Consider the following 56,075-nt stretch of genomic DNA (forward strand, 5'->3'; position numbering starts at 1 on the left):
CATAACGTCCTGATCAGTTTTCTTAATCATCGGTTTATGTCCCTTTCAGATGTTGTTCAACCCGCCGGCAGAAGCAGAGTTTATTTAGCAAGAAACAGTTGAAAGCGTATTCTTCCAACTGTTTCTAAGTATTGCATCTGATTTAATTTTTTTCAAGCTCTTTATACGTAAAATAGTCGAAATCTGCCGGCAGCTCATAACCCGAATAATCCACATTAGCCATGCCTACAAACGCCCCTGTAAAGAAACCGCCGTAGGACTGAACCACATAATCATCGGACAATATCGCCGCATCCAGCGTGATCTCAATATCGGTCCAATACTCATTGTCAAAAGAATAGGCATACGTGTAGGTCTCTTTTCTTACCTTCACTTTAAAATGAACATATTCGGCTTCGTCAGGCACTTTAATCGCTTTATCCTTCAGGAAGCTGGTAAGAACTCCCCGGTCGTTCTGCGTCACTTCAATAACCCGACCATGGATTTCGTTCCAGGTTACATGAATCATAGACCAGTGACCGGTATTATAATAATTCACAAGTCCTGCCATCTGCTGGAAGGTATAAGGCGAATAAGCAACAGACGTTTGGGCGTCAAAATAAAAGGACTGCCAGCGCCGTGCAACCAGTGCCTGCTCATGTTCATTGGTCAGCGAGCCTTTGCCGTACAACCGCAGATGTCCCGGCTTGGCTGTAAGGGAGCCTATAGACTCGTCAAAAGGCACACGCAAGGTATTGAAATTAATATTCAGCGTATCCGATTCAAAATGATCCTGCTCCGGATAGGTAGGCTCGTATTTCGTTTCAACAGCCCCTTTAGGCGCTTCAACAAAACGTCTTCCCTGCTTGCCGCCTACGATATGAGGCCATTTCTCCTCATCCCACTCCACTTTCTGAATCGCGGTTTCTCTGCCTAATGTACACCAGCCGCGCGGATCGCGGACCGATTCGTTCTCCCGGTGCCATGGGCGGCCCGTCAAATGAGCGAAATACCATTCGCCTTCCGGCGTATCGACTAGAGCTCCGTGCCCGTTCTTCTGCAAATAGTTATCCGGTGAATCAAACGCAGTCAGGAACACCTCGCCGGGTTGGGTTTCAAAAGGGCCAAACAATTCTTTCGACCGGGCTACCACCTCCTGGTGGGAATACACCGTCCCGCCTTCTGCACAGAACAGGTAATATTGGCCAAATAATTTATAGATATGAGGACCTTCTACCAGCTTCACATCCGTGCCTTTGTAAATGATCTTGCCGGTCTCCGGAAGCATTCTCTGCTCCTCAACCGAATATTCCGTAAGTTTAATGCCGTTAAATGGATGATGATATTCGCGATGATCCCATTCCATTTGAACCAGATATTTTTTCCCGTCGTCGTCATGGAACAAAGAAGCATCGAAACCCACGCCATTCAGCTTGATCGGATCGCTCCACGGACCATAAATGCTTTCGGCTGTCGTCAAATAATTGGTCATGTCCTTGAAGGCGCCTTCCGTTACCTTAACATCGGTATATACAAGCCAGAACTTGCCGTCGGCGTAAGACAAATCGGGCGCCCAGATGCCGCCTGAATCCTTGTTGCCCTTCATGTCCAGCAGCGTCCTTGTAGAGAGCGGATGAGCAATCAGCCGCCAATTCACCAGGTCCTTGGATTCATGAATTTGCACGCCAGGGAACCATTCAAAGGTGGAGTTGGCAATGTAGTAGGTATCGCCTACCCTGACGATAGACGGATCCGCATTAAAGCCTTTTAACACTGGATTTTCAATTTGCATGTGAAACCCTCCTATAAATGAAAAAGAATGCCGAAATTCGCAGCGGTTTATTCCGTTTGAATTCGGTTACAAGATCGGAAAACTTAACTTCATCCTGCTTGGAACTATCCATGACAACTCGATTCCATAGAAAGCCCTCATTAGCTGTCATATAAAAAAGAAAGCGGTTTCATAAATGGGATTATATCATGGTTAGTTCGTTAGAGCAACTAATATAAAAGTCGGTTATTCGCCAAAAAGCGAACATCAAGGAAATTTTCCTTATGCTCGCTTTTCTACCGCCATATTAACTTAAAAAAGCATTTTGATATACAGCATAGGTTACGATAAGAACCAAAATAAGTCCGATTATCGAGCCGATAAACTGTCTGGATTCCTTGATGTAGATAAACTCCATAAGGGCCCTAAATCCAAAGGATAAGGTCATATAGATCATCCAAAAATACATGAGTGCATGGTTGGGGTTACAAAAAACCGAGCAGCTGTCAGGAAATTCTCCTAAATCTGCTCGGGTTTGAATTCTTCTTTAATTATGTTTTACCGCTCAGTTCCCCCAATATTGCTCCGCAATCCGTTGACCTTGTTTAATCTTGGCCCACTGTTCCTCTTCCGTTAATTCATTGCCGCCGTCACAGGAGGCAAAACCGCATTGGTGGGAAAGCAATAAGCGGTCCTTATCGATAATTTTCGAGGCCTCGTCAAGCATTCTGATTACACGGGTTTCGTCATCAAGCGTATTGGTTTTGGAGGAGAGCAGTCCAAGCACAATTTCGGTTTCCGGTCTATCCTTGAACACCGCCAGCGCCTCTAGCGAACCAGCACGTTCATCATCCCATTCCAGGAAAAAGCGGTCATATTTCAGCTGCTTCAAAAAAAGGTTGGCAATTTTGGCATAAGAGCCCCCGCCCATATTACGGGAATCATAATTGCCGCGGCAGTTGTGCGTCCACATTTTCAGCCCTAAACCATGACCAAAATCAATGATCGTATTGTTAATGTCGATGAACTCCGCAGCCAATGCCTGTACTTCCTCTTGATTAATATGCTCGCCCGTATAAGGAGAGTTCGGGTTATCATCCGCAAACAGCTCCCATAAGCAATCGTCAAATTGCAGAATCTTCCCGCCGGCCGCAGCAAAATCCTCTACGAATTCCTTATAAGCCTTAACCAGACCCGCTTTAAGCTCCTGTTTGTCCTTATAAACGGCCTCTGTGCCGCCAATGTTATCCGACCAGGACAACTCCCCGAAAATATGAGACGGCGAAGGCACACACAGCTTGGTTTCCCGTTCGCCAGCCAGGGTCTGAAGCTTCTTGAATACATCAATAAAATGATGGTTCTTCCCGCCTAATTCACCTGTAATGCGCAGACCAATGTCTTTCCGTGTCTCGTATTTTGAAGTTCCATCAATATCCCTGAAAAAATATCCGTGGTCAGCGATATAACGGCTAATCCCTTGGAATCCCCAGACAAAATCCAGGTGCCACATTGATTTGGAATATTCCCCATCGGTAAGCACGGACAGACCGTTTTTAATTTCCTGATCAACTACTGCCTGAATCGCTTCGGACTCACACTGCTCGTACCCTTGGAAATCCTGGTAAAAAGGATAACGGATATCATCCCGATGTTCGATCTGATGTTTGTATTCCAATAAATTAGACGGACGCAACAAGCTGCCTACGATTTGAAATCTATTGCACATAAAAAGTCCCCCTCAAGCTGACACACGCTCTTTTGTAATGCTTTGATTGTAGCATTGAGAAGAACCCTATAGGTAACACTTAAAAACAATATCCAGCTATAGTTAAAAGTTATAACAACTGTACCTATTTGAGTCTTGCAAATGTGATGTAATCGACTTGGACAGGCTCTGCCGATTCGATCCGAAGTGCCCGGTTGATCTGTCCCCGATGGTATTGCCCATGCAGGAGAACCTGCAGCAGGATGTCCCGGACGGACGTTTGGAATGGAACTCCGCTCTGGTTCGTATAGTCGATCATCACGTCCAGCTCGGATTCCTCGAGCCCTGCGATATAGGTACGATATTGCTCGGCATTTTGTTCGAACATCGTCCGGATTGATGCAAGTTCTTCCGCTTCCTCCCACAATGAATATTGCGTGCTGCCCTTGCCCTGCAGTCGGGACAGCCAGACTTGTTCCGCAACTGCCACATGCCGAACCAGCTTCAGAAGCTCCTTGTTTTTGATCTCGCCTTCTTCAAGCGCGTGCAAGATACGTTCGTCCGCCCAGTATAGATGGTCCATCATACACTTGATCGTCTTCATTCCGATTTCCCCCTGATCATGGAATTCGCCCTTTCATGCAGCAGCGATCGCAATGAGAATTCATCTTTACTCATTCATGCCTCATGTATTGATCCAGGAACGTATTCCGAAACTTCCCTATTGGATCATATCGGAGCAGCAGCTCCCGGAATTCCGGTAACCGCTCACACTGCGCTTGTATCCTTCCCGGTTCCATCGTGAACAGCTTCGCCCAATGCGGGCGTGCTCCAAACGGCTCCAGTTCACGTTCCATAAGCGGAAGCAACTGGCGCACCCCTTCCCATTCCGGCTTCCATGTAAAATGAAAAGCAACACTGTCTTGCCGGTAGCAAGGGCTCATCCAGAGAGTGTCAGCGGCAATGGTTCGGATCTCGGAGATGAAGAGCAGAGGCGCAATTCGGCCGCTCAGCTTGCCTAACGCGCGCAGCGCCTGGGCCGCATGCTGCCTCGGTACGAAATATTCACTTTGCAGCTCGTTGCCTGCACTGGGGGAAAATTCCATACGGAAATGAGGCAGACGTTCGTGCCAGGGACCCGGAACCCCCAGCTGCTCGCTGCAGTTCACCACGGGTTGGCCATATACCATGTGGAGTTTCTCCGTAGCAGGCAAAGCCCCGAAGAAATCGGCCGGGTCCTCATTCTCCCCGTCGATTTCCAGCTTCCTTTTTACCCACACTTGATTGAATACGGGCTCCGCCCAATTCGTAAACAAGCTGACACTGTAGGCAGCAGAGAAAATATCGTGTAGGCCGCCATGATCCAGTACCGAAAAAGGCAGACGCTCATATACGTTCTGACTAACCTCAAATGAAGGGACTACATCCAGTTTAAGCATTGTGACGACTCCCAGTCCGCCAAGTCCAACAACCGCCCCTTCGAAATCAGGGTCTATCCCGCGCGTAAGTACCACAACTTCTCCATCCGATTTCAGCAGCTCGATAGCGCTTACAGAAGCGGCAAGGTTTGCATTCAAATCACCCGAGCCATGTGTGGCCGTCGCCACAGCGCCAGCTACGCTTATATGCGGCAGAGAGGCTAAATTAGGCAGGGCAAAGCCATGATCGTTTAAGTAACGGCACAGATCGCCATACCGAATACCGCCTTCAACAGTTACGGTTCTCTGTGCTTGATCAAGCTCAATGACCCGATTCATCTTACGAAGCGAGAGCTGGCTGCCCTCGGTATCGGCAATCCCGTTAAAAGAGTGACGCGAGCCCAGCACACGTATGCTTGTACGGCTAACGACCAGGTCTTTGACTTCTTCCAGATTTTCAGGCTCAAGCAGCTCCTTCGAGCTGTAGCGGTAATTTCCGGCCCAGTTCAGCTGATCTCCCATATGAACGCTCCTCTTTAATAGGCTAGTTTTCAAGATGAAATTATACTTAAAACAGTTATTCGGCACAATGTCCCATGATCCTGCCAATCTGTTCTATAACCCTTCGACGGTTCAATCCTTTATTTGAATCATAACCTTATCTGTCCCGATCAGCCGCAGCCCACCAGTTCGTCGCACCATCCCCCCTTTTTCATGACGATCCATAGTATAATTACTTATATGAATATATGAAGTTAGGGGCGTTGACATGGCAAGAACTAAGGCCTTTGATACGAATGAGATTCTGCATAAAGCTATGAGTGTCTTTGGGAATCGCGGCTATGAAGGGACCTCGCTGCCGGACTTAATCACCGGGCTCGGCATTGCCCGCCAAAGTATATATGATACATACGGGACGAAATGGGATTTGTTTTTCTCCGCAGTGCAGCATTATATGGAGCAGAAAAATCAGGAGTTGAAAAGGTATTGCGAAGGGCCGGGGACAATCCTTGAGAAGGTGGAACTAGTATTCACCACTATTATTAAAGTACTTATAGATCCGGAACTGCGTCCGCAGTGTTTCATTATTAGCAGCGCTATCGAACAGGCGCCTCAAAATAAAGAGCTCTCTGCTTACTTACAGGCGAATATCGAACAGTCGGAGCAGATCTTTTACGCGATGCTGGAGCAAGCGGTGGTCCAAGGGGAGATAGCCCCTGAGGCGAACCTCCGGGACCTGGCCCGTTTTCTCGTTCATGAGCGGATCGCGCTAATCACGTCAGCCAAGCTCGGAATGGACGAGCCGAAGCTGCTTGGCATTATGCAAATGATACTGCTGGTCTTCCGGACGTTACAAAACAGCTAAACGGTAAGGCCCGTGTAAAAAGTGAACTCTGAACCTGAAAAAGCTCTCCTAGAGTCATCTTAAACGGTGATGACAGGAGAGCCTTTTTGTCACTGTAAACTTTGGTTATCCGATGAAAACCACGTCTTATTCAGCAAAATGAATTGTTCTAGGGAACTCGGCTCCCGCCCGGTTACACGAAATACCGTGTCCGTTACTTGATCCTCCGTTCCTTCCAAACGGATGCTGACATCCATGCCGGCCAGGTATTCGGCATAGCTGTCCGGCAAGCCGGAGGCCTTATGCCGCTCTTTAAGCTCGTTTGGCGTGATATGGATATGTTTAATGTTCAGGCCGGTAACGCTGCGAATCACTTCAGCCACATCGTCATAAGTGAGGGATTCTGGCCCGGTAATGATAAGTTCCCGGTTATAAGGCACCTTGTCGGTTAGGGCATGGAAGCCTACAGCTGCAATATCCTCTGCGTCTACGAAACCTACCCTTCCCTCTCCGGCTGCAGTATAGATTTGCCCGCTATGACGCAAAGAGTGACCGTGTCCGTGTCCGGCATTCGTGAAGTTTTGCATGAAATAGGAGGGTCGCAGTACGGCCCACTCGGGAGCGTGCTGACGAAGATAATGGTGAACGGCTCCAAAGACGGGTCCATTCTCCGGAATAGAGGCACTGGATAACAGGACGAAACGCTTAACCGAGGCGTCAAGTGCCCTGCGGATAAAAGGGATCATTACCTCTTCAGGATGCATACTTGCAGGTGCAACCAGATATACGGCATGAACGTCCTTTAGCAGCTCATCGTGGTTAGAGTCGTCGAACCAGTCAAAAGGGACATGCTCATCAAGTTGTTTCACCCCGGGCATGGGTCCACTGCGTCCGGCTCTTCTAATCCGGTAACCGTGATCGTTCAGCAGCTGTGCAATTCGAGAGGAGGTTGTGCCTTCTCCCCCTGTTAGTAAAATACGAGGGAATGATTCATTATGCATACATTTATCTCCTTCCGTTTCAGTTAAAGTCCTAAATCAAGTTACGCTAAGGGATTCCAATAGTCCTGATAACGGACAATCTTTCCATCTTGGACTTCGGCTACGGATATATAGCTTTGTTCATAGGGTTTGCCTGTGACCAGGTTCTTGCCGCTCCCTTCGAACTGAGCGAAGAACACTGGGGCGTCCGCCGCTGTATGAATGACCGGTGAAGTAAATGAAGTTATCTCAAGCACCTTCCCTAACTTCTCCAAATACACCTTCAGTTCCGCCTTCCCCTCCAGACGTTTTGGATTAGGTTCTTGTGCATAAGGGAATTCGAAGACGATATCATCGGCGAACAGATTTAAAAATCCAGTAAGATCCTTACGAAGATAAAGGTCTGCGAAAAGATGAATGAGCTGCTCAGCCTGCTCGTAAGACAAGGTGCTCATTATAGTCGCCTCGCTTTCTTATAAAGTAATTAGCTTAGCCAAATGATGGAAGGCTTAGAGCCAATATAACACTTTCCAGACTGAACAGTCAATAAAATTCGGACTGATTGGTCAAAAAAACGCTTTTTTAAAAATTTTGATAGAAAACTAAAACACTTCGGCAGTTCGGGTAGTGTGGGAACCCTCGAAGACATTTATTTTTGAAGCTATGTTATCCTCCGCGTCAGCACAAAAAAGACAGCCGGTCCGTTTGGCCGACTGCCTGGCTCTAATAGGTGAGTAATCCATCAAAGCCCAATTAGTTCTATCTGCTTGGAGGCGGATCCTGTTCATTGTCTATCTAATAAGCTAATAAGCTGATAACCTAACAAGCTAATAAGAGGAAGTTCAAAAATCGAGGATTTTGTTCAAAGCGGCTAGATCACACGTAGATGTTCTCACGCCTTCTGAACAGCGGGCGAGTAAAATACGTCACTGTGCATATGCTTGATTTTGTCCCAATTGCCGGGGTTCATCGTGTCAGGAGAGCGGTGTTCCAAAATAGCCTGATAGAGGACGGTTTTTTGTTCCAAATGGGCAACGTGCCGCTTGGCTTCTTCGAGCTTAGCGATCGCCTCCTCTTTATGCTGCATCATGAGTTCATAACGCTGCGGGAGGGTGGCATCTCCTTCGAGACAGAGATCGACATAGGTTTTGATCACTTCAATGGGCATTCCGGATTGCTTGAGACATTTAATGCCGTGCAGCCAGTTGATCGACTCCTCGTCGAACATCCGAATATTGTTTTGATTGCGCTGTACGCTTGGCACCAGGCCTTTATCGGTATAAAAGCGTATAGCATGCTCGGTGAGTCCGGTAATTAGGGCGGCTTCCTTGACTGTATGCAAATGAATTCCTCCTTGAAAATAATTTTACGAATACGGCTTGACTTCGTGTAACACGAAGGTTCTAAGCTAAGTCTACCGCAAATGAGTCGGAAGTGGAATCCCCACTTCAATGTCCAATTTAGAGGATAAGCGCCGTTTGTGGTTATAAATTGAATGCTGGGAGGAATTAAAATGCAAACTGTAACCTTGAATAATGGTGTAAAAATGCCAATCATCGGCTTCGGCGTTTACCAAATTCCTGATGCTGAGGAATGCGAGAACGTCGTCTATGAAGCGTTGATGGCCGGTTACCGCCTAATCGATACCGCCTCCGGTTATCTGAACGAGGAAGCGGTAGGCCGCGCCATTAAGCGCAGCGGCGTGCCGCGTGAGGAGCTGTTTATCACGACCAAGCTTTGGGTTCAAGATGCAAGCTACGAAAGTGCCAAAGTTTCCTTTGCCAAATCCCTGAAGAAGCTCCAGCTCGACTATCTGGATTTATACCTGATTCACCAACCATTCGGCGATTACTACGGCGCTTGGCGTGCGATGGAAGACCTGTACCGCGAAGGGAAAATAAAGGCGATCGGGGTTAGTAATTTCATGCCTGACCGACTGATGGATCTCATCATTCATAACGAAATTGTGCCCGCCGTCAATCAGATCGAAACACACCCTTTCTACCATCAGATCGAGAGCGCAGCTTTTATGAAAGAACAGGGAGTCCAGCACCAGTCGTGGTCACCATTCGCAGAAGGACTAAACAACTTGTTCGGCAACGAAGTGCTGGCTTCCATTGCAGAAAGACACAACAAGTCCGTCGCCCAGGTCGTGCTTCGCTGGCTTATTCAGCGTGGAATCGTTGTGATCCCAAAATCAGTGCGAAAAGAACGTATCATTGAAAACATCAACATTTTCGATTTTGAGCTCCGTCCAGAGGATATGGAACAGATTTTAACCCTGGATACTCGGGAGAGTCTCTTCCCGTCGTACCTAGATCCGAATACCGCCAAAAGGATGGGCAACTGGAAGTTCGATCTGTAACCCTTTAACAACGGTCTACTCATTACGTATCTATAATCACCTAATCATAACCACCCGTCAAACGGGTGGTTTGCTCTAAGGCTATAAGCCTTTGTTACCTGCTCGCGTCTAAAGGCGCTAGCTTTCACTTCGTTCAAGCTACTACGCATTTGCCGCTTTTGCCTACCCTGAAGGGTGCATGTATTACCAGCTATCCCTTGAAGGGATTCTCATATTCTTTCACACTCAGTTTATCCAGGGCAATATCGTGACTTTCCTGCTCCTGAATATATTTTCGAATCGTTGCTTCATCCAATCCGACGGTGCTCACATAGTATCCTTCTGCCCAGAAATGACGATTTCCGTACTTATATTTCAAATTTGCATGCTTATCGAAGATCATTAAGGCGCTTTTTCCCTTTAGATATCCCATGAAGCTTGATACGCTCATCTTTGGCGGTATACTCACCAGCATATGGATATGGTCTGGCATCAAATGTCCCTCCAAGATCTCTACTCCCTTGTAGTTGCACAGTTGCCTCAGGATGTCTCGAATGCTCTCCTTTATTGATTATAGATCGCTTTTCGTCTATACTTTGGGGTGAATACAATGTGATATTTGCACATCCATTTCGTATGTGACATATCACTTCGATTTGCCATTAAACCACCTTTTCCTTTCGTTATACATAGTAGCTTGAACACTCCTATTATAACGAATGCATCAGGTGGTTTTTTGCTATAAGCATCACTACACCACCCGCTTAGCAGGTGGTTTTCTGTTTCCCACGCTTTGCGTGCTCGACTGGCTTAAGCCTAAAAAAAGAGGACAACCAGAAAATCCGGTTGTCCCTTTTCATAGCTATTTTCAATGTCTTACTTAGTTATTTTGTAGCATATTCATTGAACAAAATGATTACTAATCCTTATAACTAAAATGTTGACTACACAACTAAACACTTCTAGATGCTGAAAATCATTCATCTTGCATTTCGGTTCATGACATCTTTTACCGGTTCACGACTTTTTTATCACTGAACAAACAAGTATGTACCGAAAATAAAGTCGTATCGCCACTTCCAATCAATCCTAACCCAGTCAAACCCTTGTCCCGACTGGTTTTTCTCGCTCTTCCCCTTCAATTTGCCGAGAATTTGAGCAAATTAAAGTCATATCGGGAAATGCAGGGGTAAAGACAGGGATTAGGGGTTGGGGGAACTTGGGAAATGCAAATTAAAGTCGTATTGAAGCGCAGGAAAAGGACAGGGACAAAAGCGAGTTAAATGGCTTAGAAATCTCCTGGGCAAGAGCCTGAGCAAATGCCTGAGAGGAACTCACTCCACCGCCTGAGAAGCCCTGAAACGCCTGATAAAAGCCTCTGAGATATGATTCGATAAGAACCCTGTTTCCCCTTCTAATCCCCCTTAATTCCAACCCCCTGCTGTAAAAGAAAAGCCGAGCAAATGCCAGGAAATAATCCTGGATCTGCTCGACTCTGATACGACTTTTAATTGCTCAATACGAGTTTAATTTGCTGGCATACGACTTTATTTGCTTTGCAAAACAAGTTGTTCAATCTTACGATCTTACTCCACCGTCACACTCTTCGCCAAATTCCGCGGTTTATCCACGTCCAAACCACGTGCCAGCGAAGCGTAATAAGCCAGCATTTGCAGCGGCACTACCGACAGGGCGGCCGACAGGATCGGCAGCGTCTTCGGAATAGCAAGCGCCTGGTCTACGGATTTGAGCAGGCTAGGAATATGCTCGTCGTAAGTGATGGCCATCACGGCACCGCCGCGGGCTTTCACTTCTTTGATGTTGCTGACGGTTTTCTCCATCACATTCTCCTGCGTAATCAGGGCGATTACCGGAATGCCCTCTTCAATAAGCGCCAGCGTACCATGTTTCAATTCTCCGGCCGCATAAGCTTCGGAATGAATGTAGGAGATCTCTTTGAGCTTCAGCGAACCTTCCTGCACAACGGCATAGTCCATGCCGCGTCCGATGAAGAACAGATGTTCATGCTTGGAGATTTCTTCCGCATAAGTCTTGATCGCATCCGTGTTATCCAGCATTTTCTCCACCTGCTCAGGCAAGGCCTGCATAGCCGCGATGATATGCGCCACTTCCGCTTCCGTTTGTGTACCGCGCACTTGGGAGAGGTACAGAGCAAACAAATAGAACGCAATCAGCTGTGATGAATAAGCTTTCGTCGAAGCCACGGCGATCTCTGGACCCGCCAGTGTCGCAATTACGTCATCCGCATCACGGGCAATAGAACTGCCAACTACGTTAGTAATCGCAATTACGTGAGCCCCGTTGTCGTGCGCTTCACGCAGCGCTGCAAGCGTATCTGCTGTTTCACCGGATTGGCTGACCACAATAACCAGCGTTTGCGGTGTAATCAGCGGTGAACGGTAGCGGTATTCAGAAGCCACATCAAAGGCCACCGGAATGCGCACCAGCTGTTCGATGACAGAGCCGCCAACCAGACCGGCATGATAAGCCGTACCGCAGGCGACGATATGAATGTTGGTGATATTTCTAATCTGCTCATCGGTCAGCTTCAGTTCAGGCAAAACGACTTTCTTACCCGAAGCGTCGATCCGGCCAAGCATCGTATCTCGATAAGCTTTTGGCTGTTCATGAATTTCTTTAAGCATGAAGTGGTCGTAGCCGCCTTTTTCCGCCGTCACTTCGTCCCATTCGACATTCGTCATTTCCCGAGAAATAAAATTCCCCTCAATGGTCATCAGTTCGACAGAGTTTTCGGTCAATACGGCCATCTCACCGTCGTTCAAAATGTATACTTTACGCGTATAGTTCAAAATAGCCGGGATGTCGGAGCCGATGAAGTTTTCGCCTTCACCAATTCCAATCACTAGCGGGCTGGCTTGACGTACAGCCACCAGCTTACTAGGTTCGTATTCTGTCAGCACGCCCAATGCAAAAGCACCGCGCATGTAAGTAACGGCCTGCTGAACCGCTTTGACGATATCCCCTTTGTATTCACGTGCGATCAGGTTCACAATAACCTCTGTATCCGTCTCAGATGCAAAAGTATACCCCTGACCGATTAGTTCTTCCTTAAGCTCCAGATAGTTCTCGACAATTCCGTTATGAACAACCGAAAATTTCTGGGTATGGTCGGTATGCGGATGAGAGTTCACGTCCGACGGTTTCCCGTGTGTAGCCCAGCGCGTATGTCCAATTCCTGCCGAGCCTACCAGAGGAGCGTCCTCCAGCTTTGCTTCCAGATTGGCCAAACGGCCGATCGATTTGCTGATTTTCAGACCTTCAGGTGTAAAAACGGCAATACCCGCGGAGTCATACCCCCGGTACTCCAGTTTCTTAAGACCTTCAATCAAAACCGTCTGCGTATCTCTGCTTCCGATATATCCCACAATACCACACATATTTATAAATCCTCCGTTTCGTCATCTCAAGTTTGAGCGCAAGCCGGCCAAACTGCCAGATGAGCCGCGGAAGACATTTGCGGTAAATCTAAGAAGCAATCGTTATATATTCCATATTCAATTATCAAGGAATGGAATTCTTGAATGCATCCCGTACTTCTCCGCAGCTGTAATCCGCGTCTCTTTGCACTCATGAATTTTATATTTAAAATTTAAGAATGTTTAAGATTGCTGCATCTCATCAACAGTTTGTAAGAACGGTCACCCGTACCTTTTGCTGTCTGATTTACGGTTTGATGCTTAACCGAGAGGTCCCCGCCGAATGTTTCGAACACCTCTACCTCGTCAGCTTCCCGCTCCATGGGTCCTGCCACACTCGTCTCCCTTTCCTTTACTTTCCGGGCGATATGTGACCGATTCCCTCCGCGCGAGTTCAGGAAGCTCTGGCGCTTATGTTGCTGTTGTAACCTCACGATCCTCGCTTTCTGTTTGGAATATGGTTAATTATATGCATGTGACGGTCATTTTGCAATGATCCCGAATTCTTTTTGCCCTTTTGTCCTGCAATTTCCAGCTTATTTACCCGAAAAATAACCGCTGAAACGCGCGACTTCCGCCCCCAGCGGCCGGGTAGAAACGGCTGTAAGCGAGCCAGCGGCCCGCTCCAGACCTTCCTAACCAGAATCTACACAAGCTCCTTCTGCACGACAGCGGCTATATCCGCTACAAACTGCTCCAGCTCCGCTTTATCCGGACCTTCCGCCATGACGCGGATCAAAGACTCCGTACCGGATGGACGCACCAGCACGCGGCCGTTGTCGCCGAGCTTGCCTTCAACCTCGGCAATGGCAGCTGCAATCGCCGTATTGCCTTCATAATTGCGTTTATCCTGCACGCGTACATTGACGAGCACTTGCGGATACTGGACCATCAGCGTCTTCAGTTCGCTCAGCTTCTTGCCGGACTTAAGCAGCGTATCCACCAGCTGGATAGCTGTCAGAATGCCGTCTCCCGTTGTGCTGTAATCCAGGAAAATCACGTGGCCGGACTGCTCCCCGCCCAGGTTGTAGCCGCCCCGGCGCATTTCCGCCATCACGTATCGGTCGCCTACAGCCGTCTTCACGCTGTTCAGTCCCAGCTTCTCAGTCGCTTTATAGAACCCGATGTTGCTCATTACCGTCGTTACGATCGTGCTTTGAGCCAGCTTGCCCTCACGGTTCAGCGCATCCCCGCATATCGCCAGGATGTGGTCGCCGTCCACTTCAGCGCCAGTGCCGTCAATCGCGATCAGACGATCCGCGTCTCCGTCAAAAGCAAGCCCCAGATCGGCCCCAAGACGTACCACTTCCTCTTTCAGCTTCTCCGGATGCGTAGAACCACAGTGGTCGTTAATGTTTCGGCCGTTTGGTTCCGCCGCAATCGTAGTCACATCAGCGCCCAGCTCGCGGAACAACCGCGGCGCAAGCTCGTAAGCCGCACCGTTTGCACAGTCCAGCACCACCTTCAAGCCCTCGAAAGACTTGGAGGAAATAGTGGACTTCAGAAGCTCCAAATATTTCAGCTTCGCCTCATAATCGGCCTCAACCGTGCCAAGGTCCCCGCCTACCGGACGAGGAAGCTCATCGGTCTCCTTATCGAGCAGCTCTTCAATTTCCAGCTCCGTTTCATCCGAAAGCTTAAATCCGTCACTGCCGAAAAATTTAATTCCGTTATCCTCAACCGGGTTGTGGGAAGCCGAAATCATAACCCCGGCATCGGCGCCAAGTTCGCGCGTCAAATAAGCCACAGCTGGAGTCGTTAATACCCCCAGACGAATCACGTCTGCTCCAATCGACAGCAGACCAGCTACAAGCGCCGATTCGAGCATAACGCCCGAGATCCGGGTATCCATGCCAATGACTACCTTAGGCTTATGAGCCGTTCCTGAAGCCGCTCCAGTCAGCACATAGCCGCCGCACCGTCCTATACGGTAAGCCAGCTCTGCAGTCAATTCTTTATTGGCAATCCCGCGGACTCCATCAGTACCAAAATATTTCCCCATAATTCAAGCTACACTCCTCTTCTTACTTTCCATCTCACCCTATAATAGTATGAGTCTTCGTTAATTTTCAGTTACGGTGAATTTGTCGAGTTATCGGACTGATCGCCGCCTTCATTCCCTGAATCGGCTGCTCCAGTTCCGCTGGACACCTCCGTTCCCGGGCTGGTGCTCGGACTACCTGCATCATGACCGGTAGATGGAGGAGGTTCGCCTCCGCCCCCTGTAGAAGGAGTCGGGTCAACCGTCGCCGGCTTGTCCTTGACCGTGATCTTCACTTGAACCGTCCCGTCCGTCCCCGAATCCAGCAAATAAATATACTGGGGGAGCTTGGCATCCAGCTTTACTTTAAATGTCCCTTCCCCATAACCGCTAACGTCCGCCGTGAAGGACAGATCCTCGGCCTTAAGCGAAGCGATACGCTCGGAGCTGCCTTCCACCGTGGCATTAACGGTTCCCGACTGGGGGCTTATGATTTTGGCCGTATAATTCCCGCCCACGTTAAGGAGCGTAATCGGAAGATCATTTAGTGTTTTTTTTTTCAAAAGGTGTCGCTTTAATCGTAATTTCCAGCGATCCAGGCTCGATTTTCTCAAAACCCTCCGGAGGAGTCAAGCTTACTGTATATTCGCTGCTGTCGCCGTCCCCGGTGAAATTGCCCAAATCGACCGTAATCGGATAAGAGCTAATCTTGTCCAGCGCATCCTTCGAACCGTACACCACAACCTGCTCGGCGCTGCTGGTCACTCCTGAAAGAGCATACCCCGCCGGCAGGCTTCCTGTCGACTTCAGTTCGATCGGAATGCTTTTATACAGCTTGATGACAGGCACATCCACGTCAATGGAAGATGGCGAGATTTCCGCATCTTCCATTTCATCTCCAGCCTTGTCATAGGCGATCAGCTTGACGCTTTTCCCTGTAATATCACTGTTAATCCCCGTGACGTTAACTACGCCCTGAATTTTGCCCAAATCCTCGATTTCGCTGGAAGGCAGGGTGACCTTGACTTTGCCGTCATTTTTCAGCACCGGCGTCCCGATTTCATAACCCTCTGCAGGCACTCCTGTAGTTATGACCGAAGCCTGTACCTCCTTGGAGGCCTTAGCTTCTATCGTGATATGCGCCGTCGATGGCGTGATCGACACACATTCCACCCCGTTCGGCAGCTCGCATTTGAGCGGCAGGGTCCTGGAGCCTGGCGTCACATGGTTCAAATCCAGCTTGACCTTATAATCATCTTCGGAAAATAACGAGGTCAGCTTCGTCCGTTTCCCCCTGACCTCCAGAGTGACGCGCTCCGGATCGAGCCCGTACACCACATATTTCGACTCGTCCAGATTGTAGATCTGGACTCTGACATTATCGATGGTCCGCGTGCTCACCGAATCGTTAATCCCGGAAATGGATTCCGAGCTGTCCAAATGAACCATCAGCCATAGAATCAAACTGATGCAAAGCGCAATGATTTTAGCGAAATTATTATTATTAATCCACTTATTCATGTTTGTTAGCCCCCATTCTCCTCCAGAAAGGGGTTTTGCGGGTCTCCATCGTCTTGGGACTCAGCTCCGCATACAGCTTGGAGATCAGCGACTCCTCGTTAATATCGCGGACAACCTGTCCATCCAGCGCCAGCGAAATCTGGCCGGTCTCCTCGGACACTACAATCGCGAGTGCATCCCCGACCTCACTGATGCCGATTGCTGCGCGGTGGCGGGTCCCCAGCTCCTTGCTGATGAACGGATTCTCGGAAAGCGGCAAATAACAGGCTGCCGCCGTAATCCGGTTGCCCTGAATGATAATGGCCCCGTCATGCAGCGGAGTATTCGGAATGAAGATGTTAATCAGCAGTTCAGAGGAGATCATCGACTGCATCGGAATGCCGGATTCCACATATTCATTCAGCCCCGTCTCCCGTTCGAACACGATCAAAGCACCGATTTTGCGCCGGGACAAATAGTTAACGGCCTTAATAATATGGGAAACCGTTCGGCTGAACTCCTCTTCATCGGCCGAAATCCGGCTGAACAGCTTGCCGCGCCCCAATTGCTCGAGTCCCCGCCGCAGCTCCGGCTGGAAAATAATAAACACCGCCAGCACACCAAAAGTAAACAGCTGATTCATCAGCCATTTCAAGGTATACAGATCAAACCAGGTACTCAGCGCCCAAATGACAACAAGCACAAAAATACCCTTCAGCAGCTGAATCGCCCGTGTTCCGCGAACCAGCAGAATCAAATAATAAATAATATAAGTAACGGCCAGTACATCCACAAGATCTTTAATGGATTCTGCCCAGGTCAAGTTCTGGAAATAGTTCATTGTCATGCCCCCGGTATCCCTCTTCGAGGTTATGTAAAACCCAATGCTGCGGTCTCTATATTCATTCCCCTTAAACTCTAGGTTATAACGATCAAGTCCGAGTTGCAAGCGCACGTCCAAAATAACCGTTTAAATGCGCTTTCACCACATTATTTTCTGCAATTCCAGCTTCTGTCATTCTCCTTCGCAAAAAAAAAATGGCGCCAAATCCCTTATTCAAGGGGGCGCCATTTTGCTATAGTTCTATGCCGGGCAGCTTAGCGGTAGGCAACTTCCGTAAACGTATTCGTTATCCTGTACCAGATCCAGTCCAGCGCCTGATCGATGGTTTTGGCGTCACCGGCTATTTTGGCCGTAGAAGCCTGGTACAGTGAGCCGTCGATGACGGTCAAATTCCCCTTCACTTCCCCATAGACCTCGGTATTGCCGTTCTCCACCGTCAAATCGCCCGCAATCTCCGTGCCTTCCGGCACAATTACCGTATGGCCTTCAATGCGGACTTTATCCAAATCAGGGCCTTTCACGACCAGCTGGTCATCCGATTTCCAGATCGACAATGTGCTGAACAGCATGACGAGCAGAAACATGGCGGCCGCCGTCAGCGCCGGATGGCGTTTCACCCACCCCAGCCAGGCCTGCTGTCTGCGTTTCTTGGGCAAGCTGCTCATTATACGGTTCAGTACATCATCGGGTGCAGAGGGCAGCGAATGCTTCACAGCCGCAAACATCAGCATATCCGTCTGCTCCAGCTCCTTGAGCCGGGTCCTGCAGGACACACATTTATCCAAATGACTCTTCAAATCAAGCGCCTGTTCCTCAGGCAGTTCGTTATCCAAATAATCATGCATCAAAGAGGCAGCCTGTTTGCATTCCATTTGAGCCATTCCTTTCCTTGCAAATTCCTTTATTTTTAAACGTAATAAACGACTTGTGACCATCCTTAAAGCTACTCGTACTTCTTTGTATACGGCTCAGCTTTACAGGAGTTTCACTTTATTTCTACGCTTAAAATAATTTATGCTCCAGCCGTTTCCGGAGAAACTCCCGGCCGCGGTGTACCCTCGTTTTGACGGTCGTTACAGGCATGTCCAAAATATCCCCGATTTCCTGCAGCGACAGCTCCTGCAAATAACGAAGAATCATAATTGTCTTATATTTCGCCGGCAGACCAGCTATCGCCTGGTGAATGATCTGCTGCGTCTCACTGATCAGAAATTCACTTTCCGGCGTCCGGTTGTCCCCGGGAATAAGCGAATACCCATCCGCCGTCCCGTCCTGGTCATTCAATTCGGCATCCAGCGAGAAATTGGGTTTTCTTTTGCGCAAGCGGTCTATGCAAAGGTTCGTTGCGATCCGGTACATCCAGGTCGAGAACTTCTGATTCTCGTCATACTTGTCCCAATTCTTATAAACGCGCAGGAACGTTTCCTGCACGATATCCTCCGATTCATGCCGGTTGTTCAGCATCCGGTAAGCCAAATGAAACACTTTATCCTTATACAATTCCACAAGCTCGGCAAAAGCATCCTGGTTCCCTTTACGGGCCAGCTTCACCAAACCTGCATCTGTAAGTTCTGCCATCCGTTATCCCCCAGATTTCGGCTGCTTCTCCAACAACGTTACTCTTTAAACAGCAAAGAGTCTCCGGAATTAACCCGCTCCGGGCTTCGCTGCTTGTCCGAACAAATAGTCCATTCAAATCGTAATTCATGCCCCTGCAAAATGCAAGGCATAATCCTAACCCTGCTTTAACAAACTTTCCCTTCACCTGCCACTCTCAAAAAAAAGAACGGGTGTACCGAAGTACACCCGCCCTCATTTCTTCAAAGGATCAGCCTGTATTCCGCATGCCTGCGGCAATGCCGTTAATCGTCAGCAGCACTTCACGAAGCAAATCCGCGTCGTCCGCGTCCTGCTCCCGGATCTGACGCAGCTCCTTCAGCAGTTGAACCTGCAGGTAGCTTAATGGATCTACGTAAGGATTACGCTGTCTGACGGACTCCTGGAGCGTCGGCTGATTGTCCAGCAGCTCCTGCTCGCACGTAATGGCCAGGATGAGATTTTTGGTCAAAATAAATTCTTCTTCAATCTGTGAGAATATCCGGCTTCTGATTTCTTCGTTGGAACAAAGCTTCGAATATTCCCGTGCAATATTTAAGTCCGCTTTCACCACCGCAAATTTCAGCGTATCAATCAAAGAGCGGAAGAACGGGAAGTGTTCATACATATCCTGCATGACCTTCAGATTCTCAGGCTTGCCTTGATAGAACTGCTGCAGGCCAGTGCCCGCCGCATACCAGGCCGGAAGCAAATACCGGCTTTGCGTCCAGGCGAACACCCAAGGAATAGCCCGCAGATCTTCAAAGCGATCACTATTCTTGCGTTTGGATGGACGGGAACCGATATTCAGCTCGCCTACTTCTCCAAGCGGTGTTGATTCCTTAAAGAAGCTCAAGAAATCCGGTTCACGGAAAATCAAATCCTGATATTTCTTCAGCGCCGTTTCCGACATTTCCTTCACGATAGCTTCCCAGCGGGTTTCCTTCAGCTCGCATGGCTTTGGAGCGCGGGCATGGATCGCGGAGATAATCAGGGCTGACGTCGCCTGCTCCAGGCTGCGGTACGCAATTCCCTGCAAGGCGTAACGTTCGGAAATAACCTCGCCCTGCTCTGTAATTTTGATGCCACCGCCTATGGTTTCGGCCGGCTGCACCATAATGCTGCGGTTCAGGGGCATTCCCCCGCGGCCAAGCGCTCCTCCGCGGCCATGGAAGAATTTCAGCTTCACGCCGAATTCTTTTGCCGTAGCCGTGATCTCTTTAAGTGCCACCCGCAGCTCCCAGTTCGCGGTGATTACGCCGCCGTCCTTGTTGCTGTCTGAATAGCCCAGCATAATCTCCTGCAGGTCGTTCATCGCCGCAACGGACTGTCTATAGACTGGAATGCTTAGGAGCTCCCGCATAATGCTTGGTGCGTTATGGAGGTCGTCAATCGTTTCGAAGAGCGGAACAGCCTGGAGTGTACAAATTGCAGTTCCGTCATCCTCTTTCTGGAACAGACCCACTTCCTTCGCGAACACCATGACTTCCAGAACGTCGCTGGTCGCCTCGGCCATACTGATCAGATAACTGGATACACAGCCTTTGCCAAATTCCTTCTGGGCGATATAAACCGTCCGGTACACTTCCAGGCATTCCGTCGTGCTTTCGGTGTACTCTTGATAAGGCGACGTAAGAGGCCGAGGATCGTTGAGCAGCTCCTCAAGCAGCTTTACCTTCTCCGGTTCAGGCAGGCCTGCATAATCGGGCGTAATATTCATGCTCGCCAAAATTTCCGCCATGGCATTCTCATGTTCTTTACTGTGCTGACGGATATCCAGCTTGGCGGTATGGAAGCCAAACAGCTCTACCTGGCGGATAAGTTTCTTAATATATGTGTCCGCAACGTAATCTGCGTAATGATGGCGCAGGCTGCGGTCGATAATTTTCAAATCCTCAATCAGCTCTTCAGGTACGGCATAACGGTCAGGCTGGCCTTTATGCGCCTCATCCAGCACGTTATGAAGCTTCTCCGTCATATAAGTCAGCTTAATGCGATAAGGCTCTTTTTCGTTCGTCCAGCATGGCGTCTTCTTCAGTTCAACCGTTCCGCTGTCCTTCAGGATAGAGGATTTCAATTCATCACTCACATCGACAATGGTTGTGCTGAAGCTCAAATGCTTGAACAGGCTGCTCAGGAGACGCTGATATTCGCGTACAGCCAGCTTGCGCTGCATCTTGAGTGTTTCCCATGTTACATCCGCTGTAACCGAAGGATTGCCGTCGCGGTCGCCGCCGATCCAGGAGCCAAACTTCAGGAAAGTCGGCAAATGCCAATTGTGCTCCGGATAATATTTGCCCAGACAACGTTCGATCTCCTGGTAAACATCAGGCAGGACGTGGAACAAAGTCTCATGGAAATAATACATGCCGTTGCGAACTTCATCGAGTACCGTCGGCTTGCGATCGCGCAGCTCATCGGTCTGCCAAAGCGTAATAACCTCGTTGAGGAGTTTCTCGCGAAGCTGTTCGCGTTCCCGGAAGGTTAACGTCGGATTATCGAGCTGCATTACATCTTCGGCAATTCGTTTGTGAATATCCAGAATCGCCCGGCGCATCGCTTCGGTAGGGTGAGCCGTCATCACCAGCTCAAGCGACATCCCCTCCAGAATCTCCTGCACTTCCTCGCAAGAGAATCCGCGCTCCTTCAACTCCATAACCGAGGCCTCAATCGAACCCGGCTGAATGGTTTCGCCGACCGCCCGCTCGTAATCACGTTTTCTGCGAATGCGATGGTTCTGCTCGGCAATGTTCACCAGCTGGAAATAAATTGCGAACGCCCGTATGACCTGGTGACGAATATCCGGTGCCAGCCCATTAATCATTTCTTTGAATTCCTCATGGGTCTCCGGCACAAATGAAGCCCGCAGCGATTTACTCGCCTCACGTATCTTTTCGACAATATCTAAGAGTTCATTTCCTCCTTGGTGGACAAGGACCTCTCCCAGAATATTGCCCAAAAAGCGAATATCCCGCCGCAGCAGGTTGCTGGAATTGTTTTTTCCTGCAGTTACCGTAAGCTCAGTCATTCTTTCGTACCTCCTGTTTCCCGTATTCCGATAAGAGATTATCAGTAAACATGTCATACATTGTTAACATCATACAATAACAAGATTCAAAAATCTTTATTTTTTTGTAATCCTCTTAATTTCGTACGATAAAACGTCAAAGCGATAAAAACAAAAGATATAAAGAAACTGCGATTTCCGGAAAAAGCGCAGTAGTTTTAACAAAAAGCATCATCGGCTACGATGATGCTTGACTTTATGTATGGAGCGGGTGATGGGAATCGAACCCACGCTACCAGCTTGGAAGGCTGGAGTTCTACCATTGAACTACACCCGCATTATAATGGTCGGGATGACACGATTCGAACATGCGACCCCCTGGTCCCAAACCAGGTGCTCTACCAAGCTGAGCTACATCCCGATAAAAACAATAAGTTCATAAATGGCGCGCCCTAAGAGATTCGAACTCCTGACCTTTTGATTCGTAGTCAAACGCTCTATCCAGCTGAGCTAAGGGCGCACATTATGGAGCGGACGACGGGAATCGAACCCGCGACCCTCGCCTTGGCAAGGCGATGCTCTACCGCTGAGCCACGTCCGCTTATATGGTGCGCGTGGAGGGACTTGAACCCCCACGTCAAAGACGCTAGATCCTAAGTCTAGTGCGTCTGCCAATTCCGCCACACGCGCACATGATGCCTTAATTTATCATTAAAGGCTTATTGACTAACTTCGATTTCGTTGTTTTTTCATTTAACTTATCTCGTTAGCGACAAGAATGATCTTACCATACCAAGTTAATTAGAGTCAAGTATTTCACACAAAAAAATTAAAAAATTCTTACTGGTTGTATTAATCCCTATTTAACAACCTTAAATTTATATTATTTTCCAGTATAAAACAAACCTTGCCCTACTCTACTCGCTAGCTTTATTCCACTCCATCTCTTTCCCATGGATCAAATAGCTCTGAACAAAGCTGGGAACAACTTAAGGCTTCCCATTTACCTCCCTGTTACGCTCAAAGCCGAGAGAGAAATACCATAATCAGCTTGAAACATTGCCCACGCATCCAACCTGCTTCAAACAGGCTCCTGTGAGTCCTGAGCGGCCCTGAGCGCCAGAATGTCGCCTCCGGCCTCTTCTCATACCTTCTTTGAAGAAGAGCAGCTCCTAACAAAGCTCAGTCCCTCCCCAGCAATTTGGCTTCTCATGTACAAATCCATACCACCGTTTATTATCCTCTATTGCCCCCTTACAGAATAAATGGGCACAAAACAAAAAAACACCCTCTTTGCTTTACGCAAGAACATGTTTTGAGGAAATAAAAGTGAGCCATGAAGGACTCGAACCTTCGACACCCTGATTAAAAGTCAGGTGCTCTACCAACTGAGCTAATGGCTCAAAATGGCTGGGGATATAGGATTCGAACCTATGCATGACGGAGTCAAAGTCCGTTGCCTTACCGCTTGGCTAATCCCCAACATTAAAGCTATGTAACTTGTCCACTTTTATTTAAAAATATGGTGGAGGCTGAGGGGATCGAACCCCCGACCCTCTGCTTGTAAGGCAGATGCTCTCCCAGCTGAGCTAAGCCTCCGAGAAAAATATGGTGACCCGTAGGGGATTCGAACCCCTGTTACCTCCGTGAAAGGGAGGTGTCTTAACCCCTTGACCAACGGGCCTTATAAAATGAAATGGAGCTCTCAACCGGGATCGAACCGGTGACCTCATCCTTACCATGGATGCACTCTACCTACTGAGCTATGAGAGCATATGGCTCCCCGAACAGGACTCGAACCTGTGACAACTCGATTAACAGTCGAGTGCTCTACCAACTGAGCTATCAGGGAATATTATGTAAGTTCGCTTGGCGGCGTCCTACTCTCCCAGGACCCTGCGGTCCAAGTACCATCGGCGCTGGAGGGCTTAACGGTCGTGTTCGGGATGGGTACGTGTGGAACCCCTCCGCCATCGCCACCAAACATGATTTTTGCGCTGCTTCTCTTCCGCGTCTTTCGCTTCAGCAAAAGATCAGACCCTAGAAAGGACATGCAGCTTAAAATCGGTTCAGATGTTTGATCACCTGAAAACTGGATACGAAACAATCAATTGCGAATTAGTTGTTCTCGGGGCCCCCGCAAAGGATTTGGAATCAGCTGCGAAGCCAATCTTCACTTTGGTGGGTCCATTTTGGATAAGCCCTCGACCGATTAGTACTGGTCAGCTCCATGCATTGCTGCACTTCCACCCCCAGCCTATCTACCTCGTCGTCTTCAAGGGGTCTTACATACTGGGAAATCTCATCTTGAGGGGGGCTTCACGCTTAGATGCTTTCAGCGCTTATCCCTTCCGCACTTAGCTACCCAGCTGTGCTCCTGGCGGAACAACTGGTGCACCAGCGGTGCGTCCATCCCGGTCCTCTCGTACTAAGGACAGCTCCTCTCAAATTTCCTACGCCCACGACAGATAGGGACCGAACTGTCTCACGACGTTCTGAACCCAGCTCGCGTACCGCTTTAATGGGCGAACAGCCCAACCCTTGGGACCTACTTCAGCCCCAGGATGCGATGAGCCGACATCGAGGTGCCAAACCTCCCCGTCGATGTGGACTCTTGGGGGAGATAAGCCTGTTATCCCCAGGGTAGCTTTTATCCGTTGAGCGATGGCCCTTCCATGCGGTACCACCGGATCACTAAGCCCGACTTTCGTCCCTGCTCGACTTGTCAGTCTCGCAGTCAAGCTCCCTTTTGCCTTTGCACTCTTCGAATGATTTCCAACCATTCTGAGGGAACCTTGGGGCGCCTCCGTTACTCTTTAGGAGGCGACCGCCCCAGTCAAACTGCCCACCTGACACTGTCCCCATACCCGCTTAGGGTACCAGGTTAGAACTCCGATACGATCAGGGTGGTATCCCAACGGCGCCTCCAAGGAAGCTTGCGCTCCCTCTTCCTAGGCTCCCACCTATCCTGTACAAATCGTATCAAAGTCCAATATCAAGCTGCAGTAAAGCTCCATGGGGTCTTTCCGTCTTGTCGCGGGTAACCTGCATCTTCACAGGTATTAAAATTTCACCGGATCTCTCGTTGAGACAGCGCCCAAGTCGTTACGCCATTCGTGCGGGTCAGAATTTACCTGACAAGGAATTTCGCTACCTTAGGACCGTTATAGTTACGGCCGCCGTTTACTGGGGCTTCAGTTCATAGCTTCGGGTTTAACCCCTAACCACTCCCCTTAACCTTCCAGCACCGGGCAGGCGTCAGCCCGTATACTTCGCCTTGCGGCTTCGCACAGACCTGTGTTTTTGCTAAACAGTCGCTTGGGCCTTTTCACTGCGGCCCCCTCGGGCTATTCACCCTACCGAGGCACCCCTTCTCCCGAAGTTACGGGGTCATTTTGCCGAGTTCCTTAACGAGAGTTCTTCCGCGCGCCTTAGAATTCTCTTCTCGCCTACCTGTGTCGGTTTACGGTACGGGCACCTTCACCTGGCTAGAGGCTTTTCTTGGCAGTGTGAGATCATGACCTTCGCTACTGCAATTTTCGCTCCCCATCACAGCCCAAGGTTATGTAGCACGGATTTGCCTATGCTACCCTCTCACTGCTTGGACGGACATCCATCAGTCCGCGTCACTACCCTGCTGCGTCACCCCACTCGCTCATAACGGTTTACGGTGGTACAGGAATTTCCACCTGTTGTCCTTCGACTACGCCTGTCGGCCTCGCCTTAGGTCCCGACTTACCCTGAGCGGACGAACCTTCCTCAGGAACCCTTAGGCTTTCGGCGGATCAGATTCTCACTGATCTTTTCGTTACTCATACCGGCATTCTCACTTGTGTACTCTCCAGCGCTCCTTACGGTACACCTTCAACGCATACACAACGCTCCCCTACCCCTGAATCGACTTCACTCCAGCTTCGAAGTGATGTGTCTAGCCCCTGGAGCATTTGGCCGAAACCTCTGAATTATTTCAGATGCTGCTTTCGGCAAAAATGTCTCGGTGCCTCACCGCCTCAAAGAAGCAGTGAAGTCGATTCAAGCCATAGCTTCGGTGGTGTGTTTAGCCCCGTTACATTTTCGGCGCAGAGTCACTCGACCAGTGAGCTATTACGCACTCTTTAAATGGTGGCTGCTTCTAAGCCAACATCCTGGTTGTCTGGGCAACTCCACATCCTTTCCCACTTAACACACACTTGGGGACCTTAGCTGATGGTCTGGGCTGTTTCCCTTTTGACAATGGATCTTAGCACTCACTGTCTGACTCCCGGTTAATCAGTCTATGGCATTCGGAGTTTGACTGAGCTTGGTAACCCTTGCGGGCCCCGCACCCAATCAGTGCTCTACCTCCACGACTGTACCACCGAGGCTAGCCCTAAAGCTATTTCGGGGAGAACCAGCTATCTCCGAGTTCGATTGGAATTTCTCCGCTACCCCCACCTCATCCCCGAACTTTTCAACGTTCGTGGGTTCGGGCCTCCAGTGCGTGTTACCGCACCTTCACCCTGGACAGGGGTAGATCACACGGTTTCGGGTCTACGCCCACGTACTATACTCGCCCTATTCAGACTCGCTTTCGCTGCGGCTACGGCTTCTCACCTTAACCTTGCACGGGAACGTAACTCGCCGGTTCATTCTACAAAAGGCACGCCATCACCCGTGATTTTTCCGAAGGAAAATATCATAGGGCTCTGACTTCTTGTAAGCACACGGTTTCAGGTTCTCTTTCACTCCCCTTCCGGGGTGCTTTTCACCTTTCCCTCACGGTACTGCTTCGCTATCGGTCACTAGGGAGTATTTAGCCTTACCAGATGGTCCTGGCAGATTCATACGGGGTTTCACGTGCCCCGCACTACTCGGGATCCGTCTCGGAGGGAACAGACTTTCGGTTACAGGGCTTTTACCTCTTCTAGCGGGCCTTTCCAGACCTCTTCGCCTACCCTATTCCTTTGTAACTCCATGTGAGACGTCCCACAACCCCAAGAGGCAAGCCTCTTGGTTTAGGCTCTTCCGCGTTCGCTCGCCGCTACTGACGGAATCACTACTTGTTTTCTCTTCCTCAAGGTACTTAGATGTTTCAGTTCCCCTGGTCTGCCTCTTCGCAACCTATGTATTCAGTTACGAGTGACTGGCTATTACACCAGCCGGGTTTCCCCATTCGGACATCCCCGGATCAAAGCTTGCTTACAGCTCCCCGAGGCCTTATCGTTGTTCGCCACGTCCTTCTTCGGCTCCTAGCGCCTAGGCATCCTCCGTGTGCTCTTAGTAGCTTAACCAAATCGCTCGAATTTTGGGTCAACACGCTCTGTTGTTCCTCGGTTTCTCATTTGAAATGAATCAAGGGTGAAACCGACTCACAAAGGATCGATTGCCTCCAAAATACCTCGCTCTACAGTTAGCACTTCACTTGTTCTCTACGATCACAAGTTCAGCTAAAAAAGAATGTTCTAATTCGCATTTGTTGTTTCGTTATCCAGTTTTCAAGGATCAAAGCAGTTTCGGAAAACTGCGGTTTTTGAGAGTTTGAGCTCTCAAAACTGACCAACGAGTGAGAAGTGAAATCTTTGCGAAGCAAAGATACTTCGAGAGCATCCTTCTTCGCGGTATTTGTACCGCTTCGCTGCGGAAGCGAGGTACTCCATAGAAAGGAGGTGATCCAGCCGCACCTTCCAATACGGCTACCTTGTTACGACTTCACCCCAATCGTCTACCCCACCTTCGGCGGCTGGTTCCCTTGCGGGTTACCCCACCGACTTCGGGTGTTGTAAACTCTCGTGGTGTGACGGGCGGTGTGTACAAGACCCGGGAACGTATTCACCGCGGCATGCTGATCCGCGATTACTAGCAATTCCGACTTCATGCAGGCGAGTTGCAGCCTGCAATCCGAACTGAGACCGGCTTCTAAAGATTCGCTCCAGATCGCTCCTTCGCTTCCCGTTGTACCGGCCATTGTAGTACGTGTGTAGCCCAGGTCATAAGGGGCATGATGATTTGACGTCATCCCCACCTTCCTCCGGTTTGTCACCGGCAGTCACTCTAGAGTGCCCAGCTTTACCTGCTGGCAACTAAAGTCAAGGGTTGCGCTCGTTGCGGGACTTAACCCAACATCTCACGACACGAGCTGACGACAACCATGCACCACCTGTCTCCCCTGTCCCGAAGGAAAGGCCTATCTCTAGACCGGTCAGGGGGATGTCAAGACCTGGTAAGGTTCTTCGCGTTGCTTCGAATTAAACCACATACTCCACTGCTTGTGCGGGTCCCCGTCAATTCCTTTGAGTTTCAGTCTTGCGACCGTACTCCCCAGGCGGAATGCTTAATGTGTTAACTTCGGCACCAAGGGTATCGAAACCCCTAACACCTAGCATTCATCGTTTACGGCGTGGACTACCAGGGTATCTAATCCTGTTTGCTCCCCACGCTTTCGCGCCTCAGCGTCAGTTACAGCCCAGAAAGTCGCCTTCGCCACTGGTGTTCCTCCACATCTCTACGCATTTCACCGCTACACGTGGAATTCCACTTTCCTCTTCTGCACTCAAGTCACCCAGTTTCCAGTGCGACCCGGAGTTGAGCCCCGGGATTATACACCAGACTTAAATGACCGCCTGCGCGCGCTTTACGCCCAATAATTCCGGACAACGCTTGCCCCCTACGTATTACCGCGGCTGCTGGCACGTAGTTAGCCGGGGCTTTCTTCTCAGGTACCGTCACTCGGATAGCAGTTACTCTACCCGACGTTCTTCCCTGGCAACAGAGCTTTACGATCCGAAAACCTTCATCACTCACGCGGCGTTGCTCCGTCAGACTTTCGTCCATTGCGGAAGATTCCCTACTGCTGCCTCCCGTAGGAGTCTGGGCCGTGTCTCAGTCCCAGTGTGGCCGTTCACCCTCTCAGGTCGGCTACGCATCGTCGCCTTGGTGAGCCGTTACCTCACCAACTAGCTAATGCGCCGCAGGCCCATCCGCAAGTGACAGATTGCTCCGTCTTTCCCAAGAAGGTCATGCGACTCTCTTGCGTATCCGGTATTAGCTACCGTTTCCGGTAGTTATCCCAGTCTTGCAGGCAGGTTGCCTACGTGTTACTCACCCGTCCGCCGCTAAGTGGATCAGGAGCAAGCTCCCGATCCACTCCGCTCGACTTGCATGTATTAGGCACGCCGCCAGCGTTCGTCCTGAGCCAGGATCAAACTCTCCAATAAAGATGAAAGGTCCCTGCCACCCGAAGGCGGTAGGTTTTCCATTCAAAGTGTTTGTTTAGCTCATTTTGAATCTGACGAGATCGGAGCGAATTTGAAATCCACATGGATTTCAAATCCGTCCCAAAATATCTCATTTATTTCTCACTCGTTGTTCAGTTTTCAAAGATCAAACCAGCGATTTTGACTCGCTTTCGTTCTTCACCGCATCTCAGCGGCGACTTTTATAATATAACATAACTTTGTCGATTATTGCAAGACTTTTTTTTAAAGTTTTTTTATGAAAGAGAAGTTGCTCCCCCATAATCCAAATGGTAACTCGCTGTTCTTGCAAAATCAGAACGAGTGTTAATTTAACATAGTTGCTGCTTACGTGTCAACCTATAAAAATAGATTGAACTAAAGATCCTGTTCTAGGTGCTGACGTTCGGCGGTATATCTCTTTAGTTCAGTCTATTAAGCTCCCATTACAGTTCAGGATTTATACTTAGGGTTTTGCTTGAACACGGGTACGGCGCGCGTACTTGGATAATTCCTTGGAAGGGGCAAACCGGGCATACATACGAAATATAGTGTTGTATCTTTTGGCAATGGCACTGCGAATATCCTGGTCTAGTCTCTGATCGCTGAGATCGAGCAGCATCTCGTCGAGTTCTTTGCGCAGCACGTAATCCAGCTCTCTGCATTCTTTGTCATTAAACAGCATACCCAACATGATGTAATTCCTCCTTAAACTTTTAATCCCCGGTACGCTTTGATTAACCTGCTGCGAAGCAGATCAACCACTTTTGGGAATTGCTTTACTGTTATGCTCAATTTTTGGGAAATTTATGAACCGCCCAGGAAATTAATTGCGCATCAGGTTGTAGGTTACTGTACTTTCAATTAAAGCCGCGATTGCAAGAAGGATCACAACCCACAGGGTAGCTCCCCCGGCGGAGGAAAGGAAACTCCTCCATTCCCTTCTCGGCCGGTCGCTTCTGCCGCCTCCCGAAAACAAACTGCTCCAGACTATCCCGCCGAATTGCAAACCATACCCGCAGGCAATCAGCAGCGCAGGAATTTCAATAATACCATGCGGCAGCAGCCCTTTTACGATCAGTTCGCCCAGATCATTTCCCGCCGCTCCGCTGGCTGAGACCACGAACCCTAAAGCCAGACCGTTCAGCAGCAGAAACAGGACAGGCAATACGCCAAAAATAGCCCCAAGCCAAATGACAAGCACGCTTTTAATGACATTGTTCAGAAATATAAACACAAAAAACTGAAGTTCAGGATGTTTATTTGCAGCCAGCCCGCCGCTGATCTCCCGCAATTTATCAACCTCCCCGGCTACCAAGGACTGCAGAAATTCAGCATTCAAGCTTCCTAGCACAAGTCCCGCCACAAATAAACCCAGCGATAGCAGCATTGCTCCTTTATAACGAAATAATTGTAATTTAGGCATCTTCATTCTCCTTCGTTAACTTAATCACCGAATAGGACGAGGGCCAGTCATAAACCTAATCGGTACGAGCATACACTTGTACAAATCCATAATGCAAATCTGATAACGAGAGGGTGCAGCCGCAAGATGAATAACTTTTTTTATGTATTTAGCGGAAAAAAAAATCAAACGGTATTTCTTCATTTTTGCCGCAGCGTTGCTGGCAGCTGGCGTCGTTTATATGGAAAGTGACCATATTACCGTTTTTTCAGAAAGCAACCCTTCCGCCGTCTACAGCGTATCCACGGAGAAGAAAATGATTGCGCTCACTTTTGACATCAGTTGGGGCGAGAAACGTGCTGAACCAATCCTCAAAGTGCTGAAGGACAAAGGAGTGCAGAAGGCGACCTTCTTCCTCTCCTCCCCATGGAGCCAAACGCATCCTGAAATCGTAAAAGACATCCAGAGTCAAGGCTTTGAAATCGGCAGCCATGGCCACAAGTACGAGAACTACAGCCAGCTTTCGGAAGAAGAAATCACAAACCAGCTTAAGTCAGCTCATACGATCCTGACCGATTTGACCGGAGAAGCGCCAAAGCTGCTCCGTTTGCCTAACGGTGATTTTGACAAAAGAGTGCTGCGTATTGCCGATGGAATGGGCTATACCGTTATCCAGTGGGATACGGATTCTCAGGATTATATGAACAAAGGGGCCAAAGATATCGTGAACCGCGTCGTATCGAAAGCCCATCCGGGTGACATTGTGCTGCTGCATGCCAGCGACATTGCCAAATACACGGAAGAAGCGCTGCCAGCGATCATCGATGAGCTCCGGGCCCAGGGTTATGACTTCGTCTCCGTATCCGACCTGCTGGATCAGGCCAGCACGAAAGGCTCAGAGGTCAAGGACCAGGCCTGGATCCGCCGGGAATTCGAAACAGCCGCCGGTATTGGATTTTAAGCCCATAGAGCATACTGCAAAGACTGCTGCAACATACTTGGATAAAAACCTTTAGAACAACCTCCGGATGCACTCCGGGGTTGTTTTTTATTCTCAGGAATAATTCATTTTTCCCGTTCGCATACTATCTACAGCATAAGCAAAGGAGGAGCGAACCTTGAAAGCAACCCATTACTGCCGAACGCTATGTCTTATCTGTTCACTTATCATCCCCCTTACGGCTTGCGGTTCCGAGCAGAGTTCATCCCCCCCGGCTCAAGGGGGTTATAAAGAAACCAAATCAATGGTGATTGATATTTTAAAAACCGAAGAGGGCCGAAAAGCCATTATGGAATCCCTCACCTCGACTTCCGGAACATCCAGCGGCATGAGCTCCAGCAGCACGGGTTCCGAATCCGGAGGTGATTCCGAATCCGGCGGTTCCGGTGAAGGCGGTTCTAGCGAAGGCGGCGGCTCTTCTGGCTCCGGAAGTTCAGGAGGTTCAGGAACATTAGGCATCAAAATGCTGCTGCCCAATCAAACCTACAACGATGTGAGGCTCGCCGTCAAAGAAACCATGACCTCACCCGAATACAAAAAAGAAATCGAAAAGATTATGACGGATCCTCAATTTGCCGGTGACTTCGCCAAGGTGATCAACACGCAAAGCAAAGAGTTGCATATGCAGCTGATTAAAGATCCGAATTATCAAAAGTCCGTGATGGATATTATGAAGTCCCCTGAAGTAGCCAAAATGTTTCTGGATTTGACCAAAACATCCGATTACCGCAAACAAACCATGACGATCATGCAGGAAGCCATGCAGAATCCGCTGTTTAAAATGGAAGTGATGGACCTTCTGAAGACCGTAGTTCAGGAACAACTTCTGCCTGAGGTCGACAAGAACCAGCAGGGCGGCGGCCAGGGTGGAGAAGGCCAAGGAGGCAGCGGCGGAGAAAATGGAGGCAATGGCGGCAGCGGTGGTGGAAACGGCGGCAGCGGAAGCTCATAATCTTGTGAAGCCTGCCGATTACATCCACTGAACTTCAGCCAATAGCCAACAGCCAACAGCCAACACCTCAAAAGCAGATCGAGTAGAAGGGGGTGACTACCCCCCGTCCTCTCACACCACCGTACATGCGGGTCCGCATACGGCGGTTCCAAAAGGTTAACAAAGCTCCAAATAACGAGAAAGCAAACTTTTCAGCCCTTTCGCTTCCCAGTAGGAAGTCGGAAGGGCGTTGTTTGTGTTTCGGGACATTTCCCATGCACCTCGTCTAGAGTTGCCCATCGCAAAGCAAGCCCACTCTGGAACGCCTAGATTTCGCAGTTCGCGGATTCGGGTTCCCACCCGTTTCCACTGTTTCCAGAGGCACATGCGTAATCTCCTGCGAATCCATTGGTCGAATCTTTCACAGTGGCTCTTCGCCGATGCGATTCGGAAATATCCAATCCAGCCGATGAGGTAGCGGTTTAATTGCATAATCCTGTTTTCCATGGACATCGACCGCGTTCGGCTCGTCAGCTCCCGTACCTTCTCCTTGAATCGCGAGATGGTTTGTGGGGCTAAACAAATTGTCGCTTTCTTGTCCCTCAGGAAACTAAAGCCGAGGAACTTTCGGTTCCACGGGCGGTCTACCGCACTTTTCTCTCGATTCACTTTCAGTTTCAGCTTTCCTTCTACAAAGCGTGTTACCGACTCCATGACGCGTTCGCCCGCACGTTTGCTGGCGACGAAGATGTTGCAGTCGTCCGCATAGCGGACAAATCGCAGTCCTCGTTCCATTAGCTCCTTGTCCAAGTCATCCAGCAATATGTTCGCTAAAAGCGGACTCAGGGGCCCACCCTGCGGCGTTCCTTCTCGGCTGCGCTCCAGCTTTCCATCTACCATCACTCCAGCGTTCAGGTAGGCACGGATCAGTGTCAGCACTCTTTTGTCCTCCACTTTCCGCGCCACTCTTGCCATCAGTATGTCGTGGTTTACCCGGTCAAAGAATTTCTCCAGATCGAGATCCACGACCCATCTCAGGCCGCTTTGGATATATCTTTGGGCTTGTTTCACGGCGTCGTGGGCACTCTTTCCCGGTCGAAAGCCATAGCTATACCACGAGAATTGCGTGTCAAAGATCGGGTTCATGACTTGTAAAAGGGCTTGCTGGAGAAAGCGGTCCATCACGGTCGGGATGCCTAACAGCCGTACATCGCCTCCGGGTTTGGGGATTTCCACCCGTTTGACTGGCGCAGGTCTGTAGGTACCTGCTAGAAGTTTAGCTTTCGCCGATTCCCAGTGTGTTTTCAAGTAAGCTTGTAGATTCGCTACCGTTACTTGGTCCACACCGGGCGCTCCTCCGTTCTCTACCACTCGTTTATAGGCGAGCCGAAGGTTATCTCCTTCGAGCATTCGCTCCAGCAAGTTGTTCTTTGCTTCGCGAGAGGAAGGGGCGACTTGTGCCGACAAAGAACTCGGCGCTCCGGCATACCCTGGCGGCTTCACCGCTTCTCTTTGCCGCAAGCTCTCTGGCGAGATATTCTGCTGTCGTTGCTCTTCGTACGAACGCATCGGTTTCCTCTCTCCTTTCGGTTCAGCCCTTCCGTAGGCTGTTGCAACAGCTTACGTACTATGGCCTCTGCTGACTCCTGCCGGTTCAGCGTAGCCTCTCGGCTACGGTTACAAGTTTTTTTTTTCTTGCCTATCCGGCAGGCCTCCCCAGATAAGAACGTCATCTTTCCGCCCGCAACCACTGGAGTCTACAGGATTAGCCCTTGGCGGCTTTGGATTTCGTTGTGTATGGGCAACTCATCCGACTGTTCCTGCCTCAAATCCAGTTCGTGTACCTTGGCTCGTGCTTTTGCCTCCGGCTTCCTTCAGATTCCACCTCACGATGGACACCCTTGCCCTTGGCTAATGGTAGGCGCTCGCCAGCCCCCATTCGGGACTTTCACCCTAGAGATGACGCCCATGCTGGGCGTACCATGCCAAAAAGGACCGACCCTCGGGTCAGTCCTTTTTGCATTTTTCGATGATATGGGCAGCTGTCTCGGCAAAAATAGCTGCCGTTTTGGTGTCTGCCTTGTAAACCGAAGGCGAAAAATCCGGCTCGGACAAATGGTTGTCCGGAGCGCCAAGCGGCACTTGAGCCAACAGCTCAGTATGCAGCGTTTCAGCCAATCTGGCTCCCCCGCCCCGGCCGAATATATAGTCGCGTTCCCCGCAGGAGGAACATTCGTAATATGCCATGTTCTCGACCACGCCAAGCAGCTCATGATCGGTCTGCAAAGCCATAGCACCCGCCCTGGCGGCCACAAACGCTGCAGTAGCATGCGGAGTAGTCACGATGATCTCCTTGGTCTGCGGAAGCATCTGATGCACGTCCAGCGCTACATCGCCCGTGCCCGGAGGCAGATCAAGCAGCAGGAAGTCCAGCTCGCCCCAGTTGACGTCCGCCAGGAACTGGCGCAGCATCCGGCCGAGCATCGGTCCCCGCCAGATGACCGGGTTATTTTCCCGTACAAAGAAGCCCATCGACATCACTTTGACGCCAAAACGTTCAACCGGCATAATCACGCCGTCTTCTACCTGCGGAGCCTCCTCGATGCCCATCATATCGGGGATGCTGAAGCCGTAAATATCAGCGTCAATCAGTCCGACCCGTTTGCCCTGACGGGCAAGCGCCACGGCCAGGTTAGCGGTAATGGTGGATTTCCCCACCCCGCCCTTGCCGCTGGCTACAGCAATAAAAGTCACACCGGAGGCCGGATCCATCAGCGGAAGCTTCTCAAGGCCTACGCCATGCCCCTTCAGACTGCCGCCTCCGGGTCCCACTTCATTGTCGTTAGCGCCGTTTGCCGGAGGCAAGCCGACTTTTTCCCGTTCACTGTCTGACGCTTCTCTGTACCGGACATGAAGTTCAACCGCGCCAGCCTGGGTAAGACGGGCTTTAATCTCATTATCGAGCCTGCTCTTCATATCATCAGAAAGATCTGCCGTCACGACCGTCAACGAAATGCGGTTCTCTTTCACCATGACGTCTCTGATCCACTGCATTTCGACCAAACTCTGTTCAAATCTCGGGTCTGCAACCGGTCTCAAAGCGGCCAGAACCCACTCTTTTGTAATCATGAAAGCACCTCTATTTGTTCTATTTCAAGCTGTGACTATTTAGAATGTGCTTTATATTATACATGATTCGCCTAATCAAGTGGAAGGTTTCGCTTTCTCGCCGGCCTCATACCGGAGAATGCCCTTATAGATAGAGGCGGCCACTTTGCGTTGATAGTCTTCATCTCCAAGCAGCTTGGACTCACCCGGATTGGAGAGGAAGCCGACTTCGACCAGCACCGAAGGAATCTTGAGCTCCTTGAGCAGATAAACGTAATCGGCGCTTTTGGCTACACGGTCGGTATTTTCCAGATTGGTGCGCAGCTCCTCCTGGACTAAATCGGCCAGAGCCTGGCTTTCCGGGTGGCTGGGATGGTAAAAGGTCTGCGCGCCTCTCCATTTGCTCGAAGGAATGCTGTTCATATGAATGCTGACCATCAGCTTGGCTTCCTTCTCTTCAATCAGGCGGACCCTTTTCTTCAAATCCTCGGTTTTCCGTTTGCTGTAGCTGCTAGTGTCCGGATTGGCCAGGTCTTTGTCTTCCTCACGCGTCATATAAACGACGGCTCCGGCCTGCTGCAGATAATCCCGCAGGTACAGCGCCACGGAGAGATTGATATCCTTCTCGATAATGCCGTCCCGGCTTTCCGCTCCCCCGTCCGGCCCCCCATGGCCCGGATCCAGCGCAATAACTTTACCTGCAAGCGGCAGGCTCCAATAATTGGAGACTTTCTGTACCGGAACCTCATAAAACAGGACACCCGCCAGCAGGGCAAGGAGAACGGCGCTGAACAAGATTCGTTTGAGGTTGCTGAGGGAAATCCACAGCGTAACTGTTTTTCTTGGCTTCATAAAAAAACCACCTCCGTACCCATATAGACTCTAATCATCTATATGGGACAAGGTGGACAAATATGCCGATTTTAAGGGTTATTGCACGGCCTGTTTGGACATTCCGTTAATGAGCACTTCGGCTACTTGCGGACGCGTAAACTCCGGAGGCGGACATTGTCCGTCCCTCAGCAGCGCACGAACTTTAGTGCCGGAAAGAGTGAGATGGTGTTCTTTGCCGTGCGGGCAGGTTTTGCTGGTGGCCATGCTGCCGCATTTCAAGCAGAAGAAGCTGTGCTCAAAGAACAGCGTCGTTATACCGATCTCTTCCGGCGTAAAGTTACTGAAAATCTCCTGAGCTTCATACGTGCCGTAGTAGTCGCCGACACCCGCATGGTCACGTCCGACGATAAAGTGGGTACAGCCGTAATTTTTGCGAACCAGGGCATGGAAAATGGCTTCACGAGGACCCGCATAACGCATAGCTGCCGGGAACACGCCAAGGAACGCCCGATTCTGCGGATAATAGTTCTCCAGCAGCACCAAATAACTGTTCATCCGGATATCAGCAGGAACGTCATCGGATTTGGTTTCTCCGACCAGCGGGTTAAGGAACAAGGCATCCACGATTTCCATGGCGCTCTTCTGGATGTATTCATGAGCGCGGTGTACCGGATTGCGGGTCTGGAAGCCAACTACGGTTCTCCAGCCTTTCTCGGCAAAGATCCGACGGGTTTCGGATGGGTCAAAATAAAACTCTTGGAAACGTTCGGGGCTCGGACGGTTCAGCACAGTGACAGGACCGCCCACGTAGAGGGGCGAGCGCTCAGAAAGCTTTTTTACGCCAGGATGCTCAGGGTCATCCGTCTTGAACACCTTGCGAGCTTCCTCCTGCTGATCTACGCTGTAGATGCTTTGAACCTCGATCAATCCATAGATGATCCCATCTGACTGCCCCACCAACGCGGCATGTCCGCCTATAGAAAGGCTCTCTCTCTCCTCCTCCGTCACGGAGAGGGTGATCGGTATGCTCCAGACCGTGCCGTCCGCCAGACGCATCTCATTCACGACAGAACGGTAATCCTCTTCATTAAGAAAGCCCGTCAAGGGCGAGAAGGCGCCGACCCCGATCAAGTCCAGATCCGATACAGCCCAGCTGCTGACTGCAATACGCGGCAGGTCCGCCGCTTTCCGTAAAAGCTCTTCCCGCTCGGCGCCTTCGCTGAGCCGGTTCACCAAAGTACCGCCATGAGGTAAAATTGCCGTCATCCTTTGCGCGCCCCCTTATTTATGCAATCCGCATTCTGTTTTCTCAAAGCCTGACCAGCGGCCCGCTCGTGGATCCTCACCCGGCATCACCTGACGTGTACACTGCTCACAGCCGATGCTTGGGTAATTCTGATCATGCAGCGGGTTGTAAAAAACCTCATTCTCGCGGATATAGTTCCATACATCGTCCGAGGTCCAATCGGCAATCGGGTTAAATTTAACCAGCCCAAACTTCACATCATATTCAATCTTCTTGGCATTGGCGCGGGTCGGCGCCTGATCACGACGGATGCCTGTAATCCAGGCTTCATACTTGGATAAAATACGAGTAAGGGGCTCCACCTTGCGAATGTTGCAGCATGCGGTAGGATCGCTGTTCCATAGCTCCGCCCCATGCAGCTCAGCCTGTTCTTCCGGCGTAAGCAAAGGAGATACGCGAACAAAATCAATTTCGTATTTCTCAGCCAAGGTATCCCGGGTTAGATAAGTCTCTTTGAAATGATAATCGGTATCCAAATAAAAAATATCGGTCTTCGGGCTAATCTTCTGCAACATATCGACCAGAACAACGTCTTCGGCCCCGAAGCTGCAGGCGAAAGTAATGTTCGGAAATGTTTCGACGGCCCAGGCAATAACCTCCTGCGCGCTGGCATTCTCCAGCTTCACCGCTTGCTCCGCAATCAGCTGCTCTTTCTCGAGTAAATTCATCCTAATCGCTCCCCCATGCATAAATTCTCTAACCCTTTAATGCAAGCAAGTCCTACTAAACTAATGTGAATTGTTAAAATTAAAGTACCATTACCCCTAAATTATGTCAATCCTATTCCTAAAAATAAGGATCAAAATTAGCTCACAGCACCTTTTGAAGGCAAAACAAAAACCCCTGGCCATAAGGCCAAGGGCTTCTGAATCCTTGATACACAAGGGATATTAACGTTTCGAGAACTGAGGAGCACGGCGAGCTGCTTTGAGGCCGTATTTCTTACGTTCTTTCATACGTGGGTCACGAGTCAGGAATCCGGCTTTCTTCAAAGCAGGACGGAACTCAGGGTCTGCTTTCAGCAGAGCTCGGGAGATACCGTGACGGATTGCACCGGCTTGACCGGAAATGCCGCCGCCGTTAGCGATAACGATAACGTCGTAGCTGTTCAAAGTTTCAGTAAGGTTCAAAGGTTGTTTGACAATCAGTTTGAGAGTTTCCAAACCAAAATATTCGTTGATATCACGCTTATTGATGACAATGCGTCCTTCACCCGGTACAAGGCGAACACGAGCTACCGAATGTTTACGACGACCTGTCCCATAGTATTGTACTTGTGCCATGAAACTGTCCTCCCTTTTAATTATCCGCGAAGTTCGTAAACTTCAGGTTTTTGTGCTGCATGTGGATGTTCAGTGCCAGCGTATGCTTTCAGTCTCAGCTTCATTTTCTCGCCTTGACGTGTTTTAGGCAGCATGCCATGTACAGCGGATTCGATCACACGTTCAGGTTTAGTAGCAAGCAGATCCTGAGCTACTGTCACTTTCAAACCACCTGGATGCAGGGAGTGACGGTAGTATTTTTTGTTTTGCATTTTCTTGCCGGTCAAAGCAATTTTCTCGGAGTTTATTACAACTACGAAATCCCCAGTGTCCACATGAGGAGTAAATTGTGGTTTGTGTTTGCCGCGAATCAGCGCAGCTACTTCACTTGCCAAACGACCCAAAGTTTTGCCTTCAGCGTCAATGATGTACCATTTGCGCTCAACTTCGTTTGGCTTCGCCATATAGGTGGTACGCATGAAAAGATCCTCCTTCATTCTCATCACAAATCGTCTTTTAGTATACGGGCAAATCTCCGGTATAACCGTTCCATATCATCCGTATATTTATGTTCGTTCGTTGATTATTCATAGTTAGATAAAGCTAAATTGTTAAACATTTTAACGCGTCTCTTGACTGGGGGCCGTGGGATAGCCATCAAGAAAACACAACTTATATTCTACAGGATAAAAAGTAAATACGCAAGCTTTTTCGCGCATTTATTCCACTGAAAACTCAGATTAAACCTGAGAAATTCCCACCTGCTAAAAGCCCGATGTAGAACAAGAGAATCGGCCATGGGAGACGTTGGGCGTTTGGCGTTGTTATCAATTAATCAAACAAATCTCCGAACACATCCAGAACCGACTTTTTCTTCTTGCGCTTAAAGTGCCCCTGCCCTGAGTGAGAGTCATACCCTTTGTCCTGCTTATAGGAAGGATCCGCAGAGCGGCGTTTGTCCTCATCGTGATCATAACGGCGGTCATCCCCATCATAACCACGGCTTTCTGTCCATTCGTTAAAGGCAGGACGAATTTCGCGGATCCCGCCAAGCAGCTTATCCAACTCCCCGCGGTCCAGCCACACGCCTTTGCATTCCGGACAAACGTCGATCAAAACACCATCCTTCTGGATTTCCTTCATACGCACATCATGACAAACGGGACATTTCATAATAATGGAGCCCTCCTTGGTCTTTTGTAAAGTATACGTAAAGATCAGGATGAGGTTTCAAAGGAACAGCTATTTAACAGCGCTCCTCATTTCCTTTTAGCTCTATGGCATCATACTCTACACTCCAAAGCATTAAACCTTTGCTCTCCGCAGTAGGACCGGCCGCTTTGCGGTTGACTGCTTCCAGAATGGTTTTTATATCCTCCGGCTTGCGTTTCCCCTCGCCTACCTCAAGCAGTGTGCCGACAATAATACGGACCATATGCTGAAGGAATCCATTCCCAGTGAGCAAAATATGAATGATACCCTGCTCATTTGAGCCAGAATAAACAGGAGAGGTTTCGACCTCAAGTGTGGCCTCATAAATCGTGCGGACATGGCTGGCTTTGGTCGAATGGCGGGAAGCAAACGAAGTGAAGTCGTGTGTACCGACAAGATAACGAAGTCCTTCGCGCATGGCGGCAGTATCCAACTTGCCGGGGTGGTGAAGCTGGTAGTTCCTCCAGAACACATCCGGCACCCGGTTACCGTTGATCGTATACCGGTAGGTCTTCCGTTTGGCGGAGCGCCTGGAGTGGAAATCAAGCGGCACCTCGGCAGCCTCAATAATACGGATATCCGCAGGCAGACGGCCATTTAACGCCATACGCCAGCGCTCAATCGGAATTTTGGACGAGGTCATAAAGTGGAACGGCTGCTGCCGGGCATGCACACCGGCATCCGTGCGGCCGGAGCCATGGATTTTGATAACTTCGCCGGTTAATCCCTTGATGGCCTCTTCAATACAATCCTGAACCGTATTGCCGCCCGGCTGGGTCTGAAACCCGTAATAGTTGGTGCCGTCATAGCAGACTGTCATCAATAAATTACGCAACTTGTTGTCCTCCACATTTTGTTCATCCTCGTTCTGGAGGGAGCTTAAACAGAAAAACTCTCCGATAGCTGAGCCAAGCGGCAGCTGCTACAGAGAGTTTATCATTACAGCCAGGTTAGAAAGGTAACCTTACGCACGGTCAACCAGTTCCAAATAAACGATTGGAGCTGCGTCACCACGACGAGGTCCCAGCTTCAGGATACGAGTGTATCCGCCTGGACGTTCGTTGTAACGAGGTGCGATTTCAGCAAAAAGCTTTTGGATTGCATCCTGCTCTCCGTCGATGGATTCGCGACGAACGTAAGCTGCAACTTGACGACGAGCATGCAAGTCACCACGTTTAGCTTTTGTAATCAGTTTCTCGGCGATCGAACGAACCTCTTTAGCTTTAGCTTCAGTAGTTTCGATACGCTCATACAAGAACAAATCTGTTACCAGGTCGCGAAACAAAGCTTTACGAGCGCTGGAGTCGCGTCCCAACTTTTGGTATGCCATCTGTTTTTCCCTCCCTTGTCAAAAGCTTAGACAGACGAACCTTAGTCTTCCGAACGGAGACCAAGTCCGAGCTCTTGAAGCTTCTCTTGAACTTCTTCCAAAGATTTGCGACCAAGGTTACGCACCTTCATCATATCTTCTTCCGTTTTCGTAGTAAGCTCCTGAACGGTATTAATGCCTGCACGTTTCAAGCAGTTATAAGACCGAACCGAGAGATCGAGTTCTTCAATCGTCATCTCAAGCACTTTTTCTTTCTTGTCTTCTTCCTTCTCGACCATGATCTCTGCGTCTTTCGCTTCGTCAGTCAAACCAACGAACAGATACAGATGCTCGGTAAGAATCTTGGCACCAAGACTTACCGCTTCTTCCGGACGAATGCTTCCGTCTGTCCAAACTTCCATGGTGAGTTTGTCGTAGTTCGTCACTTGTCCGACACGTGTGTTCTCAATTACGTAGTTCACACGGGAAATCGGCGTATAGATCGAATCGACGGGAATGACTCCGATCGGCTGATCTTCACGTTTATTCTTGTCGGCCTGTACGTAACCGCGTCCGCGGTTTGCAAAGATGCGCATATGAAGTCTGGAGCCCGGGCCCATAGTTGCAATATGAAGATCCGGATTCAGAATTTCAACGTCGCTATCCGCACGAATATCACCTGCAGTGACAACCCCCTCGCCCTCAACATCGATTTCGAGCACTTTCTCCTCGTCCGAATGAATTTTGAGCGAGAGAGCTTTCAGGTTCAGAATGATTTCCGTAACGTCTTCCTTTACGCCAGGAATCGTTGAGAATTCATGAAGAACACCATCGATTTGAACCGAAGTTACCGCAGCACCCGGGAGAGAGGACAACAAAATGCGCCGAAGCGAGTTGCCCAATGTCGTACCGTAACCACGTTCCAGCGGCTCGACTACGAATTTCCCGTAAGTACCATTTTCGTTAACATCTACGGTTTCAATTTTTGGCTTTTCGATTTCTATCACTGCATTACCCTCCTTCGAAGCGTCGCTCCTAATGAAACTCTACCTGTGAGTTAAGTTCATGTAGTATGCCTAAACATCCATTGTTACCAAATACTGATGCCGTTATACCACACTAAAGGCTGGCTTCAATTAGACACGACGGCGTTTTGGAGGACGGCACCCGTTGTGCGGGATTGGAGTTACGTCTTTAATCATGTTAACTTCGAGGCCTGCAGCTTGAAGCGAGCGGATCGCAGCTTCACGGCCGGCGCCAGGACCTTTAACCATAACTTCGACGGTTTTCATGCCATGTTCCATTGCAGCTTTAGCAGCAGATTCTGCAGCCATTTGCGCAGCAAATGGAGTCGATTTCCGGGAACCTTTGAAACCGAGACCGCCTGAGCTTGCCCAAGAGATCGCGTTTCCGTGCGGATCGGTAATCGTTACAATCGTATTATTGAAAGTGGAGCGGATATGAGCCACACCAGATTCAATATTTTTACGGTCACGACGTTTAGTACGTACGACTTTTTTTGGTTTTGCCATTGTCTGTTATCCCCCCTTCTTATTTCTTCTTGTTCGCTACAGTACGACGAGGACCTTTGCGAGTACGAGCATTGGTCTTAGTACGTTGTCCACGAACAGGCAGGCCACGACGGTGACGAACACCGCGATAGCATCCGATTTCAATCAAACGTTTAATATTCAAGGAAATTTCACGACGCAGGTCGCCTTCTACTTTAACCGTTTTGTCGATCGTTTCACGTAATTTGCCCACTTCATCTTCCGTCAAATCCCGAACGCGAGTGTTCGGGCTGATGCCTGTTTCAGCCAAAATTTTCTGGGAAGTCGTCTTACCGATTCCGAAAATATAAGTCAAGGCGATCTCAACGCGTTTATCACGTGGCAAATCCACACCAGCAATACGTGCCATTTTACGCTACACCCCCTTCTTAATTAACCTTGTTTTTGTTTGTGCTTAGGATTTTCACAAATTACCATAACGTTGCCTTTGCGGCGAATGACTTTGCATTTTTCGCAAATTGGCTTCACAGAAGGTCTTACCTTCATTTTAATTACCTCCTTAAAGCGAGCCTTATGAGGCTTCATGAAAGCCCAACTTTATTAGTATACCACAAATCTATTGAAAAGCGGTAATGGAATCTATTTACGGTAAGTAATACGGCCTTTTGTCAAATCGTAAGGCGACAATTGTACGACCACTTTATCCCCTGTCAGAATACGGATGAAGTGCATCCGCAGCTTACCGGAAACATGGGCAAGGATTTGGTGACCGTTCTCAAGCTCTACCTTAAAAGTTGCATTCGGCAGCGGTTCAATAACCGTACCTTCGACTTCAATGACATCTTCTTTAGCCAAAGTCAGTCTCCTTTCTCTTCGGTTCTAGTATCGGTGAATTGTTTGAACGATATAACCGCATGACGCAATTTTCCGTTCGTAACCCGACCCGTTTCATTTAAACTGTTCACAACCTCTTCGCTTATCCAAGACATCAGCTCCAGATGCTGCAGGTTCTTGCGTTTGGCTTGATCAAACTTTCGTTTGTCGCCATCGGCAATCCGGACGAATTTATCATCCACCCGCTCAACAATGACGCTGAGCGTTCCGGCATCTTTCCCCTTCAGCACTCTGACCAGCTGTCCGATCTGTCCAGTTCTGTAATCCACCAAATACCCCACCTACTAAGCGTTCAGCTTTGTGAGTATTTCCATACCATCCTTCGTCACGGCAACCGTGTGTTCGAAGTGCGCGCATAGAGATCCATCCACTGTTACGACAGTCCAATTGTCTTCAAGCGTTCTTACATAACGCTTGCCGGCATTGACCATCGGCTCGATCGCAAGCGCCATGCCTGGCTTCAATCTTGGTCCGCGATCAGGGACCCCATAGTTCGGAATTTGTGGTTCCTCGTGCAGCTCCGTGCCGATGCCGTGACCGACATATTCACGAACAACCGAGAAACCCTCTTTCTCAATATAGGTCTGAATCGCATGAGAAATTGTAAACAAGCGGACATCCGGCTTCACAAGTTCAAGACCGGCATACAAAGAGCCTTCTGTTACATCAAGAAGTTTCTGAGCTTCATCAGAGATGCGGCCGACCGGATAAGTCCAGGCGGAATCTCCGTGATAACCGCGGTACTCAGCACCGATATCAAATGTGACGATGTCGCCTTCGTTTAACTTACGTTTGCCGGGAAATCCATGCACCAATTCTTCGTTAACCGAAGCGCAAATGCTGTAAGGAAAACCGTTATAGTCTTTAAAAGATGGCACTGCGCCTTGACTGCGAATGTATTTGTCGGCAATCTGATCAAGTTCTCCCGTCGTAATGCCCGGCTCGATCGCTTGAGCCAAGATCCGGTGCGTTTCCGCTACGATCCGCCCTGCTTCTCTCATATAGCCCAGTTCCGTTTCGGATTTAATAATGATCATTAACCTAACCTCGCAATAAAGATACGATCTCTTCCGATACCGTACCGATTTCCTGTTCGCCGTCTACTTCACGCAGTAAACCTTTAACTTCGTAAAACTTGAGGAGTGGTGCTGTTTTGTTGATATATTCGTCGAGTCGAGTACCCACGCTTTCTTCATTATCATCCGAACGCTGGTACAGCTCACCGCCGCATTTATCACAAACACCTTCCTGTTTGGGAGGATTAAAGATCACATGATAAGTGGTTCCGCAATTTCTGCAAATACGACGCCCGGTCAGACGCGCCAGCAGTTTATCACGGTCTACTTTCAGGTTAATAACATGATCCAGGCTGCGGCCTTGTTCGGAAAGCAGCTCTTCCAGAGCTTCCGCTTGTGAAAGAGTTCTTGGAAACCCGTCCAAGAGAAAACCTTTTTCACAATCGGGCTGCTGCAAACGCTCGCGAACAATACCTACGGTCACATCATCAGGCACCAGCAGGCCTTGATCGATATACTCCTTGGCTTTGAGGCCAACCGGCGTTCCTTGTTTGATCGCCAGACGAAACGCATCGCCCGTAGAAATATGAGGAATGCCGAAGGTACCGACAATAACTTCTGCTTGTGTTCCTTTTCCTGCTCCAGGAGGTCCCATGAATAAAATGTTCATGCTTTATCGCTCCCTCTCTGACTAACAGATGCTGCATGAAACAGCACGAAAGGCGCCAGGCGAGATCATGAAGCACAACCCCGATCCTGGTACCTGTCGCCTACTTCTTAATAAATCCTTTGTAATGCCGTTTGATCAATTGGCTTTCGATCTGCTTCATCGTATCCAGTGCTACACCAATGACGATCAGCAGCGAAGTACCACCGATTTGCACCGACTGCGGGAGTCCAGCCAAAGCTCCGAATACTACCGGAAGGATAGAGACCACAGCCAGGAAAAGCGCACCGGTCATTGTCAAACGGGACATAACCCGTACCAAGTACTTCTCCGTCGTTTTACCCGGACGAATGCCCGGAATATATCCGCCGTTTTTCTTCATCTGATCCGCCATTTGAGTTGGATTCATCTGAACGAAGGTGTAGAAGAAGGTAAAGCCGATGATCATGATAACATACAATACGATACCAAGCGGATCACTGGTTCTCAAATGTGTGGTAATCCACTGTGCCCAACCATGAGTCGACCAGAAGTTCGCGATAATAACCGGGAACTGCAGGAGCGATACAGCGAAGATTACTGGAATAACGCCAGCCGCATTGATTTTAAGCGGGATGTGCGTATTTTGTCCGCCATACATTTTGTTGCCAACGACACGTTTCGCGTATTGTACCGGAATCTTACGGATGGCTTGTTGAATGTATACAACACCTACAACGATCAGAACACAGATAATCAGGATGATTACTGTCTTCATGGCATTGTAGAAGGTTTGGCCATCTTTAATGAAATCAGATTGAGCAACCGTCTGGATATGCTGCGGAATCGCAGCTACGATACCGGCAAAGATGATAATCGAGATCCCGTTGCCGATGCCTTTCTCCGTAATTTGCTCACCCAGCCACATCAGGAACGATGTACCTGCCGTCAATACAATCGCAATCAGGAGATAATCCACAAACGTAGCGTTTGGTACCATCTCAGTGCCATACAGGCGGTTAAACCCGATAGCCATCGCAAACGATTGAATCAGACCAAGTACAACCGTACCGTAACGAGTAAGCTGAGCTGATTTCTTTTTCCCTTGTTCACCTTGCTTAGCCCATTCTGCCAACTTCGGAATGACATCCATCGAAAGCAGCTGTACGATGATCGATGAAGTAATATACGGCATGATCCCGAGGGCAAAGATAGAGAAATTCTTCAATGCCCCACCGGAAAAGGTGCTCAAAAGTCCGAACAATTCACTGCCGGCATTATTCGTGGAGTTAAACACGTCTTTATTAACACCCGGTACCGGTACGAAAGTACCGATCCGGTAAATAATAAAGATAAATAATGTAAACAGGATCCGGTTACGGAGTTCCTTAACATGCCATATATTCTTAACCGTTTTAAACATTAGATCACCTCGGTTTTACCGCCGGCAGCCTCGATCTTCTCTACCGCAGATTGAGAGAACTTGTTAGCTTTAACAGTCAGCTTAACAGTGATTTCGCCGTTGCCCAGGATTTTGATTCCGCTTTTTGCGTCTTTCACAATCCCTTGTGCAAACAACAGCTCAGGAGTCACTTCAGTATCCGCAGCAAAGTTGTTCAGAGTTTCCAGGTTCACAATCGCGTACTCTTTACGGGTAGGATTGACGAAACCACGTTTAGGCAAGCGACGATACAATGGGTTTTGACCACCTTCGAAGCCAGGACGCACGCCACCGCCGGAGCGGGCGTTTTGACCTTTGTGACCACGGGAGGAAGTTTTACCCATACCGCTACTTGTACCACGACCAACGCGTTTGCGTTCTTTACGGGAACCAGGAGCTGGAGAAAGTTCATGTAACTTCATCGTTCGTTGCACCTCCTTAATGAAATGTCAGTAATTCTATGAAGATTAGTTTTGCTCTTCAACTTTAACCAGGTGAGTCACTTGATTGATCATGCCGCGAATAGCAGCGTTGTCTTCGTGAGTCACGGTTTGGTTGATTTTGCGAAGACCCAAAGTTTTAACAGTTGTACGTTGGTTCTCCGGACGGCCGATCAAACTCCGTACGAGGGTAATTTGAAGTTTTGCCACTTGGATTCCCTCCTTAACCGAGAAGTTCTTCGACGGTTTTACCGCGTAATTTCGCCACATCTTCAGCGCGTTTCAGACGGGACAAGCCCTCCAAAGTTGCGTTGACCATGTTGATGGAATTCGAAGAACCTAAAGATTTTGTCAAAATGTCGCCTACACCAGCCAATTCGAGAACGGCACGAACAGGACCGCCAGCGATTACCCCAGTACCTTCAGAAGCTGGTTTCAACAATACACGGCCAGCGCCGAAGTGACCAGTTACAAGGTGAGGAATCGTTGTACCCACGAGTGGTACATGGACCAGGTTTTTCTTAGCATCTTCGATGCCTTTACGGATCGCGTCTGGAACTTCGCCAGCTTTACCGATACCAGCGCCTACCCAGCCTTTGCCGTCGCCGACAACTACCAGTGCGCTGAAGCTGAAGCGACGTCCGCCTTTAACTACTTTAGCTACGCGGTTAATGTTAACAACTCTTTCAGTCAGTTCAAGAGTATTCGGATCTACACGCAAGTCGTTTACCTCCTTTTGAGAAATGTCTTAGAATTCAAGGCCTGCTTCGCGGGCTGCGTCAGCCAGCGCTTGAATACGTCCATGGTACAAGTAACCTCCACGGTCAAATACCACAACTTTAACGCCTTTATCTTGAGCACGTTTAGCGATCAAAGAGCCAACTTTACGAGCGGACTCAACGTTAGCGCCATTGCCGATTTCGGAAGCCAGTTCTTTGTCAACCGTAGAAGCGGAAGCCAAAGTTACGCCAGCCACGTCATCGATCAATTGTGCATAGATGTGTTTCTCGGAACGGTAAACGTTCAATCTTGGACGCTCGGCAGTTCCTTGAACTTTCTTACGCACACGCAGATGTCTTTTCAAACGCGCTTTATTCTTATCACCTTTTGTAATCATGAGTTTCATTTCACTCCTTTCGGATTACGATGCAAGCACACTAACATTAAAAAGCCAGAGGGGGCCGCGGTAAAGAAGATTATTTCTTCTTACCAGCTTTACCCTCTTTGCGGATGATGCGTTCGCCTTCGTATTTGATACCTTTACCTTTGTAAGGCTCAGGTTCGCGTACGGAACGGATTTTAGCAGCGTAAGCACCTACGCGCTCTTTGTCGATGCCTTTAACGATAATCTTGGTGTTCGAAGGAACTTCAAACTCGATACCGTCTTCAGGTGTGATCTCAACTGGATGGGAATATCCAACGTTCAGGACGATCTTTTTGCCGGACAAGCTTGCGCGGTAACCGACACCCACCAGTTCAAGGTTCTTGGAGAAACCTTCCGTTACACCACTTACCATGTTGTTAACAACACTGCGTGTTGTACCGTGAAGGGAACGATGCAATTTATTGTCAGAAGGACGTTCGATGTTGATAACGTTGCCCTCAACTACGACCTTCATGTCTTTATGAAGTTCACGACTCAAAGATCCTTTAGGACCTTTAACCGTAATAACTGTGTTATTCAGTGTGACATCCACACCACTTGGTACTGTAATTGGTTTGCGACCAATACGGGACATTTGCTGCACCTCCTTGTTTTGTGACGTTAATTACCAAACGTAGCAGACAACTTCGCCGCCGGCTTTGGACTGGCGAGCTTCTTTGTCGGTCATAACACCTTTCGATGTCGAGATAATCGCGATGCCCAAACCGCCGAGTACGCGAGGAACCTCAGTGCTCTTCGTGTAAACGCGCAGACCTGGTTTACTGATTCTCTTCAGACCAGTAATGACACGCTCGTTGTTAGGGCCGTATTTCAAGAAGATACGGATCATCCCTTGTTTGTTGTCGTCGATATATTCCGCGTCGCGGATAAAACCTTCACGCTTCAAAATCTCAGCGATTTGTTTTTTAATCGTCGATGCAGGCAATTCTACTGTTTCGTGACGCACAGTGTTGGCGTTACGAATACGAGTAAGCATATCTGCAATAGGATCTGACATAGTCATTCGTGTAAACCTCCTTCCCGATCTTGATAATTACCAGCTTGCTTTTTTCACGCCAGGAATCTGGCCTTTATAAGCTAATTCACGGAAACAAATTCTGCAAATTTTGTACTTTTGCAGGACTGAATGTGGACGACCACAACGTTCGCAACGAGTATAAGCTCTTACTTTGAACTTAGGTGTGCGTTGTTGTTTTACTTTCATCGAAGTTTTAGCCACTTTAGCCTGACACCTCCTAATTGGTTTCGGAGAATCTTGAATTTATTACTTAACGAAAGGCATTCCAAGTTGAGTCAACAATTCACGGGATTCTTCATCCGTTTTTGCCGTAGTTACGATAACGATATCCATACCGCGTACTTTATCAACTTTGTCATACTCGATCTCAGGGAAAATCAATTGTTCCTTGAGGCCCAGTGTGTAGTTGCCGCGACCGTCAAACGCTTTGTTCGACACGCCGTGGAAGTCACGCACGCGTGGAAGGGTTACGTTGAACAATTTGTCGAGGAAATAGTACATGCGCTCGCCGCGAAGAGTTACTTTCACGCCGATCGGCATGTTTTCGCGAAGTTTAAATCCGGCGATGGATTTTTTCGCTCTTGTGATAACCGGCTTTTGGCCAGCGATCAGTTCCAATTCAGCTACAGCTGCGTCAAGCACTTTCGAGTTGGAAACCGCGTCGCCAACACCCATGTTGATAACGACTTTCTCGATTTTAGGCACTTGCATAACTGTTGTATAGTTGAACTTTTGAACCAAAGCAGGTGTTACTTCTTTCAGAAAACGTTCTTTAAGTCTTGCTGACATGAATGGTGTTCCTCCTTTCTTACGTAAGTGAATTAATCGATCACTTCTCCGGATCTTTTAGCTACACGCACTTTTTTGCCGTTGTCCAATGTTTTGTAACCGATACGGGTTACTTTTCCGCTCTTAGGATCAACATGCATTACGTTGGAAACGTGGATCGGAGCTTCTTTCTCGATGATTCCGCCTTGCGGGTTCAGTTGGTTAGGCTTCTGGTGTTTCTTCACCATGTTCACACCTTCAACCAGAACGCGATTCTCACGAGGGTAAGCAGCGATGACGCGGCCTTTTTTGCCTTTGTCTTTACCACTGATCACGATAACAGTATCTTCTTTTTTTACGTGAAGTTTATTGTTATGAGACTCCAAAATCTTTTTCAGTCTAGGCATCTATTACACCTCCAATTTATCGGGGTCCCCGAAGCATTTGGCTTAAGCCTTGAAGCAAAGCCGAAACTTTGGGGTGTTGATTAGATAACTTCCGGAGCCAAGGAAACGATCTTCATGAAGTCCTTGTCGCGAAGTTCACGAGCAACTGGTCCAAAGATACGAGTACCGCGTGGGCTCTTATCTTCTTTAACAACAACTGCTGCGTTTTCGTCAAATGCGATATAAGATCCGTCTTTACGACGAACGGAACGTTTTGTACGAACAACAACCGCCTTAACAACATCGCCTTTTTTGACAACGCCGCCTGGTGTTGCTTGTTTTACGGAACAAACGATCAGGTCACCGATTTGAGCTGTACGACGTCCAGTACCGCCCAGAACGCGGATACACATCAATTCCTTCGCGCCGGAGTTGTCTGCAACAGCCAAACGTGTAAATGGTTGAATCATTGAAATTTCCTCCTTTCGGTTAAGCTACCGTGCAATCAGATAATAACCGCTTCTTCAATAACTTCAGCAAGTCTCCAGCGTTTGTCTTTGGACAACGGGCGAGTTTCAACGATTTTTACAACGTCGCCGATTTTAGCCGTGTTGTTCTCATCATGCGCTTTGAACTTCTTCGTATATTTAATACGTTTGTGATACAAATCATGCTTCTTGTAAGTTTCAACAGCTACTACGATGGTTTTATCCATTTTGTCGCTGACTACTTTGCCAATTTGCACTCTGCGGGCATTACGTTCGCTCATGGTTGGCCTCCTTCCTGAGTTCGGGTGCTGCTATCCTGCAGCAAGTATCTTAACTGGAAATCCCAAGTTCTCTTTCACGTAAAACGGTTTTAGCACGAGCTATTTCTCTGCGCACGTCACGGATTCGAGTCGGGTTATCAAGCTGACCTGTAGCCAATTGAAAACGGAGGTTAAAGAGTTCCTCTTTAAATCCGGCAATCTTTTGTTCGATCTCAGCAGTGGTTAAGTTGCGAAGTTCATTAGCTTTCATTTGCTTCACCACCCAATTCTTCACGTTTCACAAACTTTGTTTTGATCGGCAGTTTGTGGGCGGCAAGACGCATCGCTTCGCGTGCGATTTCTTCCGATACACCGGCAAGTTCAAACAGGATCTTACCTGGTTTAACAACTGCGACCCATTTTTCTACGTTACCTTTACCGCTACCCATACGAACCTCGAGAGGCTTCTGAGTGATCGGTTTGTCAGGGAAAATTTTAATCCATACTTTACCGCCACGCTTGATATAACGAGTCATCGCGATACGCGCTGCTTCGATCTGACGGTTAGTGATCCATGAAGGTTCTGTTGCTTGCAGGCCGAATTCGCCAAAGTTCAGCTCAGTGCCGCCTTTAGCTTGACCTCTAAGACTACCGCGTTGTTGTTTGCGGTGTTTTACACGTTTTGGTACCAACATGATTAGTTGCCTCCTTCCTGAGCAGCTTGTTTCTTAGCCGTAGGAAGAACCTCTCCACGATAGATCCATACTTTTACGCCGATACGGCCATAGGTCGTATGAGCTTCAGCCGTTCCGTAGTCGATGTCGGCACGAAGCGTATGAAGTGGAACAGTTCCTTCACTGTAGCCTTCTGTACGAGCAATTTCAGCACCGCCAAGACGACCGCTGACTGCTGTTTTAATTCCTTTTGCACCAGAACGCATAGTTCTTTGAATCGCTTGTTTCAGAGCACGACGGAAAGAAACGCGACGTTCCAATTGTTGTGCAATGCTTTCAGCGACAAGAATCGCGTCAAGATCTGGAGTTTTGATTTCGGAAATGTTGATGTGAACTTTTTTGCCGCCAGCGATTTTAGTAATTTCACCGCGCAGGTTCTCAACTTCGGAACCGCCTTTACCAATTACCATACCTGGTTTAGCAGTGTGGATTGTTACGTTCACACGGTTAGCCGCTCTCTCGATTTCGATGCGAGATACAGCGGATTCTTTCAATTTATTTTTCAGGTGTTCACGGATTTTAACGTCTTCCAGAAGAAGATCGCCGAAGTCCTTGCCTGCGTACCATTTAGATTCCCAATCACGGATAATACCTACCCGCAATCCGACTGGATTTACCTTTTGGCCCACACGTTTTCCCTCCTTATTTTTCAGATACCACCAATGTAATGTGGCTGGTGCGTTTGTTAATACGGCTTGCACGACCCATAGCCCGCGGACGGAAACGTTTCATCGTTGGTCCTTGGTTTACGTAAGCCTGCGTAACCACCAATTTATTAACATCCATAGAATAGTTGTGCTCAGCGTTTGCGATAGCCGAGTTCAGCAATTTTTCTACGATCGGAGAAGCTGCTTTAGGAGTATGGCGAAGGATTGCGATAGCCTCGCCCACTTTCTTACCGCGAATCAAATCAACAACGAGTTGAGCTTTACGCGGAGCGATGCGGATCATATTAGCATGTGCTCTTGCTTCCAATTTCGTAACCTCCTCTCATAAAGAAGAACTAGAATTAACGTCTTGTTTTCTTGTCGTCGTCCGTATGTCCTTTGTACGTACGTGTTGGCGCAAATTCGCCAAGTTTATGTCCAACCATATCTTCCGTCACATAAACCGGTACGTGCTTGCGGCCGTCGTATACGCCGAAAGTGTGTCCGATAAATTGTGGGAAAATCGTGGAGCGACGGGACCAAGTTTTGATGACAGCTTTCTTGTTGGAAGCTTCCATCTCTTCAACTTTTTTGAGCAGGTACCCATCAATGAAAGGTCCCTTTTTCAAACTGCGACTCATAGGTTAAATCCTCCCTTCGAAACAACTTCAGATGATGTCGAACCGTTCCCACCGGGAAGTTATGCGTAGAAACGCATTACTTCGTACGGCGGCGAACAATATATTTATCAGAAGCTTTTCCTTTTTTACGCGTTTTGTAACCAAGGGTTGGTTTGCCCCAAGGAGACAATGGAGATTTACGGCCGATTGGAGCGCGACCTTCACCACCACCGTGTGGGTGATCGTTAGGGTTCATTACAACACCGCGAACTTCAGGGCGTTGTCCGAGCCAGCGGCTGCGTCCAGCTTTACCGATCTTCACGAGCTCGTGGTCTTCGTTACCTACGGAGCCGATTGTAGCGCGGCAAACTTTAAGAATTCTACGAACTTCGCCAGAAGAAAGACGAACAGTTACGTATTTCTCTTCTTTACCAAGCAATTGAGCTTCTGTACCGGCAGCACGAACGAGTTGTCCGCCTTTACCTGGTTGCAGCTCGATGTTGTGGATAACTGTACCTACTGGAATGTTTTCCAAAGGCAGCGCGTTACCGATTTTGATGTCAGATCCAGGACCGGAAATGACTTGGTCGCCCACTTTCAAGCCTTTAGGAGCGATGATATAACGTTTCTCGCCGTCCGCATAGTGGATCAAAGCGATGTTGGAAGTACGGTTCGGGTCGTATTCGATTGTAGCAACGCGACCTGGAATGCCGTCTTTGTTCCGTTTAAAGTCGATAATACGGTATTTACGTTTGTGTCCGCCGCCATGGTGACGAACCGTAATTTTACCTTGGTTGTTGCGGCCAGCAGTTTTGCTAAGCGGCGCAAGCAAAGATTTCTCCGGTACATTTGTTGTGATTTCTTCAAATGTAGAGACGGACATAGCACGTCTAGCCGGGGACGTCGGTTTATACTTTTTGATTGGCACTGTGTTTCCCTCCTAACTTAAAAGAATGTTATACCGATTCAAAGAATTCAAGCGGTTTGCTGTCTGCAGTCAGGGTTACGAATGCTTTCTTCCACTCGGAAGTGTAACCAGAATGACGTCCATACCGTTTAGGCTTCGCAGGAACGCGCAAAGTGTTTACATTCTTAACTTTGACTTTGAAGATCGCTTCTACAGCTTGTTTGATTTCGGTTTTGTTGGCACGAATGTCAACTTCGAAAACGTATTTCAGGTCACCCATATATTCAGCCGTACGTTCTGTGATTACAGGACGTTTGATAATATCACGAGGATCTTTCATTACGCGAGCACCTCCTCTACCTTCTGAACTGCTTCTTTCGTAATGATCAGCTTGTCGTATGTCAGGACATCAAGAACATTGATGCCGTCAGCTGCAACAAACTTAACTCCTGGGATGTTACGAGCGGAGAGCGCTACGTTATCGTCATAGCTTGGAGCTACAACCAAAGCTTTGCGGTCCACTTTCAGGTTGTTAAGAATCGCTGCGAACTCTTTCGTCTTCGGCGCGTTAAGCGTCAAAGCGTCAAGTACGATAATTTCGTTGTCGATCACTTTCGAAGAAAGCGCGGATTTGATAGCCAAACGACGAACTTTCTTAGGCAGTTTGAAAGAATAGCTGCGTGGAGTTGGACCGAAGACCACACCACCACCTACCCATTGCGGGGCACGAATGGAACCTTGACGTGCGCGGCCAGTACCTTTTTGTTTCCAAGGCTTACGTCCGCCGCCGCGTACTTCAGAACGTCCTTTTACTTTGTGTGTGCCGAAACGAAGGGAAGCGCGTTGCATTACTACTGCATCGTGCAGAACGTGAGTGTTCGGTTCGATACCGAAAACCGCATCGTTCAATTCAACTTCGCCCACCTGGCTGCCACTTACATTATAAAGTGCTACTTTAGGCATTTTGTGTTCCTCCTTTCTTCAGTCGATTATTTCTTCACCGTTTCTTGAATTTTAACGAAACCGTTCTTAGGACCAGGAATAGATCCTTTAACGAGCAGAACGTTACGTTCTACATCAATTTTAACAACTTCAAGGTTTTGGATCGTTACTGTTTCGTGACCCATATGTCCTGGAAGGTGTTTACCTTTAGGAACGCGGTTCGCTTGAATGGAACCCATGGAACCTGGTCTACGATGGTAACGGGAACCGTGAGCCATTGGTCCGCGGCTTTGTCCCCAACGTTTGATAACGCCGGCAAAACCTTTACCTTTAGAAATACCTGTTACGTCAACGAATTCGCCTTCTGCAAAGACATCAGCTTTAACCTCTTGGCCAACTTCATATCCTGCAAGATCAACACCGCGAATTTCACGAACGTAGCGCTTAGGTGTAGAGTTAGCCTTCTTGGCATGCCCTACTTCAGGTTTGTTAGCACTTTTTTCTTTCTTATCAGAAAAGCCGAGCTGAACTGCTTCGTAACCGTCGTTCTCAACATCTTTCTTTTGAAGAACTACGTTCGGACCTGCTTCGATTACCGTTACAGGAACCACGTTACCTTCGGCAGTAAACAACTGGGTCATTCCAAGCTTTTTACCTAAGATACCTTTCATGTTGACACCTCATTC

60 protein-coding genes, 11 tRNA genes, 3 rRNA genes and 4 pseudogenes (1 of these 78 cut by a window edge) are annotated in these 56,075 nt (G+C 48.9%); 4 read left to right on the forward strand and 74 right to left on the reverse strand.

Annotated elements, in window-relative coordinates; translation table 11 throughout:
• From AWM70_RS16205 to AWM70_RS16225, 6 genes are all read right to left on the reverse strand, one after another.
• Positions 1-30: the start of an ROK family transcriptional regulator gene (locus tag AWM70_RS16205; RefSeq protein ID WP_083180373.1), read on the reverse strand. It extends 1,137 nt beyond the left edge of the window; 30 of the gene's 1,167 nt are visible here — the first part of the coding sequence; it begins with the start codon at positions 28-30; the stop codon falls past the left edge of the window.
• Positions 31-142: 112 nt separating this feature from the next.
• On the reverse strand, positions 143-1,771 hold the full coding sequence (locus tag AWM70_RS16210) for a glycoside hydrolase family 43 protein (protein WP_068698138.1): 1,629 nt from the start codon (positions 1,769-1,771) through the stop codon (positions 143-145).
• Positions 1,772-2,057: 286 nt separating this feature from the next.
• Positions 2,058-2,219, reverse strand: a complete 162-nt coding sequence (locus AWM70_RS24340) for a DUF4181 domain-containing protein (RefSeq protein WP_083180375.1) — start codon at positions 2,217-2,219, stop codon at positions 2,058-2,060.
• Between the two features lie 96 nt (positions 2,220-2,315).
• Complete coding sequence (locus AWM70_RS16215; RefSeq protein ID WP_068698140.1) at positions 2,316-3,476, reverse strand: cobalamin-independent methionine synthase II family protein; 1,161 nt, start codon at positions 3,474-3,476, stop codon at positions 2,316-2,318.
• A 124-nt stretch (positions 3,477-3,600) separates the two neighbouring features.
• Positions 3,601-4,059: a DinB family protein gene (locus tag AWM70_RS16220; protein ID WP_068698141.1), complete on the reverse strand. Its 459-nt coding sequence runs from the start codon at positions 4,057-4,059 to the stop codon at positions 3,601-3,603.
• Positions 4,060-4,129: 70 nt separating this feature from the next.
• A complete protein-coding gene (locus tag AWM70_RS16225) occupies positions 4,130-5,395 on the reverse strand; it encodes an FAD-binding protein (RefSeq protein ID WP_068698143.1) in 1,266 nt (421 codons plus the stop codon).
• A 247-nt stretch (positions 5,396-5,642) separates the two neighbouring features.
• Between AWM70_RS16225 and AWM70_RS16230 the strand changes: the two genes are divergently transcribed.
• Complete coding sequence (locus tag AWM70_RS16230) at positions 5,643-6,239, forward strand: TetR/AcrR family transcriptional regulator (protein ID WP_068698145.1); 597 nt, start codon at positions 5,643-5,645, stop codon at positions 6,237-6,239.
• A gap of 89 nt (positions 6,240-6,328) precedes the next feature.
• Here the strand turns inward: AWM70_RS16230 and AWM70_RS16235 are convergent, their stop codons facing one another.
• The 4 genes and pseudogenes from AWM70_RS16235 to AWM70_RS16245 all read right to left on the reverse strand — a co-directional run bounded on the left by AWM70_RS16235 (position 6,329) and on the right by AWM70_RS16245 (position 8,540).
• Positions 6,329-7,219: an NmrA family NAD(P)-binding protein gene (locus tag AWM70_RS16235; RefSeq protein WP_068698146.1), complete on the reverse strand. Its 891-nt coding sequence runs from the start codon at positions 7,217-7,219 to the stop codon at positions 6,329-6,331.
• A 41-nt stretch (positions 7,220-7,260) separates the two neighbouring features.
• Positions 7,261-7,356 (reverse strand): annotated as a pseudogene (locus AWM70_RS24345) (nuclear transport factor 2 family protein); the annotation flags it as partial.
• Positions 7,348-7,653, reverse strand: a pseudogene (locus AWM70_RS16240) (nuclear transport factor 2 family protein); the annotation flags it as partial. The pseudogenes AWM70_RS16240 and AWM70_RS24345, both read right to left, overlap by 9 nt.
• Positions 7,654-8,090: 437 nt before the next feature.
• Entirely contained in the window at positions 8,091-8,540 is a 450-nt protein-coding gene (locus AWM70_RS16245) for a MerR family transcriptional regulator (protein ID WP_068698151.1), read from the reverse strand.
• A 171-nt stretch (positions 8,541-8,711) separates the two neighbouring features.
• On the opposite strand from AWM70_RS16245, the gene AWM70_RS16250 reads away from it, so the two are divergent.
• Positions 8,712-9,563 carry an aldo/keto reductase gene (locus tag AWM70_RS16250; protein WP_068698153.1) on the forward strand — a complete coding sequence of 284 codons (852 nt, stop codon included), beginning with the start codon at positions 8,712-8,714 and terminating at the stop codon, positions 9,561-9,563.
• Positions 9,564-9,753: 190 nt separating this feature from the next.
• Here AWM70_RS16250 and tnpA read toward each other — a convergent pair.
• The 25 genes and pseudogenes from tnpA to AWM70_RS16375 form a co-directional block, all read right to left on the reverse strand.
• Positions 9,754-10,205, reverse strand: a pseudogene (tnpA, locus tag AWM70_RS16255) (IS200/IS605 family transposase).
• A 923-nt stretch (positions 10,206-11,128) separates the two neighbouring features.
• The gene (gene glmS / locus AWM70_RS16260) at positions 11,129-12,961 is read right to left on the reverse strand and encodes a glutamine--fructose-6-phosphate transaminase (isomerizing) (protein ID WP_068698155.1); all 1,833 of its coding nucleotides are present in this window, start codon (positions 12,959-12,961) and stop codon (positions 11,129-11,131) included.
• Between the two features lie 685 nt (positions 12,962-13,646).
• Positions 13,647-15,002, reverse strand: a complete 1,356-nt coding sequence (glmM, locus tag AWM70_RS16265; RefSeq protein ID WP_068698157.1) for a phosphoglucosamine mutase — start codon at positions 15,000-15,002, stop codon at positions 13,647-13,649.
• Between the two features lie 71 nt (positions 15,003-15,073).
• Complete coding sequence (locus tag AWM70_RS16270; protein ID WP_068698159.1) at positions 15,074-15,544, reverse strand: CdaR family protein; 471 nt, start codon at positions 15,542-15,544, stop codon at positions 15,074-15,076.
• A complete protein-coding gene (locus AWM70_RS16275) occupies positions 15,522-16,502 on the reverse strand; it encodes a CdaR family protein (protein ID WP_068698160.1) in 981 nt (326 codons plus the stop codon). Before AWM70_RS16275 ends, AWM70_RS16270 begins: the two co-directional genes overlap by 23 nt.
• Positions 16,495-17,322: a diadenylate cyclase CdaA gene (cdaA, locus tag AWM70_RS16280; protein WP_068700775.1), complete on the reverse strand. Its 828-nt coding sequence runs from the start codon at positions 17,320-17,322 to the stop codon at positions 16,495-16,497. The genes AWM70_RS16275 and cdaA overlap by 8 nt, the downstream gene beginning before the upstream one ends.
• Before the next feature lie 257 nt (positions 17,323-17,579).
• Positions 17,580-18,197 carry a zf-HC2 domain-containing protein gene (locus tag AWM70_RS16285; RefSeq protein WP_068698162.1) on the reverse strand — a complete coding sequence of 206 codons (618 nt, stop codon included), beginning with the start codon at positions 18,195-18,197 and terminating at the stop codon, positions 17,580-17,582.
• Between the two features lie 130 nt (positions 18,198-18,327).
• Positions 18,328-18,903 carry an RNA polymerase sigma factor SigW gene (sigW, locus tag AWM70_RS16290; protein WP_068698164.1) on the reverse strand — a complete coding sequence of 192 codons (576 nt, stop codon included), beginning with the start codon at positions 18,901-18,903 and terminating at the stop codon, positions 18,328-18,330.
• A 250-nt stretch (positions 18,904-19,153) separates the two neighbouring features.
• Complete coding sequence (gene ppc / locus AWM70_RS16295) at positions 19,154-21,949, reverse strand: phosphoenolpyruvate carboxylase (RefSeq protein ID WP_068698166.1); 2,796 nt, start codon at positions 21,947-21,949, stop codon at positions 19,154-19,156.
• Positions 21,950-22,191: 242 nt separating this feature from the next.
• Positions 22,192-22,265 (reverse strand) — tRNA-Gly (locus AWM70_RS16300).
• Positions 22,266-22,272: 7 nt separating this feature from the next.
• Positions 22,273-22,349: transfer RNA gene (locus AWM70_RS16305), tRNA-Pro, on the reverse strand.
• A gap of 22 nt (positions 22,350-22,371) precedes the next feature.
• A tRNA-Arg gene (locus tag AWM70_RS16310) sits at positions 22,372-22,448 on the reverse strand.
• Positions 22,449-22,454: 6 nt separating this feature from the next.
• Positions 22,455-22,529 (reverse strand) — tRNA-Gly (locus AWM70_RS16315).
• A 5-nt stretch (positions 22,530-22,534) separates the two neighbouring features.
• A tRNA-Leu gene (locus AWM70_RS16320) sits at positions 22,535-22,618 on the reverse strand.
• Positions 22,619-23,258: 640 nt separating this feature from the next.
• A tRNA-Lys gene (locus AWM70_RS16325) sits at positions 23,259-23,331 on the reverse strand.
• A 4-nt stretch (positions 23,332-23,335) separates the two neighbouring features.
• Positions 23,336-23,410 (reverse strand) — tRNA-Gln (locus AWM70_RS16330).
• 41 nt (positions 23,411-23,451) lie between these two features.
• Positions 23,452-23,527 (reverse strand) — tRNA-Val (locus tag AWM70_RS16335).
• Positions 23,528-23,537: 10 nt separating this feature from the next.
• A tRNA-Glu gene (locus tag AWM70_RS16340) sits at positions 23,538-23,612 on the reverse strand.
• A gap of 13 nt (positions 23,613-23,625) precedes the next feature.
• Positions 23,626-23,701 (reverse strand) — tRNA-Thr (locus AWM70_RS16345).
• 3 nt (positions 23,702-23,704) lie between these two features.
• Positions 23,705-23,780 (reverse strand) — tRNA-Asn (locus tag AWM70_RS16350).
• Between the two features lie 15 nt (positions 23,781-23,795).
• Positions 23,796-23,912 (reverse strand): 5S ribosomal RNA (gene rrf, locus AWM70_RS16355).
• 208 nt (positions 23,913-24,120) lie between these two features.
• A 23S ribosomal RNA gene (locus AWM70_RS16360) occupies positions 24,121-27,198 on the reverse strand.
• A gap of 368 nt (positions 27,199-27,566) precedes the next feature.
• Positions 27,567-29,121 (reverse strand): 16S ribosomal RNA (locus AWM70_RS16365).
• The 16S, 23S and 5S rRNA genes sit together here with 6 tRNA genes alongside, the layout of an rRNA operon.
• Before the next feature lie 484 nt (positions 29,122-29,605).
• Complete coding sequence (locus tag AWM70_RS16370; RefSeq protein WP_068698167.1) at positions 29,606-29,833, reverse strand: hypothetical protein; 228 nt, start codon at positions 29,831-29,833, stop codon at positions 29,606-29,608.
• A 132-nt stretch (positions 29,834-29,965) separates the two neighbouring features.
• Positions 29,966-30,565: a stage II sporulation protein M gene (locus AWM70_RS16375; RefSeq protein WP_068698169.1), complete on the reverse strand. Its 600-nt coding sequence runs from the start codon at positions 30,563-30,565 to the stop codon at positions 29,966-29,968.
• A 126-nt stretch (positions 30,566-30,691) separates the two neighbouring features.
• On the opposite strand from AWM70_RS16375, the pseudogene pdaB reads away from it, so the two are divergent.
• Both pdaB and gerD read left to right on the forward strand, forming a co-directional pair.
• Positions 30,692-31,505, forward strand: a pseudogene (pdaB, locus tag AWM70_RS16380) (polysaccharide deacetylase family sporulation protein PdaB).
• Positions 31,506-31,662: 157 nt separating this feature from the next.
• Positions 31,663-32,496 carry a spore germination lipoprotein GerD gene (gene gerD / locus AWM70_RS16385; protein ID WP_068698173.1) on the forward strand — a complete coding sequence of 278 codons (834 nt, stop codon included), beginning with the start codon at positions 31,663-31,665 and terminating at the stop codon, positions 32,494-32,496.
• A gap of 156 nt (positions 32,497-32,652) precedes the next feature.
• On the opposite strand, the gene ltrA is transcribed toward gerD, so the two are convergent.
• The 39 genes from ltrA to rplC form a co-directional block, all read right to left on the reverse strand.
• Positions 32,653-34,044 (reverse strand): group II intron reverse transcriptase/maturase, encoded by a 1,392-nt coding sequence (gene ltrA, locus AWM70_RS16390; RefSeq protein ID WP_068693337.1) that lies wholly within the window; start codon positions 34,042-34,044, stop codon positions 32,653-32,655.
• 438 nt (positions 34,045-34,482) lie between these two features.
• The gene (locus AWM70_RS16395; RefSeq protein WP_068698175.1) at positions 34,483-35,604 is read right to left on the reverse strand and encodes an Mrp/NBP35 family ATP-binding protein; all 1,122 of its coding nucleotides are present in this window, start codon (positions 35,602-35,604) and stop codon (positions 34,483-34,485) included.
• A gap of 75 nt (positions 35,605-35,679) precedes the next feature.
• Positions 35,680-36,435: an N-acetylmuramoyl-L-alanine amidase CwlD gene (gene cwlD / locus AWM70_RS16400; protein ID WP_068698176.1), complete on the reverse strand. Its 756-nt coding sequence runs from the start codon at positions 36,433-36,435 to the stop codon at positions 35,680-35,682.
• Between the two features lie 78 nt (positions 36,436-36,513).
• The gene (gene sat / locus AWM70_RS16405) at positions 36,514-37,683 is read right to left on the reverse strand and encodes a sulfate adenylyltransferase (protein WP_068698178.1); all 1,170 of its coding nucleotides are present in this window, start codon (positions 37,681-37,683) and stop codon (positions 36,514-36,516) included.
• A gap of 15 nt (positions 37,684-37,698) precedes the next feature.
• Positions 37,699-38,391, reverse strand: a complete 693-nt coding sequence (locus AWM70_RS16410) for a phosphoadenylyl-sulfate reductase (RefSeq protein WP_068698180.1) — start codon at positions 38,389-38,391, stop codon at positions 37,699-37,701.
• A 222-nt stretch (positions 38,392-38,613) separates the two neighbouring features.
• Positions 38,614-39,006 (reverse strand): 30S ribosomal protein S9, encoded by a 393-nt coding sequence (rpsI, locus tag AWM70_RS16415; RefSeq protein ID WP_068698182.1) that lies wholly within the window; start codon positions 39,004-39,006, stop codon positions 38,614-38,616.
• Between the two features lie 20 nt (positions 39,007-39,026).
• The gene (gene rplM, locus AWM70_RS16420) at positions 39,027-39,464 is read right to left on the reverse strand and encodes a 50S ribosomal protein L13 (RefSeq protein ID WP_068698184.1); all 438 of its coding nucleotides are present in this window, start codon (positions 39,462-39,464) and stop codon (positions 39,027-39,029) included.
• 352 nt (positions 39,465-39,816) lie between these two features.
• Positions 39,817-40,158, reverse strand: a complete 342-nt coding sequence (locus AWM70_RS16425) for a TFIIB-type zinc ribbon-containing protein (protein ID WP_068698187.1) — start codon at positions 40,156-40,158, stop codon at positions 39,817-39,819.
• A 73-nt stretch (positions 40,159-40,231) separates the two neighbouring features.
• Positions 40,232-41,032, reverse strand: coding sequence for a tRNA pseudouridine(38-40) synthase TruA (gene truA / locus AWM70_RS16430; RefSeq protein WP_068698189.1), 801 nt, complete (start codon positions 41,030-41,032; stop codon positions 40,232-40,234).
• A gap of 129 nt (positions 41,033-41,161) precedes the next feature.
• Positions 41,162-41,527 carry a 50S ribosomal protein L17 gene (gene rplQ / locus AWM70_RS16435; RefSeq protein ID WP_068698191.1) on the reverse strand — a complete coding sequence of 122 codons (366 nt, stop codon included), beginning with the start codon at positions 41,525-41,527 and terminating at the stop codon, positions 41,162-41,164.
• 41 nt (positions 41,528-41,568) lie between these two features.
• Positions 41,569-42,513 carry a DNA-directed RNA polymerase subunit alpha gene (locus tag AWM70_RS16440; RefSeq protein ID WP_068698193.1) on the reverse strand — a complete coding sequence of 315 codons (945 nt, stop codon included), beginning with the start codon at positions 42,511-42,513 and terminating at the stop codon, positions 41,569-41,571.
• Positions 42,514-42,642: 129 nt separating this feature from the next.
• Positions 42,643-43,038: a 30S ribosomal protein S11 gene (rpsK, locus tag AWM70_RS16445; protein ID WP_009226663.1), complete on the reverse strand. Its 396-nt coding sequence runs from the start codon at positions 43,036-43,038 to the stop codon at positions 42,643-42,645.
• Positions 43,039-43,057: 19 nt separating this feature from the next.
• Positions 43,058-43,426, reverse strand: coding sequence for a 30S ribosomal protein S13 (rpsM, locus tag AWM70_RS16450; RefSeq protein ID WP_068698195.1), 369 nt, complete (start codon positions 43,424-43,426; stop codon positions 43,058-43,060).
• Positions 43,427-43,449: 23 nt separating this feature from the next.
• Positions 43,450-43,563, reverse strand: coding sequence for a 50S ribosomal protein L36 (gene rpmJ / locus AWM70_RS16455; protein WP_003333770.1), 114 nt, complete (start codon positions 43,561-43,563; stop codon positions 43,450-43,452).
• A 93-nt stretch (positions 43,564-43,656) separates the two neighbouring features.
• Entirely contained in the window at positions 43,657-43,872 is a 216-nt protein-coding gene (gene infA / locus AWM70_RS16460) for a translation initiation factor IF-1 (protein WP_006212898.1), read from the reverse strand.
• A 2-nt stretch (positions 43,873-43,874) separates the two neighbouring features.
• On the reverse strand, positions 43,875-44,183 hold the full coding sequence (locus tag AWM70_RS16465; RefSeq protein ID WP_068698197.1) for a KOW domain-containing RNA-binding protein: 309 nt from the start codon (positions 44,181-44,183) through the stop codon (positions 43,875-43,877).
• A 12-nt stretch (positions 44,184-44,195) separates the two neighbouring features.
• Entirely contained in the window at positions 44,196-44,948 is a 753-nt protein-coding gene (gene map / locus AWM70_RS16470; protein WP_068698199.1) for a type I methionyl aminopeptidase, read from the reverse strand.
• A gap of 4 nt (positions 44,949-44,952) precedes the next feature.
• Positions 44,953-45,597: an adenylate kinase gene (locus AWM70_RS16475; RefSeq protein WP_068698202.1), complete on the reverse strand. Its 645-nt coding sequence runs from the start codon at positions 45,595-45,597 to the stop codon at positions 44,953-44,955.
• 100 nt (positions 45,598-45,697) lie between these two features.
• Positions 45,698-46,996 carry a preprotein translocase subunit SecY gene (gene secY / locus AWM70_RS16480; RefSeq protein WP_068698204.1) on the reverse strand — a complete coding sequence of 433 codons (1,299 nt, stop codon included), beginning with the start codon at positions 46,994-46,996 and terminating at the stop codon, positions 45,698-45,700.
• Positions 46,996-47,436 (reverse strand): 50S ribosomal protein L15, encoded by a 441-nt coding sequence (gene rplO / locus AWM70_RS16485; protein ID WP_068698206.1) that lies wholly within the window; start codon positions 47,434-47,436, stop codon positions 46,996-46,998. The genes secY and rplO overlap by 1 nt, the downstream gene beginning before the upstream one ends.
• Before the next feature lie 45 nt (positions 47,437-47,481).
• Entirely contained in the window at positions 47,482-47,664 is a 183-nt protein-coding gene (gene rpmD / locus AWM70_RS16490) for a 50S ribosomal protein L30 (RefSeq protein WP_068698208.1), read from the reverse strand.
• Positions 47,665-47,677: 13 nt separating this feature from the next.
• Entirely contained in the window at positions 47,678-48,175 is a 498-nt protein-coding gene (gene rpsE, locus AWM70_RS16495; protein ID WP_044482508.1) for a 30S ribosomal protein S5, read from the reverse strand.
• A gap of 27 nt (positions 48,176-48,202) precedes the next feature.
• Positions 48,203-48,571: a 50S ribosomal protein L18 gene (gene rplR, locus AWM70_RS16500; protein WP_083180377.1), complete on the reverse strand. Its 369-nt coding sequence runs from the start codon at positions 48,569-48,571 to the stop codon at positions 48,203-48,205.
• Between the two features lie 79 nt (positions 48,572-48,650).
• Positions 48,651-49,193, reverse strand: coding sequence for a 50S ribosomal protein L6 (gene rplF / locus AWM70_RS16505; protein WP_068698213.1), 543 nt, complete (start codon positions 49,191-49,193; stop codon positions 48,651-48,653).
• A 30-nt stretch (positions 49,194-49,223) separates the two neighbouring features.
• Positions 49,224-49,622, reverse strand: a complete 399-nt coding sequence (rpsH, locus tag AWM70_RS16510) for a 30S ribosomal protein S8 (RefSeq protein ID WP_068698215.1) — start codon at positions 49,620-49,622, stop codon at positions 49,224-49,226.
• Between the two features lie 30 nt (positions 49,623-49,652).
• On the reverse strand, positions 49,653-49,838 hold the full coding sequence (locus AWM70_RS22925; protein WP_009226651.1) for a type Z 30S ribosomal protein S14: 186 nt from the start codon (positions 49,836-49,838) through the stop codon (positions 49,653-49,655).
• Positions 49,839-49,883: 45 nt separating this feature from the next.
• Positions 49,884-50,426 carry a 50S ribosomal protein L5 gene (rplE, locus tag AWM70_RS16515; RefSeq protein WP_068698217.1) on the reverse strand — a complete coding sequence of 181 codons (543 nt, stop codon included), beginning with the start codon at positions 50,424-50,426 and terminating at the stop codon, positions 49,884-49,886.
• 32 nt (positions 50,427-50,458) lie between these two features.
• The gene (gene rplX, locus AWM70_RS16520) at positions 50,459-50,812 is read right to left on the reverse strand and encodes a 50S ribosomal protein L24 (RefSeq protein ID WP_068698219.1); all 354 of its coding nucleotides are present in this window, start codon (positions 50,810-50,812) and stop codon (positions 50,459-50,461) included.
• Between the two features lie 80 nt (positions 50,813-50,892).
• Positions 50,893-51,261 (reverse strand): 50S ribosomal protein L14, encoded by a 369-nt coding sequence (rplN, locus tag AWM70_RS16525; RefSeq protein WP_068698221.1) that lies wholly within the window; start codon positions 51,259-51,261, stop codon positions 50,893-50,895.
• A 35-nt stretch (positions 51,262-51,296) separates the two neighbouring features.
• Complete coding sequence (gene rpsQ / locus AWM70_RS16530) at positions 51,297-51,560, reverse strand: 30S ribosomal protein S17 (protein WP_068698222.1); 264 nt, start codon at positions 51,558-51,560, stop codon at positions 51,297-51,299.
• Positions 51,561-51,609: 49 nt separating this feature from the next.
• Positions 51,610-51,810 (reverse strand): 50S ribosomal protein L29, encoded by a 201-nt coding sequence (gene rpmC / locus AWM70_RS16535; protein WP_068698224.1) that lies wholly within the window; start codon positions 51,808-51,810, stop codon positions 51,610-51,612.
• Positions 51,800-52,234, reverse strand: coding sequence for a 50S ribosomal protein L16 (rplP, locus tag AWM70_RS16540; RefSeq protein WP_068698226.1), 435 nt, complete (start codon positions 52,232-52,234; stop codon positions 51,800-51,802). Before rplP ends, rpmC begins: the two co-directional genes overlap by 11 nt.
• Before the next feature lie 2 nt (positions 52,235-52,236).
• Positions 52,237-52,902 (reverse strand): 30S ribosomal protein S3, encoded by a 666-nt coding sequence (gene rpsC, locus AWM70_RS16545; RefSeq protein ID WP_068698228.1) that lies wholly within the window; start codon positions 52,900-52,902, stop codon positions 52,237-52,239.
• Positions 52,903-52,915: 13 nt separating this feature from the next.
• Positions 52,916-53,224 carry a 50S ribosomal protein L22 gene (gene rplV / locus AWM70_RS16550; RefSeq protein WP_418303219.1) on the reverse strand — a complete coding sequence of 103 codons (309 nt, stop codon included), beginning with the start codon at positions 53,222-53,224 and terminating at the stop codon, positions 52,916-52,918.
• 58 nt (positions 53,225-53,282) lie between these two features.
• Positions 53,283-53,561: a 30S ribosomal protein S19 gene (gene rpsS / locus AWM70_RS16555; protein ID WP_068698232.1), complete on the reverse strand. Its 279-nt coding sequence runs from the start codon at positions 53,559-53,561 to the stop codon at positions 53,283-53,285.
• Between the two features lie 76 nt (positions 53,562-53,637).
• Entirely contained in the window at positions 53,638-54,468 is an 831-nt protein-coding gene (gene rplB, locus AWM70_RS16560; RefSeq protein ID WP_068698234.1) for a 50S ribosomal protein L2, read from the reverse strand.
• Positions 54,469-54,496: 28 nt separating this feature from the next.
• Positions 54,497-54,787, reverse strand: a complete 291-nt coding sequence (gene rplW, locus AWM70_RS16565; protein ID WP_068698236.1) for a 50S ribosomal protein L23 — start codon at positions 54,785-54,787, stop codon at positions 54,497-54,499.
• The gene (gene rplD, locus AWM70_RS16570) at positions 54,787-55,410 is read right to left on the reverse strand and encodes a 50S ribosomal protein L4 (protein WP_068698238.1); all 624 of its coding nucleotides are present in this window, start codon (positions 55,408-55,410) and stop codon (positions 54,787-54,789) included. Before rplD ends, rplW begins: the two co-directional genes overlap by 1 nt.
• A gap of 26 nt (positions 55,411-55,436) precedes the next feature.
• Positions 55,437-56,060 carry a 50S ribosomal protein L3 gene (gene rplC, locus AWM70_RS16575; RefSeq protein WP_068698240.1) on the reverse strand — a complete coding sequence of 208 codons (624 nt, stop codon included), beginning with the start codon at positions 56,058-56,060 and terminating at the stop codon, positions 55,437-55,439.
• Between the last annotated feature and the right edge of the window lie 15 nt (positions 56,061-56,075).

The sequence above is a fragment of the Paenibacillus yonginensis genome (assembly GCF_001685395.1).
Classification (GTDB): Bacteria; Bacillota; Bacilli; order Paenibacillales; family Paenibacillaceae; genus Fontibacillus; species Fontibacillus yonginensis.

Excerpts from the sequence above, each read along its gene's own strand:
- map (WP_068698199.1), bottom strand. The coding sequence starts at position 44,948 with ATGATCATTATTAAATCCGAAACGGAACTGGGCTATATGAGAGAAGCA.
- rpsM (WP_068698195.1), bottom strand. The coding sequence starts at position 43,426 with ATGGCACGTATTGCTGGTGTGGATTTGCCACGTGATAAACGCGTTGAG.
- AWM70_RS16370 (WP_068698167.1), bottom strand. The coding sequence starts at position 29,833 with ATGTTGGGTATGCTGTTTAATGACAAAGAATGCAGAGAGCTGGATTAC.
- ltrA (WP_068693337.1), bottom strand. The coding sequence starts at position 34,044 with ATGCGTTCGTACGAAGAGCAACGACAGCAGAATATCTCGCCAGAGAGC.
- rplN (WP_068698221.1), bottom strand. The coding sequence starts at position 51,261 with ATGATTCAACCATTTACACGTTTGGCTGTTGCAGACAACTCCGGCGCG.
- rplO (WP_068698206.1), bottom strand. The coding sequence starts at position 47,436 with ATGAAGTTACATGAACTTTCTCCAGCTCCTGGTTCCCGTAAAGAACGC.
- sat (WP_068698178.1), bottom strand. The coding sequence starts at position 37,683 with ATGACGGCAATTTTACCTCATGGCGGTACTTTGGTGAACCGGCTCAGC.
- rpmJ (WP_003333770.1), bottom strand. The coding sequence starts at position 43,563 with ATGAAGGTAAGACCTTCTGTGAAGCCAATTTGCGAAAAATGCAAAGTC.
- rplX (WP_068698219.1), bottom strand. The coding sequence starts at position 50,812 with ATGCCTAGACTGAAAAAGATTTTGGAGTCTCATAACAATAAACTTCAC.
- rpsK (WP_009226663.1), bottom strand. The coding sequence starts at position 43,038 with ATGGCAAAACCAAAAAAAGTCGTACGTACTAAACGTCGTGACCGTAAA.
- AWM70_RS16225 (WP_068698143.1), bottom strand. The coding sequence starts at position 5,395 with ATGGGAGATCAGCTGAACTGGGCCGGAAATTACCGCTACAGCTCGAAG.
- secY (WP_068698204.1), bottom strand. The coding sequence starts at position 46,996 with ATGTTTAAAACGGTTAAGAATATATGGCATGTTAAGGAACTCCGTAAC.
- ppc (WP_068698166.1), bottom strand. The coding sequence starts at position 21,949 with ATGACTGAGCTTACGGTAACTGCAGGAAAAAACAATTCCAGCAACCTG.
- rpsQ (WP_068698222.1), bottom strand. The coding sequence starts at position 51,560 with ATGAGCGAACGTAATGCCCGCAGAGTGCAAATTGGCAAAGTAGTCAGC.
- rpsI (WP_068698182.1), bottom strand. The coding sequence starts at position 39,006 with ATGGCACAAGTACAATACTATGGGACAGGTCGTCGTAAACATTCGGTA.
- rplE (WP_068698217.1), bottom strand. The coding sequence starts at position 50,426 with ATGTCAGCAAGACTTAAAGAACGTTTTCTGAAAGAAGTAACACCTGCT.
- glmM (WP_068698157.1), bottom strand. The coding sequence starts at position 15,002 with ATGGGGAAATATTTTGGTACTGATGGAGTCCGCGGGATTGCCAATAAA.
- AWM70_RS16475 (WP_068698202.1), bottom strand. The coding sequence starts at position 45,597 with ATGAACATTTTATTCATGGGACCTCCTGGAGCAGGAAAAGGAACACAA.
- AWM70_RS16275 (WP_068698160.1), bottom strand. The coding sequence starts at position 16,502 with ATGAATAAGTGGATTAATAATAATAATTTCGCTAAAATCATTGCGCTT.
- AWM70_RS16210 (WP_068698138.1), bottom strand. The coding sequence starts at position 1,771 with ATGCAAATTGAAAATCCAGTGTTAAAAGGCTTTAATGCGGATCCGTCT.
- rplP (WP_068698226.1), bottom strand. The coding sequence starts at position 52,234 with ATGTTGGTACCAAAACGTGTAAAACACCGCAAACAACAACGCGGTAGT.
- rplW (WP_068698236.1), bottom strand. The coding sequence starts at position 54,787 with ATGAAAGATCCTCGTGATATTATCAAACGTCCTGTAATCACAGAACGT.
- rplM (WP_068698184.1), bottom strand. The coding sequence starts at position 39,464 with ATGCGTACCACCTATATGGCGAAGCCAAACGAAGTTGAGCGCAAATGG.
- AWM70_RS16220 (WP_068698141.1), bottom strand. The coding sequence starts at position 4,059 with ATGAAGACGATCAAGTGTATGATGGACCATCTATACTGGGCGGACGAA.
- AWM70_RS24340 (WP_083180375.1), bottom strand. The coding sequence starts at position 2,219 with ATGTATTTTTGGATGATCTATATGACCTTATCCTTTGGATTTAGGGCC.
- AWM70_RS16285 (WP_068698162.1), bottom strand. The coding sequence starts at position 18,197 with ATGGAATGCAAACAGGCTGCCTCTTTGATGCATGATTATTTGGATAAC.
- AWM70_RS16250 (WP_068698153.1), top strand. The coding sequence starts at position 8,712 with ATGCAAACTGTAACCTTGAATAATGGTGTAAAAATGCCAATCATCGGC.
- cwlD (WP_068698176.1), bottom strand. The coding sequence starts at position 36,435 with ATGAAGCCAAGAAAAACAGTTACGCTGTGGATTTCCCTCAGCAACCTC.
- rpsS (WP_068698232.1), bottom strand. The coding sequence starts at position 53,561 with ATGAGTCGCAGTTTGAAAAAGGGACCTTTCATTGATGGGTACCTGCTC.
- rplR (WP_083180377.1), bottom strand. The coding sequence starts at position 48,571 with ATGATTACAAAAGGTGATAAGAATAAAGCGCGTTTGAAAAGACATCTG.
- rpmC (WP_068698224.1), bottom strand. The coding sequence starts at position 51,810 with ATGAAAGCTAATGAACTTCGCAACTTAACCACTGCTGAGATCGAACAA.
- glmS (WP_068698155.1), bottom strand. The coding sequence starts at position 12,961 with ATGTGTGGTATTGTGGGATATATCGGAAGCAGAGATACGCAGACGGTT.
- AWM70_RS16410 (WP_068698180.1), bottom strand. The coding sequence starts at position 38,391 with ATGAATTTACTCGAGAAAGAGCAGCTGATTGCGGAGCAAGCGGTGAAG.
- AWM70_RS16230 (WP_068698145.1), top strand. The coding sequence starts at position 5,643 with ATGGCAAGAACTAAGGCCTTTGATACGAATGAGATTCTGCATAAAGCT.
- rplD (WP_068698238.1), bottom strand. The coding sequence starts at position 55,410 with ATGCCTAAAGTAGCACTTTATAATGTAAGTGGCAGCCAGGTGGGCGAA.
- rplQ (WP_068698191.1), bottom strand. The coding sequence starts at position 41,527 with ATGGCATACCAAAAGTTGGGACGCGACTCCAGCGCTCGTAAAGCTTTG.
- sigW (WP_068698164.1), bottom strand. The coding sequence starts at position 18,903 with ATGGCAGAACTTACAGATGCAGGTTTGGTGAAGCTGGCCCGTAAAGGG.
- rplV (WP_418303219.1), bottom strand. The coding sequence starts at position 53,224 with ATGATCCGCATCGCTCCGCGTAAAGCTCAACTCGTTGTTGATTTGATT.
- rpsH (WP_068698215.1), bottom strand. The coding sequence starts at position 49,622 with ATGACTATGTCAGATCCTATTGCAGATATGCTTACTCGTATTCGTAAC.
- AWM70_RS16215 (WP_068698140.1), bottom strand. The coding sequence starts at position 3,476 with ATGTGCAATAGATTTCAAATCGTAGGCAGCTTGTTGCGTCCGTCTAAT.
- cdaA (WP_068700775.1), bottom strand. The coding sequence starts at position 17,322 with ATGAACTATTTCCAGAACTTGACCTGGGCAGAATCCATTAAAGATCTT.
- AWM70_RS16375 (WP_068698169.1), bottom strand. The coding sequence starts at position 30,565 with ATGCCTAAATTACAATTATTTCGTTATAAAGGAGCAATGCTGCTATCG.
- AWM70_RS16425 (WP_068698187.1), bottom strand. The coding sequence starts at position 40,158 with ATGAAATGTCCCGTTTGTCATGATGTGCGTATGAAGGAAATCCAGAAG.
- AWM70_RS16395 (WP_068698175.1), bottom strand. The coding sequence starts at position 35,604 with ATGATTACAAAAGAGTGGGTTCTGGCCGCTTTGAGACCGGTTGCAGAC.
- AWM70_RS16235 (WP_068698146.1), bottom strand. The coding sequence starts at position 7,219 with ATGCATAATGAATCATTCCCTCGTATTTTACTAACAGGGGGAGAAGGC.
- rplF (WP_068698213.1), bottom strand. The coding sequence starts at position 49,193 with ATGTCCCGTATTGGTCGCAAACCAATTACAGTACCAAGTGGTGTGGAT.
- rplC (WP_068698240.1), bottom strand. The coding sequence starts at position 56,060 with ATGAAAGGTATCTTAGGTAAAAAGCTTGGAATGACCCAGTTGTTTACT.